At 59.6% G+C, this 55,993-nt stretch carries 60 protein-coding genes (2 of these 60 only partly in view); 49 read left to right on the forward strand and 11 right to left on the reverse strand.

Annotation, left to right across the window (positions count from 1 at the left end; translation table 11 throughout):
- The 3 genes from secD to ybaL form a co-directional block, all read right to left on the reverse strand.
- Positions 1-1,785, reverse strand: the 5' portion of a protein-coding gene (gene secD, locus K9B32_RS03340) for a protein translocase subunit SecD (protein WP_224560464.1). 771 nt of this gene lie to the left of the window's left edge; 1,785 of the gene's 2,556 nt are visible here — the first part of the coding sequence; it begins with the start codon at positions 1,783-1,785; its stop codon lies beyond the left edge, outside the window.
- 92 nt (positions 1,786-1,877) lie between these two features.
- Positions 1,878-2,261, reverse strand: a complete 384-nt coding sequence (locus K9B32_RS03345; RefSeq protein WP_224560465.1) for a hypothetical protein — start codon at positions 2,259-2,261, stop codon at positions 1,878-1,880.
- A gap of 54 nt (positions 2,262-2,315) precedes the next feature.
- Positions 2,316-4,133, reverse strand: a complete 1,818-nt coding sequence (ybaL, locus tag K9B32_RS03350) for a YbaL family putative K(+) efflux transporter (RefSeq protein WP_224560466.1) — start codon at positions 4,131-4,133, stop codon at positions 2,316-2,318.
- Between the two features lie 34 nt (positions 4,134-4,167).
- Between ybaL and K9B32_RS03355 the strand changes: the two genes are divergently transcribed.
- Positions 4,168-4,473, forward strand: coding sequence for a helix-turn-helix domain-containing protein (locus tag K9B32_RS03355; protein ID WP_224560467.1), 306 nt, complete (start codon positions 4,168-4,170; stop codon positions 4,471-4,473).
- A gap of 4 nt (positions 4,474-4,477) precedes the next feature.
- Here the strand turns inward: K9B32_RS03355 and K9B32_RS03360 are convergent, their stop codons facing one another.
- The gene (locus K9B32_RS03360; protein WP_224560468.1) at positions 4,478-5,899 is read right to left on the reverse strand and encodes an ArnT family glycosyltransferase; all 1,422 of its coding nucleotides are present in this window, start codon (positions 5,897-5,899) and stop codon (positions 4,478-4,480) included.
- A 643-nt stretch (positions 5,900-6,542) separates the two neighbouring features.
- On the opposite strand from K9B32_RS03360, the gene K9B32_RS03365 reads away from it, so the two are divergent.
- From K9B32_RS03365 to visR, 13 genes are all read left to right on the forward strand, one after another.
- The gene (locus K9B32_RS03365) at positions 6,543-8,156 is read left to right on the forward strand and encodes a globin-coupled sensor protein (RefSeq protein ID WP_224560469.1); all 1,614 of its coding nucleotides are present in this window, start codon (positions 6,543-6,545) and stop codon (positions 8,154-8,156) included.
- A gap of 63 nt (positions 8,157-8,219) precedes the next feature.
- Positions 8,220-8,516, forward strand: a complete 297-nt coding sequence (locus K9B32_RS03370; protein WP_007796526.1) for an STAS domain-containing protein — start codon at positions 8,220-8,222, stop codon at positions 8,514-8,516.
- Positions 8,513-8,878: a chemotaxis response regulator CheY1 gene (gene cheY1, locus K9B32_RS03375; RefSeq protein ID WP_007530053.1), complete on the forward strand. Its 366-nt coding sequence runs from the start codon at positions 8,513-8,515 to the stop codon at positions 8,876-8,878. The genes K9B32_RS03370 and cheY1 overlap by 4 nt, the downstream gene beginning before the upstream one ends.
- Before the next feature lie 17 nt (positions 8,879-8,895).
- On the forward strand, positions 8,896-11,184 hold the full coding sequence (locus K9B32_RS03380) for a chemotaxis protein CheA (RefSeq protein WP_224560470.1): 2,289 nt from the start codon (positions 8,896-8,898) through the stop codon (positions 11,182-11,184).
- Positions 11,185-11,188: 4 nt separating this feature from the next.
- Positions 11,189-11,656, forward strand: a complete 468-nt coding sequence (locus tag K9B32_RS03385) for a chemotaxis protein CheW (RefSeq protein WP_224560471.1) — start codon at positions 11,189-11,191, stop codon at positions 11,654-11,656.
- On the forward strand, positions 11,653-12,564 hold the full coding sequence (gene cheR / locus K9B32_RS03390; RefSeq protein WP_224560472.1) for a protein-glutamate O-methyltransferase CheR: 912 nt from the start codon (positions 11,653-11,655) through the stop codon (positions 12,562-12,564). The genes K9B32_RS03385 and cheR overlap by 4 nt, the downstream gene beginning before the upstream one ends.
- Positions 12,561-13,604: a protein-glutamate O-methylesterase CheB gene (gene cheB, locus K9B32_RS03395; RefSeq protein WP_224560473.1), complete on the forward strand. Its 1,044-nt coding sequence runs from the start codon at positions 12,561-12,563 to the stop codon at positions 13,602-13,604. The genes cheR and cheB overlap by 4 nt, the downstream gene beginning before the upstream one ends.
- Complete coding sequence (locus tag K9B32_RS03400; RefSeq protein ID WP_007530058.1) at positions 13,604-13,993, forward strand: response regulator; 390 nt, start codon at positions 13,604-13,606, stop codon at positions 13,991-13,993. The genes cheB and K9B32_RS03400 overlap by 1 nt, the downstream gene beginning before the upstream one ends.
- A complete protein-coding gene (gene cheD, locus K9B32_RS03405) occupies positions 13,990-14,544 on the forward strand; it encodes a chemoreceptor glutamine deamidase CheD (RefSeq protein WP_224560474.1) in 555 nt (184 codons plus the stop codon). The genes K9B32_RS03400 and cheD overlap by 4 nt, the downstream gene beginning before the upstream one ends.
- 16 nt (positions 14,545-14,560) lie before the next feature.
- The gene (locus K9B32_RS03410; RefSeq protein ID WP_224560475.1) at positions 14,561-14,953 is read left to right on the forward strand and encodes a hypothetical protein; all 393 of its coding nucleotides are present in this window, start codon (positions 14,561-14,563) and stop codon (positions 14,951-14,953) included.
- 109 nt (positions 14,954-15,062) lie between these two features.
- Positions 15,063-16,757 carry a flagellar basal-body MS-ring/collar protein FliF gene (gene fliF, locus K9B32_RS03415; RefSeq protein WP_224560476.1) on the forward strand — a complete coding sequence of 565 codons (1,695 nt, stop codon included), beginning with the start codon at positions 15,063-15,065 and terminating at the stop codon, positions 16,755-16,757.
- Between the two features lie 376 nt (positions 16,758-17,133).
- Positions 17,134-17,880: a transcriptional regulator VisN gene (gene visN, locus K9B32_RS03420; protein ID WP_224560477.1), complete on the forward strand. Its 747-nt coding sequence runs from the start codon at positions 17,134-17,136 to the stop codon at positions 17,878-17,880.
- 12 nt (positions 17,881-17,892) lie between these two features.
- Positions 17,893-18,639: a transcriptional regulator VisR gene (gene visR / locus K9B32_RS03425; RefSeq protein ID WP_224560479.1), complete on the forward strand. Its 747-nt coding sequence runs from the start codon at positions 17,893-17,895 to the stop codon at positions 18,637-18,639.
- Between the two features lie 21 nt (positions 18,640-18,660).
- Here visR and K9B32_RS03430 read toward each other — a convergent pair whose 3' ends face one another.
- The 6 genes from K9B32_RS03430 to motA form a co-directional block, all read right to left on the reverse strand.
- Positions 18,661-19,101, reverse strand: coding sequence for a hypothetical protein (locus tag K9B32_RS03430; RefSeq protein ID WP_224560481.1), 441 nt, complete (start codon positions 19,099-19,101; stop codon positions 18,661-18,663).
- 4 nt (positions 19,102-19,105) lie between these two features.
- Positions 19,106-20,185, reverse strand: a complete 1,080-nt coding sequence (gene flhB / locus K9B32_RS03435) for a flagellar biosynthesis protein FlhB (RefSeq protein WP_224560482.1) — start codon at positions 20,183-20,185, stop codon at positions 19,106-19,108.
- A 128-nt stretch (positions 20,186-20,313) separates the two neighbouring features.
- Positions 20,314-21,354 carry a flagellar motor switch protein FliG gene (fliG, locus tag K9B32_RS03440; protein ID WP_007796561.1) on the reverse strand — a complete coding sequence of 347 codons (1,041 nt, stop codon included), beginning with the start codon at positions 21,352-21,354 and terminating at the stop codon, positions 20,314-20,316.
- A 29-nt stretch (positions 21,355-21,383) separates the two neighbouring features.
- Entirely contained in the window at positions 21,384-21,968 is a 585-nt protein-coding gene (fliN, locus tag K9B32_RS03445; protein WP_224560484.1) for a flagellar motor switch protein FliN, read from the reverse strand.
- A 63-nt stretch (positions 21,969-22,031) separates the two neighbouring features.
- Complete coding sequence (locus tag K9B32_RS03450) at positions 22,032-22,970, reverse strand: FliM/FliN family flagellar motor switch protein (RefSeq protein WP_224560488.1); 939 nt, start codon at positions 22,968-22,970, stop codon at positions 22,032-22,034.
- A 6-nt stretch (positions 22,971-22,976) separates the two neighbouring features.
- Positions 22,977-23,849, reverse strand: a complete 873-nt coding sequence (motA, locus tag K9B32_RS03455; protein WP_007796569.1) for a flagellar motor stator protein MotA — start codon at positions 23,847-23,849, stop codon at positions 22,977-22,979.
- 251 nt (positions 23,850-24,100) lie between these two features.
- Here motA and flgF point away from each other — a divergent pair, with 251 nt between their 5' ends.
- From flgF to fliP, 13 genes are all read left to right on the forward strand, one after another.
- Positions 24,101-24,835, forward strand: a complete 735-nt coding sequence (gene flgF, locus K9B32_RS03460; RefSeq protein WP_224560489.1) for a flagellar basal-body rod protein FlgF — start codon at positions 24,101-24,103, stop codon at positions 24,833-24,835.
- 14 nt (positions 24,836-24,849) lie between these two features.
- Positions 24,850-26,241, forward strand: a complete 1,392-nt coding sequence (gene fliI, locus K9B32_RS03465; protein WP_224560490.1) for a flagellar protein export ATPase FliI — start codon at positions 24,850-24,852, stop codon at positions 26,239-26,241.
- 11 nt (positions 26,242-26,252) lie between these two features.
- On the forward strand, positions 26,253-26,804 hold the full coding sequence (locus tag K9B32_RS03470) for a hypothetical protein (RefSeq protein ID WP_007796578.1): 552 nt from the start codon (positions 26,253-26,255) through the stop codon (positions 26,802-26,804).
- A gap of 164 nt (positions 26,805-26,968) precedes the next feature.
- Entirely contained in the window at positions 26,969-27,361 is a 393-nt protein-coding gene (gene flgB / locus K9B32_RS03475; RefSeq protein WP_224560493.1) for a flagellar basal body rod protein FlgB, read from the forward strand.
- Between the two features lie 4 nt (positions 27,362-27,365).
- Positions 27,366-27,782 (forward strand): flagellar basal body rod protein FlgC, encoded by a 417-nt coding sequence (flgC, locus tag K9B32_RS03480; RefSeq protein ID WP_183718852.1) that lies wholly within the window; start codon positions 27,366-27,368, stop codon positions 27,780-27,782.
- Positions 27,782-28,108, forward strand: a complete 327-nt coding sequence (locus tag K9B32_RS03485) for a flagellar hook-basal body complex protein FliE (protein ID WP_224560494.1) — start codon at positions 27,782-27,784, stop codon at positions 28,106-28,108. Before flgC ends, K9B32_RS03485 begins: the two co-directional genes overlap by 1 nt.
- Before the next feature lie 19 nt (positions 28,109-28,127).
- On the forward strand, positions 28,128-28,916 hold the full coding sequence (flgG, locus tag K9B32_RS03490; RefSeq protein WP_224560495.1) for a flagellar basal-body rod protein FlgG: 789 nt from the start codon (positions 28,128-28,130) through the stop codon (positions 28,914-28,916).
- A gap of 17 nt (positions 28,917-28,933) precedes the next feature.
- Complete coding sequence (gene flgA, locus K9B32_RS03495) at positions 28,934-29,419, forward strand: flagellar basal body P-ring formation chaperone FlgA (protein ID WP_224560496.1); 486 nt, start codon at positions 28,934-28,936, stop codon at positions 29,417-29,419.
- A complete protein-coding gene (locus tag K9B32_RS03500; RefSeq protein ID WP_224560497.1) occupies positions 29,416-30,537 on the forward strand; it encodes a flagellar basal body P-ring protein FlgI in 1,122 nt (373 codons plus the stop codon). The genes flgA and K9B32_RS03500 overlap by 4 nt, the downstream gene beginning before the upstream one ends.
- Positions 30,534-31,067 (forward strand): MotE family protein, encoded by a 534-nt coding sequence (locus K9B32_RS03505; protein WP_224560498.1) that lies wholly within the window; start codon positions 30,534-30,536, stop codon positions 31,065-31,067. The genes K9B32_RS03500 and K9B32_RS03505 overlap by 4 nt, the downstream gene beginning before the upstream one ends.
- A complete protein-coding gene (flgH, locus tag K9B32_RS03510; RefSeq protein ID WP_224560499.1) occupies positions 31,064-31,780 on the forward strand; it encodes a flagellar basal body L-ring protein FlgH in 717 nt (238 codons plus the stop codon). The genes K9B32_RS03505 and flgH overlap by 4 nt, the downstream gene beginning before the upstream one ends.
- An 11-nt stretch (positions 31,781-31,791) precedes the next feature.
- A complete protein-coding gene (locus K9B32_RS03515) occupies positions 31,792-32,304 on the forward strand; it encodes a flagellar basal body-associated FliL family protein (RefSeq protein WP_224560500.1) in 513 nt (170 codons plus the stop codon).
- Positions 32,301-33,038: a flagellar type III secretion system pore protein FliP gene (gene fliP, locus K9B32_RS03520; protein WP_007796609.1), complete on the forward strand. Its 738-nt coding sequence runs from the start codon at positions 32,301-32,303 to the stop codon at positions 33,036-33,038. Before K9B32_RS03515 ends, fliP begins: the two co-directional genes overlap by 4 nt.
- Positions 33,039-33,124: 86 nt before the next feature.
- Here fliP and K9B32_RS03525 read toward each other — a convergent pair whose 3' ends face one another.
- A complete protein-coding gene (locus K9B32_RS03525) occupies positions 33,125-35,050 on the reverse strand; it encodes a glycosyltransferase family 41 protein (RefSeq protein WP_224560501.1) in 1,926 nt (641 codons plus the stop codon).
- A 353-nt stretch (positions 35,051-35,403) separates the two neighbouring features.
- Between K9B32_RS03525 and K9B32_RS03530 the strand changes: the two genes are divergently transcribed.
- The 22 genes from K9B32_RS03530 to K9B32_RS03635 all read left to right on the forward strand — a co-directional run.
- Positions 35,404-36,294 (forward strand): flagellin, encoded by an 891-nt coding sequence (locus K9B32_RS03530; RefSeq protein ID WP_224560502.1) that lies wholly within the window; start codon positions 35,404-35,406, stop codon positions 36,292-36,294.
- 286 nt (positions 36,295-36,580) lie between these two features.
- A complete protein-coding gene (locus K9B32_RS03535) occupies positions 36,581-37,471 on the forward strand; it encodes a flagellin (protein ID WP_224560503.1) in 891 nt (296 codons plus the stop codon).
- A gap of 242 nt (positions 37,472-37,713) precedes the next feature.
- The gene (locus tag K9B32_RS03540; protein ID WP_224560504.1) at positions 37,714-38,622 is read left to right on the forward strand and encodes a flagellin; all 909 of its coding nucleotides are present in this window, start codon (positions 37,714-37,716) and stop codon (positions 38,620-38,622) included.
- Between the two features lie 265 nt (positions 38,623-38,887).
- Positions 38,888-39,853, forward strand: coding sequence for a flagellin (locus tag K9B32_RS03545; RefSeq protein WP_224560505.1), 966 nt, complete (start codon positions 38,888-38,890; stop codon positions 39,851-39,853).
- A gap of 166 nt (positions 39,854-40,019) precedes the next feature.
- On the forward strand, positions 40,020-40,655 hold the full coding sequence (locus tag K9B32_RS03550) for a hypothetical protein (protein WP_224560506.1): 636 nt from the start codon (positions 40,020-40,022) through the stop codon (positions 40,653-40,655).
- The gene (locus K9B32_RS03555; protein ID WP_224560507.1) at positions 40,652-41,938 is read left to right on the forward strand and encodes a MotB family protein; all 1,287 of its coding nucleotides are present in this window, start codon (positions 40,652-40,654) and stop codon (positions 41,936-41,938) included. Before K9B32_RS03550 ends, K9B32_RS03555 begins: the two co-directional genes overlap by 4 nt.
- A 3-nt stretch (positions 41,939-41,941) precedes the next feature.
- Positions 41,942-43,246 carry a chemotaxis protein MotC gene (gene motC / locus K9B32_RS03560; RefSeq protein WP_224560509.1) on the forward strand — a complete coding sequence of 435 codons (1,305 nt, stop codon included), beginning with the start codon at positions 41,942-41,944 and terminating at the stop codon, positions 43,244-43,246.
- A 1-nt stretch (position 43,247) separates the two neighbouring features.
- The gene (locus K9B32_RS03565; RefSeq protein WP_224560510.1) at positions 43,248-44,669 is read left to right on the forward strand and encodes a flagellar hook-length control protein FliK; all 1,422 of its coding nucleotides are present in this window, start codon (positions 43,248-43,250) and stop codon (positions 44,667-44,669) included.
- Entirely contained in the window at positions 44,611-45,174 is a 564-nt protein-coding gene (locus tag K9B32_RS03570; protein WP_224560837.1) for a transglycosylase SLT domain-containing protein, read from the forward strand. Before K9B32_RS03565 ends, K9B32_RS03570 begins: the two co-directional genes overlap by 59 nt.
- A gap of 283 nt (positions 45,175-45,457) precedes the next feature.
- Positions 45,458-46,129, forward strand: a complete 672-nt coding sequence (gene rem, locus K9B32_RS03575) for a transcriptional activator Rem (protein WP_007796638.1) — start codon at positions 45,458-45,460, stop codon at positions 46,127-46,129.
- A gap of 130 nt (positions 46,130-46,259) precedes the next feature.
- On the forward strand, positions 46,260-47,558 hold the full coding sequence (locus K9B32_RS03580; RefSeq protein ID WP_224560511.1) for a flagellar hook protein FlgE: 1,299 nt from the start codon (positions 46,260-46,262) through the stop codon (positions 47,556-47,558).
- A gap of 18 nt (positions 47,559-47,576) precedes the next feature.
- Positions 47,577-49,043, forward strand: a complete 1,467-nt coding sequence (flgK, locus tag K9B32_RS03585; RefSeq protein WP_224560512.1) for a flagellar hook-associated protein FlgK — start codon at positions 47,577-47,579, stop codon at positions 49,041-49,043.
- A 3-nt stretch (positions 49,044-49,046) separates the two neighbouring features.
- On the forward strand, positions 49,047-50,093 hold the full coding sequence (locus tag K9B32_RS03590) for a flagellar hook-associated family protein (protein ID WP_224560513.1): 1,047 nt from the start codon (positions 49,047-49,049) through the stop codon (positions 50,091-50,093).
- 36 nt (positions 50,094-50,129) lie between these two features.
- Positions 50,130-50,477: a flagellar biosynthesis regulator FlaF gene (gene flaF, locus K9B32_RS03595; protein ID WP_007530128.1), complete on the forward strand. Its 348-nt coding sequence runs from the start codon at positions 50,130-50,132 to the stop codon at positions 50,475-50,477.
- Positions 50,474-50,923: a flagellar biosynthesis repressor FlbT gene (flbT, locus tag K9B32_RS03600; protein ID WP_007796651.1), complete on the forward strand. Its 450-nt coding sequence runs from the start codon at positions 50,474-50,476 to the stop codon at positions 50,921-50,923. Before flaF ends, flbT begins: the two co-directional genes overlap by 4 nt.
- Positions 50,914-51,357, forward strand: a complete 444-nt coding sequence (gene flgD, locus K9B32_RS03605) for a flagellar hook assembly protein FlgD (protein ID WP_224560514.1) — start codon at positions 50,914-50,916, stop codon at positions 51,355-51,357. Before flbT ends, flgD begins: the two co-directional genes overlap by 10 nt.
- A gap of 67 nt (positions 51,358-51,424) precedes the next feature.
- Complete coding sequence (fliQ, locus tag K9B32_RS03610; protein WP_007796656.1) at positions 51,425-51,691, forward strand: flagellar biosynthesis protein FliQ; 267 nt, start codon at positions 51,425-51,427, stop codon at positions 51,689-51,691.
- Positions 51,692-51,779: 88 nt separating this feature from the next.
- Entirely contained in the window at positions 51,780-53,867 is a 2,088-nt protein-coding gene (flhA, locus tag K9B32_RS03615) for a flagellar biosynthesis protein FlhA (RefSeq protein ID WP_224560515.1), read from the forward strand.
- Entirely contained in the window at positions 53,864-54,616 is a 753-nt protein-coding gene (gene fliR / locus K9B32_RS03620; RefSeq protein ID WP_132588334.1) for a flagellar biosynthetic protein FliR, read from the forward strand. Before flhA ends, fliR begins: the two co-directional genes overlap by 4 nt.
- A 4-nt stretch (positions 54,617-54,620) precedes the next feature.
- Positions 54,621-55,034 (forward strand): hypothetical protein, encoded by a 414-nt coding sequence (locus K9B32_RS03625; protein ID WP_007796668.1) that lies wholly within the window; start codon positions 54,621-54,623, stop codon positions 55,032-55,034.
- A gap of 32 nt (positions 55,035-55,066) precedes the next feature.
- Positions 55,067-55,633, forward strand: coding sequence for a rod-binding protein (locus tag K9B32_RS03630; RefSeq protein WP_132588335.1), 567 nt, complete (start codon positions 55,067-55,069; stop codon positions 55,631-55,633).
- A gap of 17 nt (positions 55,634-55,650) precedes the next feature.
- Positions 55,651-55,993 carry the 5' portion of a hypothetical protein gene (locus K9B32_RS03635; protein ID WP_007796675.1) on the forward strand. It continues 23 nt past the right edge of the window, so 343 of the gene's 366 nt are visible here — the first part of the coding sequence; the start codon lies at positions 55,651-55,653; its stop codon lies off the right edge, out of view.

The following is a 55,993-nucleotide window of genomic DNA, read 5'->3' on the forward strand; positions in this document are numbered from 1 at the left end:
GTTCAAGCCCTCGCGGAAGCGACCGAGATCACTGGCCTCCTGCGTCTTCACAGACATCTGGATGCCGCCGCGGAAGTCGACGCCGTAGTTGAGACCGGGATGGATGAAGAGAATGACCGAGGCAATCGACAGAAGCGCCGAGACCGTCACGCCGAAAAAGCGGGCCTTCATGAACTGGATGTGGCGGCCGTAAGGGTTGAACATCATCGGTATCAGCGGCCTGATGTTCAGAACCTTCAGCTTACGACGGCGCGTAATCTCGATCATCGTCACCCGAACGAACGCGACTGACGTGAACATCGAGATGATGAGGCCAAGCGCCATGGTCACGGCAAAGCCGCGGACCGGACCAGTGCCGAACCAGAACAGGATCGCCGCTGCGATCAGAGCCGTCATGTTGCCGTCGATAATGGTCGAATAGGCGCGGCGGAAGCCGGTGTCGATCGCGGCGAAGGCGCTCTTGCCCTTGCGCGTTTCTTCGCGGATGCGCTCGTTGATGAGAACGTTCGCGTCAACCGCAAGACCGATACCGAGGACGACCCCGGCGATACCGGGCAGCGTCAACGTCGCTCCGACAAGCGTGAGCGCAGAGAAGGTCAAGATGGTGTGGATAAGCAGCGCGAAGTTCGCGAGGAAGCCCCAGGTGCCATACAGGATGAAGATGAAGGCTGCGACCAGCGCAAAGCCGACGATGCCGGAGTAGATACCCATGCGGATAGCGTCCGCACCGAGGTCGGCGCCGACGGTGCGTTCCTCGATGACGGTGAGCTTGGCAGGCAGGGCACCGGCGCGCAGCATGGCGGCCAGTGTGGTTGCGCTGTCAGCCGAGAAGTTGCCGGAGATTTGACCGGAGCCGCCGGTGATCGGTTCACGGATGACAGGTGCGCTCAGAACCTTGTCGTCGAGAACGATGGCGAAGGGATTGCCGACGTTCTGGCGGGTGATGTCTGCGAAGCGGGTTGCGCCGGCGCTGTCGAAGCGGAAGCTGACGACCGGCTCATGCGTGTTTGGATCGAAGCTGACGCGGGCATCCGAGAGGCGGTCGCCGGAGATCTCGACGCGATCGAGAACTGGATAGCTGTTGCCCTCCTCGTCCTTCAGCATCGTCACGCCCGGTCCAGGCTGGTTGTTCGGGGCGAGCATGTGGAAGGACATCTTCGCCGTCGAGCCGAGAAGCTGGCGAAGACGGGACGGATCCTGTGCGCCGGGAAGCTGCACCAGCACGCGGTTTCCGCCGATACGCTGGATTGTCGGTTCTGCAACGCCCACTTGGTCGACGCGCTGGCGAATGACTTCAAGGCTCTGCTGGACCGCTGAATCGACGTTGCTGGCGATGCCGGCCGGCGAGAAGGCGACGATGATGTTACCGCCATTTGTTGTCACCGAGAGATCGGACTGGCCGGCGCTGAGGCCGGTGGCGATCGCGTTGCCGAGGGTCTTCAGCTGCGTGACGGCTTCGTCGCTCTGGGCAGGATCGGTCAACGTGACGACGATCTGGTTCTGGTTGCGAACGATCGACTTCGTCTGGATATTCTTCTCACGAAGCACGCGACGGGCGTCCTGCAGGAGCGATTGCAGACGCTCACGGGTCAGGTCCGCTTCGTCGACTTCGAGAACGAGGTGCGAGCCACCGCGAAGGTCGAGACCGAGCGAAACTCGGTTGTGTGGCAACCACGAGGGCAAGCGGTCGAGCGTCGACTGCGGCAGTGCGTTCGGCAAAGCGATGAGAATGCCGAGGAAAATGATCACCGAATAGGTGAACACCAGCCATGGTGAATTACGCATGTTGTTGTTTATCCTTGATAACGCTTGACCCTGCGCTCCTCGCGCAGGCGGCGTGTCTTAAAAGCAATGGAAAGCGCCGGATTGGCGCGCATTCATGCCGCGGCCGCTGGCGGGCCGTGCGAATCGTAAGCCTTGCCGTCGGCAGCGCGAAGCTGCGGGTGGAAGGCGACGGGATATGTGGGCTCCCCGGTTGAGAGGAGCGCGATTCCAGGCGCTGCGCTTACTGCCGCGTTGCCGGAGTCAAAGGGAATGTATTTGGGGGCCGCCTTGCGCTCGGCGGTTAAGATGCCGCGAACAACGTCTCGCGCACTTACCTGTAGCGGCTGGCTGTCCTTGCTGGACGAAGAAACTGAATTCGGGCCGCGCGTCGGACCGATGACGAGGTTGCCGCCGAGCAGCAGACCGAGATAGGCGAAAATGGCAACGACGAGAGAAATTGCAACGCGGCTGCTTATGCGGCGCGCGTCGAGCCTCATCTCGTGTTCGTTGGGATTTTCAACCTCGTACCGGCTCAACGGCGCAAAAGTCTCTCATTCTTTGTCGGGAGAAGGCGTTTCCTCGGCTGCGATTGTAGCAGTCTCGGCTTCGCCTTCATAGGGCACACTGTCATGATGCACTTGAGCGAGCCGGTCAACCATGCCCATGGCGATTTCCCGTTCGCCCATGATGACGGTGTCTGCACCATATTCCTCCAGCTCGGCGACCTCGGCGTCCGAATGCGCGCGTGCGACGATCAGGATGGAAGGGTTGATGGCGCGGCCCTGCTCGGCGATGCCGCAGGCTTCGAAGGCATTGGGGATGGCGATGACGAGACTGCGGGCGCCGGCGATGTTGGCAAGGTCGAGCACATCACGCGACACCGCATTGCCGCTGATTGCTTCCATTCCCTGATCCCGCAGTTCACCGATGCGCTTGTCGGAGTCCTCGATCACGAGGAAAGGCGTCCCGGACGATTTCAGGTTTTGGCCAATGATACTGCCCACACGGCCATAGCCGACAAGGATCGCGTGCCCCCGAAGCGCCGTCGGATGCATCTCGTCCTCCTCTGCAGCGGTCTCGTCAGCCGGTTCTGGTAGCTTCTCTGCCGTCGGTTCGGCGACAGGTTCTTCGCGCCTTGTCCGCTCCAGCATGGGACGCAGACGATCGCAGCCGTAAAAGAGCAGCGGATTGAGGATGATCGAGATGATCGCGCCAGCGAGGATGAGGTCGCGTCCCTCCTCGGGCAGCAGGCCAAGGGAAACGCCCAGCGTTGCCAAGATGAAGGAGAATTCGCCGATCTGCCCGAGACTCGCCGAAATCGTCAGCGCGGTGCCGACGGGCTTGCGGAACAGCAGCACGATCAGGAAGGCGGCGATCGATTTGCCGATGACGATGATGAAGACGGTGGCAAGCAGCGGCAGCGGCTTCTCGATTAGGATGTTTGGATCGAACAACATACCGACCGAGACGAAGAAGAGAACCGCGAAGGCATCGCGAAGCGGCAGGCTTTCCTGGGCGGCGCGATGGCTAAGCTCGCTTTCGGCCAGAACCATGCCTGCAAAAAAGGCGCCGAGAGCCAGCGATACGCCGAACATCTTGGAGGCGCCGAAGGCAACGCCAAGAGCGATCGCAAGGACGCCAAGGCGGAAGAGCTCACGGGATCCGGTGTGCGCGATGCGGTGCATCGTCCAGGGAATGATACGCCGTCCGAAAACCAGCATCAGCCCGACAAACAACGCGACTTTGACCAGGGTCATGACGATGATGCCGCCGATGCCGAAATCGAGGCCGAAGAGCCGGCTGAGCGCGGCGGAAAGAGGCTCGACCGTCGCGTGCTCCCCGCCGCCGATACTGGCAGCCGCCGGAATAAGGACGAGCGCCAGAACCATTGCGAGGTCCTCGACGATCAGCCAACCGACCGCGATCTTGCCGCGATCGGTTTCGACCAGCCGTCGCTCCTGCAGCGCCTTCAAGAGGACGACTGTCGAAGCGACGGAAAGGGCCAGCCCGAAGACGAGACTCCCTCCCGTCGGCCATCCCATAAGTGCGCCCAGTCCCCAGCCGAGCAGCGTGGCAAATCCAATCTGCACGATGGCGCCCGGAACCGCGATGCCGCGAACGGAGAGGAGATCCTTGAGGGAGAAGTGCAGCCCGACGCCGAACATGAGCAGGATGACGCCAATCTCGGCGAGCTCAGGCGCAAGGCTCTGATCGGCAACGTAACCGGGCGTATGCGGACCGACGAGCACGCCGGCGACGAGGTATCCGACCAAGGGGGGCATGCGGAGCCTGTTGGCAAGCGCGCCGAGGATGAACGCAAGCACGAGGCCTCCGACGATCGTCGAAATCAAAGGCGTATCGTGCGGCATCGCTTTCTCCCGAACTGGAAATCCCGTCTAAAACATGACATATATGATCTATATCAACCAATATGGGTGGTTTGGCAGTATGGGTCAAGGCGCAAAGGAAACAATTCTGACCCCGGCATTGTGTCGGGCCGCTCGCGGATTGCTTGACTGGACGCAGCTCGACCTCGCGGAGCATGCGGCCGTGTCGCGTAGTACCATCCGTGACTATGAAGGAAAACACCACGAAATTCATCGTGCAACCGAGGCGCAGCTGCGTCTCGCGTTCGAAAAAGGCGGCGTCGTGTTTGTGGAGGTTGAGGGGATGGGAACCTGTCTTGGCCTCCTGTCCGCCCCGAGATGACGGTCTACTTGCCGGCAAGGCAGGTCGGCGAAATCCTGTAAGCGAAGATCGTTTTCCCGCGATAGTAGCCTTCCACCGGCAGCCAGCTCTGGACTAGTTCGGGCGTTTGCGCGCAGTCTACCGGATGCGTGGTGACGAAGAGGACGCTGTCTGCAACATCGCCCGGCAGGGCAAAGGTCTGCTCGTAATAGTTGTCGGGTGCGCCGGCAGGCGGCTTGGCGTAGATGCGGACGGGATCGTTTCGCAGCGTATGGAACATGTCTGCAAGGAGATCGCGGTTATCGCTGACGATGATCGGGATGGCTGACTGCCGCGCCAGCTCACCAGCCTCGCGGCTGATCGCGCTGCGACCGAGATAGCGCTTCATGATCTCGTTTCCGTTCGGCAGAACGAGCTGGTGTGCAAAGACCGCAGCCAGAGGAAACAGGAAGCTGGCCGCACCATTTATAGCAAGCGAAAGGCGTAAGCCTTTCGGCCAGAGGCGGTCAAGCAGCCACACGGCAAGGATCGTTCCCGCGATGTAGGCTGTGACGCCCCAATTGGCATAGGCCTTGGCCACCAGCGCCTGAAGCGTGATCAGCAGAACGACGGGGACTGACAGCCAGATCAGCAGCGCTTCTCGCTCATTGTTCTTGCCCTTGATGGCGCGCGCGACGGCCCAGAGCATCGCGAAGAAAACGATTGGCCCGACGACGCCGAATTGCGCCGCGAAGAATTCGAGGCCGCCGGCGACGTCGATACCAAGCTTGCTCCAATGTGCGATGTTCGTGGTGTGACGGACGGTCGTGCCGTCGTGGGCAAGATTCCACCAGAGGTTCGGCGTCGCGACCGCAAGCGCAACGATGATGGACAGGAAAAAATCGCGCCAGGCTATGCGCGCGCTTGGAAGCAGAATGAGCGCGATTAGCCCGCCGGGAACGACAAAGAGGATCGCATATTTCGAGAGGAAGGCGCAGCCGAATGCATATCCCATGAGAAGGGCGAGGCCTACGGAGCGCTTCTCGGCCAGGCCGAAATAGGCCCATAGCGCGACGGTCAGGAAGAAGAGAAGCACGACATCGGTGGAAAAAAACACCGACGACAGCGCAACGCCCGGCAGAGTGATGAAGGTGGCGCCGGTCCAGCCTTCGATTTTGGGGCCGACGAAGCGCTTGGCTGTCTTCATCAGCATAATCGCGGTCGCCATATGAATCAGCGGTCCGCTCACCCTGATCCAATAGATCGAGGTCGATCCCGCGAGCTCCGTCATCGCTCGAATGACCCAGGCGATCATCGGCGGCTTAGAATAGTAGCCGAAATCGAGATGCTGCGACCAGAACCAGTATTGCGCCTCATCGACGAACAGATCGGTCGTGTCGAAATGAAGGGTGATCACTCGCCAGAGCGTCACGCCAAGAATGATAAAGAGGCCAAGTCTGGCAGACATGAACGGACGTTCCGCTGAACGCAAACACAATGGTAGAGGCGAAGTTTAGCGCGCCGGCATGCCGGGCGCGTGACTGGCCTTTACTGGCTGGTTACGGAAATTCAAAGGACGCGCAGGGCAACCTGGCCGCGGCTCGCTTCGATCTGGTCAAGCAGCGCAACGGCTACGAGAACCGCAATTGCGAGGAAGCACGACCCCAATCCGAGAACAATCATTGCCCAATCCTTCTGACGTCATGTCACGGTTATTTCTGGGCGTATAACACAAAGCTTGCGTCGAACTTGTAGCAGCGATGCAACGCAAGCCCAGTAATTCGTAGATGGTTATTAGGGCCTGCTGGAAAGTCGACATTCATAAAATACGCATTAACCTTCAGGCAAGGAATTAACCATAAAACATTGCATGACACGTCGGAATGGGAACACTCACTAGTTCCCACCAGGCATGACGCCGCACCGCCGTACCGGTCGATCCGGAATCCATCTCATCAAGGCTCCGAAGCAGAATCTACTGATCGGGAGGCTTCAGGCCGCCGGCAGCCGCCGGAGTCAAGCCACCAATCAGCAGTGCTGCCGCCCGGGGCGACAGATTAATGACGGGCTCGCGCCCGCCATGTGGTTGGGGACAGGCGTTGGGGCAGGAAATGCCATCAGATCAGGCTAGGGGGGCGCAGGCAGGCAGCTTGCGTGACCGACTGCGCTTTGCCGGTCTCGATGCCGAGCACTGCGATTTGGTTCGGCGCCATCGCGTCGATCTTCAGCTATACCTGACCGCCGGCCTGCGTGATCTTTTCCAACGGTTTCAGTCCTTTCCCGACGCCGCACGCAATTTTGAAAGTGAGCGCCAGGTCGAGCGGCTCCACGACCTGCAGTCCTCGCATTGGGATGTTTTGACGGATGCACGCTTCGACAGTCTCTATGCCGAGCGCGTGAAGGTTCTGTCCGATTCCGAAAGCAAGATGGGCCTCGACCCGCGCTGGCATGTCGCAGGCCACGGCGTCGTTCTCGAGCACCTCATCGGTGGCCTTGCGACCGAGCTGGCCGGCCGTTCCTTCCTGCCGAGCAGCCGTCGCCGGGCCAAGGAAATTTCCGACCTTATGGCGGCAATCATTCGCCTCGTGATGGTGGACGTCGAGATTGCCGTATCCCTGCGCTTCAATGCCCTGCGGGCGACCCAGCAGCGCGCGCTCGCCGATCAGCGCAACAGTGATAAAGCCGAAATCGCTCGCGTTTTCGCCGATGTGATCAATGGCCTTGCCGCCCGTGACCTCACGGTTCGAGCAACTGTCGAGGAAGACGGCACCCACCAGGACATCGCGCTGGCGCTCAACGGTGCGCTCGATGCCGTCCAGTCCGAGTTTCAGGCCATCGCCGAAAAGACCGCGGTTGCTGGAACGTCCGTGCAGACGCTCGGCGATGCGTCGAAGCAATTCGCCGGCAATGCGTCGGCTCATGCCCATCAATTGCACTTCTCTGCCGCCGCGCTTGCCGATCTCTCGCAAAGCGTCCGCCACGGTGCCGCAGGCAGTCGCGCTGCCGAGCAGGCTTCGGCTTCGACACGCGCGGCAGCCGAGGAAAGCGGCCAAGTCGTCGGACGCGCAATCGCTGCCATGGCGGATATCGAACAGTCCGCCGAGAGAATCGGCCAGATTATCGGTGCAATCGACGAGATCGCCTTCCAGACCAATCTCCTGGCGCTCAATGCCGGCATTGAAGCTGCCCGTGCAGGCGACTCTGGGCGTGGCTTTGCTGTCGTGGCCCAAGAAGTGCGCGCCTTGGCGCAGCGTTCGGCGGACGCCGCGCGCGAGATCAAGACGCTTGTGAGCACAACCAAATCGCAGGTGGATGCCGGCGTCCAGATGGTCGGACGGACCCAAGATTCGATCGGTAGCATCGTTCGTCAGGTCAGTGAGATCAACACGGCGATTGCGGCGGTTGCAAATCAGGCAAGCGAGCACGCCGCGAGCCTCGATGTCGTGACGGATAACGTGAAGGGCCTTGGCGTGCAGATGAGCGACAACGCGGCTTCCGCAACGCGTTGCGCTGAAGGTGCGGACTACCTGCATACCGTCATCGTCGAACTTGGCCAGACGATCCGCGAATTTCGCATTGCCCGGCAGAATGCCGAGCCCGCGCGCCCGGCACCGCTGTTATCCCCGGCCGTCGATGTCAGGCGCTCTGCCGATGTCGTGGCTGACGACGAGGACTTCGGATTTGTGCAGCCCGTCGCCTCGGTCGGAGGGCGGATTGTTTACTAACAGACCGGTATATGAGCCCTGCTCGCATTCGTTGAGCGGGAACCAGGAGACAAGGAAGAGCTGATGGCGGCAAGGAAAACTGGGAAGACGCTGAACCTGTCAGCGGTGCTTGATCTAAACGAAGCGACCTCGCTTCGTGACAAGCTTGCTTCGTTGCGCGGCAACGAGCTGGCCATCGATGCCTCTGCAGTCGAACGCGTCGGTGCATTGAGCGCGCAGGTCCTGATGGCCGCGGCAAAGACCTGGGACCAGGACAAGCTCGCCTTCACGTTCAGCAAGGTTTCGGACGCATTTCAGAAAACCATGCAGCTGATTGGTGTCGATATTCACCATCTGCTCGCCAAGGAGATCCGGCAATGAAGAAAAAAGTGCTTACCGTGGATGATTCACGGACCATTCGGAACATGCTTCTCGTGACCCTCAACAATGCGGGCTTCGAGACGATCCAGGCCGAAGACGGCGTCGAAGGCCTCGAGGTCCTGGAAGAATCCAATCCTGATGTCATCGTCACCGACATCAACATGCCGCGCCTTGACGGTTTTGGCTTCATCGAGGGCGTACGCCGCAACGACAAGTATCGTGCGATCCCAATTCTGGTCCTGACGACCGAAAGCGATGCGGAAAAGAAGAACCGCGCGCGCCAGGCCGGTGCCACCGGCTGGATCGTCAAGCCTTTCGACCCTGCCAAGCTGATCGACGCCATTGAGCGCGTAACCGCTTAAACCCAGGATTTTCGCCTATGGATATGAACGAAATCAAAGAGATCTTTTTCCAGGAGTGCGAAGAGCAGCTCGCCGAACTGGAATCCGGTCTTCTGAAAATGAATGATGGCGATCGCGATCCGGAAACCGTCAACGCGGTGTTCCGTGCTGTCCATTCGATCAAGGGCGGCGCTGGCGCCTTCGGTCTGGATGATCTCGTCGCCTTCGCGCATGTCTTCGAGACCACACTTGATTGCGTTCGTTCCAACAAGCTTGAGCCGACACAGGATGTCCTGAAGGTCATGCTGAAGTCGGCAGACGTCTTGGCCGATCTGACCAACGCTGCCCGCGACGGCGGCAGCGTCGATGAGAGCCGCAGCCGCGGCCTGGTGAAGGAACTGGAAGCGCTCGCCAACGGCGAGCTGCCGACGTCGTCTGCTGCCGTGGAAGCCCCGGCTGCGACGCCGGCGCCCATCGCTGCGCCTGTTGCTGCCGCCCCGGCGCCGAAGCCGACCGATGATAGCGGCTTCCAGCCGATTCCCTTCTCTTTCGATGATTTTGGCGGCGAGGAAGAACCCGGCTCCGATCTGCCTGCCTACGAGATCACCTTCAAGCCGCGTTCGGACCTCTATTCCAAAGGCAATGACGCGACCCTGCTGCTGCGCGACCTCTCCCGTCTCGGCGAGATGAGCTGCTACTGCAACATGGATGCGCTGCCCGGTCTCGATGATCTCGATCCGGAAGCGGCCTATTTCTACTGGAACGTGACGCTCAAGACGGACAAGGGCGAAGACGCGATCCGTACCATCTTCGAATTCGCCGAGTGGGATTGCGATCTGCAGATCACACCTATCGAGGCAAAGGCAGCCGCCGCCGAGGTCGAAGAATTGCCGATGATCCCGGTTCCCTTCGACCTCTCCATCCTCGATGACGGTGCTGCTGAAGTGCCGGCCGCACAGCCGAAATCCGATGCCGCGGCTGCCGTTGCCGCCGCCGGGACGGCAACCAACGTCACGCAGATGGCTGCCGCCGCTGCCCGTGTCGAGAAGAAGGAATCTGCTGCCGCCGCTGCTGCAAGCGCGGCTGCCGCCGCCCAGAACAATGCCGCTGCAGCAAGCGCGGGCCAGACGATCCGCGTCGATCTCGACCGTGTCGACCGCCTCATCAACCTCGTCGGCGAGCTCGTCATCAATCAGGCGATGCTCTCACAGAGCGTCATCGAAAACGATACGACCGGGACGTCCTCGATCAACATGGGCCTCGAAGAGCTGCAGCAGCTCACCCGCGAGATCCAGGACTCGGTCATGGCGATCCGCGCGCAACCGGTAAAGCCGGTCTTCCAGCGCATGTCGCGTATCGTCCGCGAAATCGCCGACATGACCGGCAAGACGATCCGCCTGATCACCGAAGGCGAGAACACCGAAGTCGACAAGACGGTCATCGACAAGCTGGCCGAGCCGCTGACGCACATGATCCGCAATGCCGTCGACCACGGCATTGAGACGCCGGAGAAGCGGGCCGCAAACGGCAAGAATGTCGAGGGTACGGTTCGCCTGACGGCAAAGCACCGCTCGGGTCGCATCCTTATCGAGCTTGCCGACGATGGCGCAGGCATCAATCGCGAGAAGGTGAAGCAGAAGGCGATCGCCAACGAGCTGATCCCGGCCGATGCCAACCTGACGGACGAGGAAATCGACAACCTGATCTTCCTGCCGGGCTTCTCCACGGCAGACAAGATCTCCGACATTTCTGGCCGCGGCGTCGGCATGGACGTCGTCAAGCGCTCGATCCAGGCGCTCGGCGGCCGCATCAACATCACCTCTAGGCCGGGGCAGGGCTCCGTCTTCACCATGAGCTTGCCGTTGACGCTCGCGGTTCTCGACGGCATGGTCGTCACCGTTGCTGGCCAGACGCTGGTCGTGCCACTGACGGCGATCGTCGAAACGCTGCAGCCGGAAGCCTCCGCGATCCACTCCTTCGGCGCCAGCCACCGCCTCATCTCGATCCGCAACAGCTTCTGCCCGCTGGTCGATGTCGGTCGCATCCTGAACTTCCGTGCTACCCAGGCCAATCCGGTGGAAGGCGTTGCGCTTCTCGTCGAATCCGAAGGCGGCGGTCAGCGCGCCCTCATGGTCGATGCCATCCAGGGCCAGCGCCAGGTCGTCATCAAGAGCCTCGAAGCGAACTACACGCACGTTCCCGGCATCGCTGCCGCAACCATCCTCGGTGATGGCCGTGTCGCGCTCATCCTGGACGTCGATGCCGTCGTGGGTGCATCCCGCGGCCAGGCGTTGAAGCAAGAAGTATCGCTGGCAGCGGTGGGATAAGGTTATGTCGTACGCCGTGAAAAATCTGCACGAGGGGGACCGCGAATTGATCGCGTTCCGCGTCGGGGATCAGGAGTTTTGCGTGAATATCATGTCGGTTCGCGAGATTCGCGGTTGGACGCCGGCAACGGCGATGCCGCACTCGCCATCCTACATGAGGGGCGTGATCAACCTGCGCGGCGCGGTGTTGCCGATCATCGACCTATCCGCCCGTCTCGGCATGAAGCCGGCGGTGCCCACGCAACGCCACGTCATCATCGTTGCGCAGGTTCATCGGAAGGTCGTCGGCCTGTTGGTCGATGCTGTGTCCGACATTCTGACCGTTACCGAAGACAATGTTCAGCCGACACCGGAGATCGCATCGGAACTGCAGCGCCAGTTCGCCCGCGGCATCCTGGCGATCGACAAGCGCATGATCTGCCTGCTCGAACTAGAAGCCATTTTCCCCGAGACGGAAAGCGAAGCTGCATGAATGCCCTGAGTGCAAAAGACACGCGGCAGGGAAGCCCCGACGAGGTGCTGGCGAGCGGCGAATACCCGCTGACCCGCCGCGACCTCATGGAAATTGCCGCGATGATCTACTCGGATGCAGGGATCTACCTGAACGAGACGAAAGCCTCGCTCGTCTACTCGCGTCTGTCGAAGCACATTCGCAATCTCGGCCTGTCGGGCTTTCGCGAATATTGCGCACTCGTTTCGTCGCCGGCAGGTTCTGCCCCTCGCCGTGAAATGCTGTCGCATCTGACGACGAACTTCACACGCTTCTTCCGCGAGAACCATCACTTCGAGCACCTGCGCGATCATGTTCTGCCGGACCTGCTGCATCGTGCAAAGATGGGCGGTAGGGTCCGCATCTGGTCGGCAGCCTCCTCGGATGGTCAGGAGCCATATTCGATCGCACTCACCGTGCTGTCGATGATGCCGAACGTTGCCGACTACGACTTCAAGATCCTGGCGACCGATATCGATCCGAAGATTCTGGCGATTGCCCGCGCCGGCGCCTATGACGAAAGCGCGCTCGAAACCGTGTCGCCTGCCATGCGCAAGCAGTGGTTTAGCGAGGTCGAGGTCCAGGGGCGGCGCAAGTTCCAGGTCGATGATCGCGTCAAGCGCCTGATCACTTATAACGAACTGAACCTGATGGCGCAGTGGCCGTTCAAGGGCAAGTTCGACGTCATCTTCTGCCGGAATGTGGTGATCTACTTCGATGAGCCGACGCAGACGAAAATCTGGTCGCGCTTTGCCGAACTGCTGCCGGAAGGCGGTCATCTCTATATTGGCCATTCCGAGCGCGTTTCTGGCGACGCGAAGCACGTCTTCGACAACATCGGCATTACCACCTACCGCTACACGTCCAAGGGCGTGGGGAGGAAGGCATGAGCGCACCAGCTAAAGTTCTCGTCGTCGACGACTCCGCCACGATGCGCGGCCTGATCACTGCCGTGCTGAGCGCCGATCCGGAGGTTAGCGTCATCGGTCAGGCCGGCGACGCGCTCGAGGCGCGCGAGGCGATCAAGAAGCTCAATCCAGACGTGGTGACGCTCGATATCGAGATGCCTAATATGAACGGTCTCGACTTTCTCGAGAAGATCATGCGGTTGCGTCCGATGCCGGTCATCATGGTCTCGACGCTGACCCATCGCGGCGCCGATGCCTCGCTGGCGGCACTTGAGATCGGCGCGTTCGACTGTGTCGGCAAGCCGCTTCCGGGCGATGCACGCCCTTTCGGCGACCTTGCCGAAAAGGTGAAGGCGGCCGCTCGTTCGCAGCGGCGCCAATACACCCAGCCGGCACCGGCTGCACCGCCGCCTGCTGTTGCCGACTTCCGCGTTGGCCGCAAGATCGTTGCGATCGGTTCGTCGACCGGTGGCGTCGAGGCGTTGATTGCGGTGCTTCAGAAATTCCCGGCAAACTGCCCGCCGACGGTGATCACGCAGCATATGCCGCCAACCTTCACCAAGAGCTTTGCCGAACGCCTCAACCGGCTCTGTGCGCCGGTCGTGCAGGAAGCGACCGACGGCGCACGTCTGGAGATAGGCAAGATCTACCTCGCACCCGGCGGCGAACGCCACCTACAGGTTGCCAACGCCCATGCACCTTGTTGCCGCCTCATCGAACGTGATCCCGTGAACGGCCACAGGCCGTCCGTCGATGTGCTGTTCGATTCGGTTGCCGAACTGGCTGGTCGTAACGCCGTCGGCGTGATTCTGACCGGCATGGGACGTGACGGTGCCGCCGGCCTATTGAAGATGCGCCATGCCGGCGCGCGCACGCTCGGTCAGAACGAAAAGACAAGCGTGGTCTACGGCATGCCGAGGGTTGCTTACGAGCTCGGTGCCGTCGAACAACAGTTGCCGCTGAATGGCATCGGCGAAGAAATCTTGAAAATGACAGCCGCCCGAAAGGAAGGAACCGACTAATGTCCATCGCAGAGAAAATCAAAGTTCTGATCGTCGACGATCAGGTCACCAGTCGACTGCTGCTCAGCGACGCGCTGACCCAGCTCGGCTTCAAGCAGATCACCGCTGCCGGCGATGGCGAGCAGGGCTTGAAGATCATGACCCAGCAGCCGCATCATCTCGTCATCTCCGACTTCAATATGCCGAAGATGGATGGCCTCGGCTTCCTTCAAGCTGTTCGGGCCAACCCGGCGACGAAGAAGGCGGCCTTCATCATCCTGACGGCGCAGGGCGATCGTGCGCTGGTCACTAAGGCGGCGCAGCTCGGCGCCAACAACGTTCTCGCCAAGCCCTTCACGATCGAGAAGATGAAGGCGGCGATCGAAGCCGTATTTGGAGCATTGAAATGAATCTCGACGTAGCAGCCCGCCGCGTTAATATCATCCAGGGCGAATGGAAGGTCCTGAATGATCCGAATGCGGTACTGACGACCATCCTTGGATCGTGTGTGGCTGCATGCCTGCGAGATCCCGTGGCAGGCGTTGGCGGAATGAATCATTTCCTCCTGCCGGGGACAGGAAACACGCCGATGACGGGCGGAGACGCCACGCGTTACGGTGTCCATCTGATGGAATTGCTGATCAACGGTCTCCTGAAGCAGGGCGCGCGCCGCGACCGGCTGGAAGCCAAGATCTTCGGTGGAGCGAAGACGATCTCGACATTCTCGAATGTCGGCGAACAGAACGCCGCCTTTGCTGTGCAGTTCCTGAAGGATGAAGGCATTCCGGTCATCAGCTCCAGCACTGGTGGTGAGCACGGGCGCAAGCTCGAATACTGGCCGGTCTCCGGGCGGGCTCGACAGTATCCGCTCACCGGCGCGGAAACGCAGAGAACTGTTGCGCTTGAGCAGCGTCCGGCCGCTCCGCAGAAACCTGTCGAAACCAGCATCGAATTCTTCTGAGGGCGAGGACCTATTAATGACCGTGAATGCAATGACAGAGCAGCCGTCGCCCGCTGAAGCCCTGCCTGATGTCCTGATGCGTATCGTCTCGGAATTGCATGACGTCGCCTATCTGATCGAACGGATCGAGCCGCAGCTCCTCGAAGTCGGGGGCGGTGCCGAACTGCTGAACTCGCCGGAGAGTGTGAAGGTCATGCAAGGAATCGATCTTGCCGTGCAGAAGACGCGCGGTCTTGCAGAGTTCATCGACACCATCACCGGCGAAATCCCGCAGGACTGGGCGGTCGATGTCGCGACGGCATTGAGCCTTGTCAAGCTCAGCGAAATGCAGCGGGCGCTCGGCGGCTCCATGTATCATGGCAACGTTCAGCCTCTGGCGAAGGCAGCCGGAGACTTCGACTTCTTCTAATCCGGGTTCTACTCGCACTTCCCCACGAAACGCTCGCACAAGTTTCGGCATCTATCGTCGAGATGAGGCAATAAGCCCGCTTTGTCTGTGACGGTCGTGCGAGAACAGAATGAATCTGTTAAATCAATTAGTTCAAATCTTTAAGAACTTCAGTTCGCTAGGGCGGAATCGCCTGTTGGCGCTGGCCGGCGTGGGCGTCGTTTCAGTCGCGCTGATCCTGGCGGCAGCCTTCTTGGTCAACAAACCCGCCCAGGAAACCCTTTATGTCGGGCTTGATACGCCTGATCTGAACCAGATCAGCATAGCACTTGCCGAAGCGAATATTGGGTTCCAGGTCGGAACCGACGGCTCCAGCATTACGGTTCCCGCCGGCACGACCGGCAAGGCGCGTCTCCTGCTCGCCGAGCGGGGTCTCCCAAACAGCGCTAATGCAGGCTACGAACTCTTCGACAATGTCGGCTCGCTCGGCCTAACCTCATTCATGCAGGAAGTCACGCGGGTTCGCGCGCTCGAAGGTGAAATTGGTCGCACGATCCAGTCGATCTCCGGCATCACCGCCGCTCGTGTTCACATCGTCATGCCCGAGGTCGGCAACTTCCGCAAAGCCGAACAGAAGCCGACAGCGTCCGTCATGATTCGCGCAAGCGCCGCCGCCGGCCGGAATGCAGCGACGTCGATCCGCCACCTTGTTGCGTCAGCCGTTCCCGGCCTCGATGTCGGTGATGTCACGATCCTCGATTCGGCTGGGCAACTGCTCGCTTCCGGTGACGAAGCCAGCAACAGTTCGCTGAACCGTTCGCTGAACATCGTTCAGAACGTCCAGGGCGAAGTTGAAACCAATATCGACAAGGCGCTCGCACCGTTCCTGGGTATGGATAACTTCCGCTCCAGCGTTACGGCCGAACTGAACACCGACAGCCAGCAGATCCAGGAAACGACCTACGATCCGGAATCGAAGGTCGAGCGCTCGATTCGGACGACGAAGGAAGCCTCTCAGTCGCAGCAGAAGCAGTCCGACAACGCGACCACCGTCGAGCAGAACATTCCGCAGGCAGCGCCAGACTCCGGCGGCGCCACCGGTCCGGAATCGCAAGACAAGTCCGACAAGAAAGAAGAACAGACCAACTACGAAATCAACAGCAAGACGACTGCTACGACGCGCAACAGCTACAAGATCGAAAAACTCTCTATCGCCGTCGTCGTCAACAAGGGCCGTATTGCCCAGATGGTCGGTGAGCCCGCGGATCAGGCGAAGGTCGACGCCTATCTCGCAGAGATGCAGAAGATCGTGGCATCGGCCGCCGGCATCAGGGCCAACCGTGGCGACGTCGTGACCGTCACGGCTATGGACTTCCTGGAGAACCAGCTTCTCGAGGAGACCGGCAGCGGCGTCCGGGTCATGGATATGCTGAGCCGCAACCTTGCGGGCATCATCAACTCTTTCGCCTTCGTCGCAGTCGCTTTCCTGGTGATCTGGATGGGCATCCGCCCGATGATCCGCAGCGTAACGGGCAATGGTACGGCGGTCATCGGCGACACCTCGCCGGAAAGCGCGGGTCTCGAACTTCCGGATTTCGCTCCGGCAGGAGGCGTGGGCGCCGGTGGTGCGCTCATGGATGGCTTCGGTTCGGACTTCGGTTTCGACAGCACCGAGGACCTGCTCAGCCTCGGCGACGACGACGGCAACTTCAATCGTCGCGTCAAGGAAGGCCCGGAACGCAAATTGGCGCGTATGGTCGAGATCAACGAGGAACGCGCCGCGAAAATCCTTAGAAAATGGGCGGTCGACAACGCCGCCGCATAAAGAAAGGCCGGGCAACCGGCCTTTTTCTTTTGCCCACGCGCTCCACAGCTATCCAGTCATCTTTTGCCATCGCTCGAATGCGGGCATGAAGATTTCTGAGGATAGAACTTGACGGAGGGCTGATATGAACACGCGTTTTACGCGAATCGTATTGTCAGAATTCCCCGAATCACTTTAAATTAAGAATTCCTTAACAAGCGGAATTGTGCGCGAATCAGGGCACAAAATGCAGAAAATGTAAATCCCAAGAACTCGGAGATGGTGAATTGTGCCACCTATCGTAATCTTGGATGATTCGCGGAGAGGTCGTAATTTGTTCAGGAGCATGCGGATCAAGCTTCTGTCGTAGGTGGTTTACAGCCGCGGGGTTTTGCCAATGGACATGCATATATTGCAGGCTCTCAAGAGCGATACGCACAAGGCAAACTTCGTTGGTATCGCCGCGACAAACCTCTCTTCACGCGACGAATTGATCGCACAACTCTGCGAGATCTCGAACACGGGACGGTTGCAACCCGGGTTGCGCGCACTGACGGACTATGTTGGCGCGTCGCACTATCTCTTGGCGCGAGCAGACTTGGTGCAGGAGGCCGGCCTCGACTTCGTGGTCTCCTCGGACTGGCCGTTCGATCTCGTCACCAACCTGGCGCATGCCTTCGTCGGCGGCTTCGCCCGCGCGACGGAACTCGAAAAATGCATGCTGCTCTTCCAGCCGCATTTCGCCCTCTTGCCGGATACGGCGGACGCGCCTGATGGCGCCAGCCGCCAATACTGTTCGTTGATGTTCAACATCGGTCGTTCGCGCCTGGTGCTGATGTTCCTGTTTGATGATGGGTTCATTCTGTCGCAGGAGCGGTTGCGGGATGTGGGGCTTTTGGCGGCCTATTTCGCGAGCTTCCTGCAATGCGGAGCCACCAAGGCTGACCGGGACTTCGAACTGACTGATCGGGAACTGGAGTGCCTTTTCTGGATCGCCGAAGGCAAGACGAGCGACGAGATTGCGATGATCCTCGGCATCTCCCGCAACACCATCAACAACTACATCACCAGTGTCATGCGAAAGACGGCCACGAAGACTCGTTCCGAGGCCATCGCATTCGCGGTCAGGAACAATCTCGTCTAAGGGGACGGCGTTATGGGGCAGCCATCCGGTCGGTCGATGGGAAATTCGGAAATGATGCGCGGCGTGCGGGTCAACAAGGTGGCGAGTCGGTCTGATCTGTTCCCGCGCCTGATCGGCATGCAGAAGCTCGCCGATGCCCAGAACTTCGCGGTCTACCGTATCAGCGCCGTCGGCGTCCCCGCAAAGCAGCGCCTGGTTTGCGAGCTGGAGAACTGGGGCCCGACCAATAGTGGCTTCAGCCGGGCATTCATCGACGCCCATGGGGAAGCGCTGCTTGATCATATCGAGAAGTCGCTCCTTCCGGTCGTGTGGGCCGGCGGGCTCGATCGCGCCGCTCCCCGGCCCGCAAGCATTGCTCCCTTCATGACGCGACTGAAGGACGGCCTTCTTCCGTTTTCCGGCATGGCCTTTCCAGTGCGCCTTGGCGCCGTCGGCAATGGCTTCGTTGTCTTCACGGGCGATGATCTCGAGCCGGCGAGCGACATGATTGTCGAATTGCATGCGAGGTCCTGCCAAGTCATGATCGATCTGCTCTCGCTCGACGAGCGCCGTGTGGCGGCGGCCGAAGCTCTCAGCGAACGCGAGATTGCCTGCCTGCAGCTTGCCGGCGACGGGCGCATCAGCGAAGAGATTGCGGAGAAGCTCGGCCTCTCCGTGCATACCGTCAACGCCTATCTTGGCTCGGCAACGATCAAGCTGGATTCGGTCAACCGAATCCAGGCGATCGCAAAAGCAATTCGCCTTGGATACATAAGCTGACAGGAACGTGCCTGACGTGCTTTAACCCGCCAACGCCTGCAATGGCTCGACGTTATAGCGTGCGTCGCGTAGGCTCTGCTCGAGGAAAGCGGTGTTTTCGTCCGGATCCGTCGAGGGGTTCTGGAAGGCGATGTGGTTGATCTCAATGCCGGCATGCGCCTCGGCAAGCGTCAGCTGCGCATAGATCGTGACGTCGCGCGGCTTGATTTCGAGGTCGATCACCACTTCGGGCTTGCCGCCCCATTCCAACGTATAGCTGCCGCCATGGCCGAAATTGACCGTGCCGGGATGGAAGAAAAGCTCGGCGGCTGACGATACCAGATCGGAAAGATTGCCGTAGTACTCGAAGCGCAGAAGAGAGATGAGGTCCGAAGCGTCCAGAAGCCGCAATTCCGTGGCGACCGGGCTGATTGCTTCCGCCAGGATTTTTTCACGCTGGGTAGAGTAGGGGCATTTTTTCATTCGGCTATCTTACCCGTTTGTTCTTGGCTTGCGTCGCGTAAACCCGATGGATGAGTTCCGCGACTGCCTTATAGAATACAGACGGTATGACACTATCGACCGAGACTTGCGCAAACATGGAGCGCGCGAGAGGCGGGTCTTCGAAAACGGGAATGCCGTTCCTTTCCGCGATCTCTCTGATTTTCAACGCAATTAGATCCTGACCCTTGGCGACGACGATAGGCGCATCGTTCTCCTCTCGTACGTAGCGCAGGGCGACGGCAAAGTGCGTCGGGTTGGCGATCACGAGCGTCGCGCGATCGACGTTGGCGATCATGCGGCGGCGGGCGCGGTCGCGCATCACCGAGCGCTGGCGGCTTTTGACGAATGGATCGCCCTGCGACTGCTTGTTTTCTTCCTTGACCTCGTGCCGCGTCATCTTCAGTTCGGTAAACCAGTGATAGCGCGTCCAAAAGAAGTCGGCGATCGCCACGACAGCGGTAGCGATCAGGACAACGATCGTAATCTTCTGCATCGACGTCATCATGCGCGTGAAGATCGTTTGCGGATCGGAGAACATCGCGTCGATTGCGTTGAAGTATTCGCTCTTCAGCACGAAGAACATGACGACGCCGACGATGACGATCTTCGTCAGCGATTTGCCGAACTCGACGAGGCCAGGCAGGCTGAACAGCCGCGACCATCCCTTGGCGAGCGAAATACGCGAGTATTGCGGCCGGATACGCTCGAGCACCGGCGTCGGAAGGTTTTGCGAGATGGACGCGGCGACACCGAATACCATGAACAGGATGAAGGCCGGCGCAAGCAATGCTGCCGAGACCCAGCCCAGGTGAACGAACAGGGAAAGCGCGTCCGGTCCGGTTTCGAGCTTCCATTGGTCAGGCTGTTCGAAAATGTCCTTCAGCGCCTCGCCGACCTTGCTGAGCCCCTCCGGCAGGAAGAAGATGATGTAGACGAAGGTGGCAAGCACGGTGGCAAAAAGCGGCACCTCGCGCGAAAACGGCACGTTGCCTTTCTCGGCAGCGTCGCTTTTCTTTTTCGCTGTCGGGTCTTCTGTTTTGCTGTCCTTGTCGTCGTCGGCCAAGGCCGAGGCCCTCCATCAATAGAAACGGCCGCGCCAGGGCGCGGCCTTTCTGGAAGGGTATCTCCCTTTTGCCGCCGCGATCAACCGCGGCTGTAGGGAGAGGGCGCTTCGTGCACAACAACAGCGGCTCAGGCCGCAGCCGAACCTTCGCCCTCGGTTTCCTTGAGCTGGATCTGACCGGAATTTGCCAGGCGAATCGCTTCCTGGGCGATGGCGCGCCGCGCGATCGCGATTTCGCGCGGATTGATGCCGACTGTTCCGCTTTGCAGATCCGATTCGATCATGCGGCGCTGGCGCGGGCTGATCGAGGCGAGCACCGCCTCGCGCATTTCGGCCGCCGAGCCGCGCAATGCCATCGTGAGGATGTCGGACGAGATATCGTTCAGCAGCATCACGCGGCTGCGCTGCGGCATGAGCATGAGGTCGTCGAAGAGGAAGATCTTCGGCCGGACCTTGTTGACCGATTCGCGACTGATCGATTCGAGCGAGGTGAGCAGGGTATCGACCTGCGGCTTGTCCATCTCGTTCATCAACTCGGCAACCTTCGTCGAGCCGATCGAATTCTTCTCGGCGTCGATCTCGGCCAACAGGGTCATAACCTGCTTCTCGATGATCTGTGCGGCCTTGGGGCTGACGGACTTGAGGTTGACGGTACGGTTCATGATGTCCGCGCGGCGCCCGTCGGGAATCTGCATCAGGACCTTGGCGCCGAACGAGGAGGGCATCATGGAGAGAATATAGGCAACTGTCTGCGGATGCTCGCGCAGGAGGAACTTGCCGATGAAGGCCGGGTCGCCTTCGCCGAGGCGGTCCCAGATCGACGTCTCGTAGGCCTGGAAGGTCGTGCGGCGGCCGAGGAGGCTGTCGACTTCGTCAGGCGTCAGGCCCTCTTCAAGGATACTCTCGATCGCCTTGGCGTTGTCCATAAGACCGGCGCCCTCGGTGAACAGATCCTCGAATTCGGCGACAAGTCCGAGCAGTTCATCCGGCGGAATGGCGCGCAGCGTTTGCGCCGAGCCGATGATCGTCTGCAGCTCGGCCTGCGTGAAATACTTCAGCAGCCTGCCGGCGACCCCTTTCCCCATAGCGAGGAGAACGGCCGCCGCCTTTTCAGCCTGGGTCAACGGTTTCTCGGCAAGAGCGCCGCCGAAATCGTCAAAGTCCATCATGGTCTAACCTCTCCGTCCCTGCACCGGGATCAGGCTTTCTTCGTACTCAAAACTTCTATCAGCTTCACGCCGAAACGCGTGTCGTCGTTTTCCAGAACGGTGATCTCACCGCGCGCGATCTTGCGGCCGTTCACCATGATTTCGACCGGCTCGCCGATCTTCTTGTCGAGCGCGATAGTCGCGCCTTCGTTCAGGTTCATCAGGCCGGCGACCTGCATGCGGCTGCTGCCGAGCATGATCTGAACGTCGATCGGGATGTCCATGATCAGGTCAAGGTTCGACTGCATGGCGCTGCCAAGCGGCGCCGGTTCGGAAGCGACCGCACCGAAGGAGGTGTCGCCGAAATCGGCGGAGCCGCCAAAGTCGGACGTTGCACCGAAATCGCTGCCACCGAACGCAGGCTCCTCGGCCGCGTCTTCGAAATCGCCGCCAAAGGTGGACAGATCAGTGCTGCCGCTGAAGCCGTCGCTCTCGTCGGTGAAGTCGGGCAGGCCGCCTTCCGCGTCGGTCTTCAGGACGCCGCGCAGGTCATCGATGGCCTGATCGAGCTCGGCCTCGTTGCCCGGGAGCTCCATTGAAAGGTCGCTGGTCTTGGGTGTCTTCTTCGTCGCCATGAAATCACTATTCCAGTTGAAACTTGCCTCAAGCTGCCGTGCGGCAGCCGGTTGGAAAATGGGCTAATTCATCAAGTGGCGGATGAGCTCGTCATCCGAGTTAATCGTATCCTTTACCCGGACGGTGTAATTCTCGCCCGAACGTCCAAACTCGCAGACGTACAATTCCTTGCTGTTGGCGCTGACTTCGACGCGGACGTCGCCGCGATCGTAGAAGGGGATGACATCACCAGCCGCAAGCTTCGAAATGGTCTTGAGCGTCAGGTCTTGCAGACGGATCTTGGCGTTGAGCGTTACCTGCGAGCGGCGCACCTGCTCGCTGAGCTGATCGGTCCATTCGGACGACTTGGCAGGCTGCCCCTTGGCCTTTGGAGCCGTCACGCTCGTCTTCAGCAGAGCAGCCTGGGGAACGATCAGCGAGAAATCCGAGGTAATGCCGGAAAGCGTGATCGACATGTTGATCGCGGCCGCAAACTCGTCGGGCTTGTCTTCGGCCGGCTTGGCGCGGGTTTCGAACGCATAGGGAAGCTCTAGGGCCGGCTCGAAGCCGCCAGGCGCGTTCACTGCCGAGCGAAGAACATTGGCGATCTTGTCGAAAACCATGACCGCAAGCTCGAGTTCGATCACGGACAGCAGGCGGTCGGCCGGCTGCTCGACGGTCTCGGCCGCCGCACCCAACAGGTGCTCCATCAGCGTGATGACGAAGCTGTTGCCGCAGGCCAGCGTAATGTTCTGCGACCAGTTGCGGAGTGTTGCGTCAACGAGCGTCACGTTGCCGCCGAGATCGGCGACGAGGTCGTTCTTATGTCCGCTGTCGCAGCCGAGATAGGCGACCTCGACATCGAGATTGGTCTCGCTTTTGATGATGTCGGGCAGGAAGACCGTGTAGACATCGCCGAAGGCGCCGCAGATCTTCTCGATGGTCGCCTTGTCGCCGAGCCTGCCGGTCAGCTTGGCAAGCAGGGCTTCGTCCATAAGGGGGGTCTTGAGGGTAGCGTTCATGATCGTTTACGCCGCCTTGTTCTCGCCGCCGGGGTTCATCATTTCCTGCTCGACCGCGTCGATCGAAGGACGCTCATAGGCCGAGATCGTCTTGCGACCGTACTCGAGAGCAACCTGCGGCACGGAGCCGTTCATGTAGGCAAGCAGCGTCTGCTTGACGATGACGTAAAGGCGATGCTGCTTGTTGCGGACGATCTTGATCTGGGAAACGATCGGCGAACATACGCAATAGGACAAGAGAATGCCGAGGAAGGTGCCGACGAGCGCCGAGCCGATCAGGTGGCCGAGAACCTCAGGCGAATCGTTGATGTGTGCCATCGCCTTGATGACGCCGAGAACGGCGGCGACGATACCGATGGCCGGGAAGGCGTCGCCCATCGTCTGGATGGCGTGATAGGGCTTCATCTTGTCGTGAAGGATCGTGTTGATCTCTTCGTCCATCAAGGCCTCGATTTCATGCGAGCGGGCATTGCCGATGATGATCAGGCGAACGTAGTCACAGATGAATGCCGTCAGTTCCTTGTTCTTGAGGATCGTCGGAGCGGACTGGAAGATCGAGGATTCGGCCGGATTGTCGATATGTGCTTCGATCTCGTTGCGGGACTTCGTACGAAGGTCGCGCATCAGGGAATAGAGAACACCAAGCGTGTCGAGATAATTCCGTTCCTTCGGGACGGTGTGCTTGAACGCTTCACCAAGCGCCTTGCCGGAATCCTTCACGACCTTCATCGGGTTGCCCATGACGAAGCTGCCCAGGCCTGCGCCGCCGATGATGACGAGCTCGAAAGGCTGCCAAAGCGCCTCCACATGGCCGCCCATCGCCATGAAGCTGCCGATGATGCAGCCGCAGGTAATCACAAATCCGATAATGATATTCATCGTCAGTCCAAACCTGATCGTTATTTTCAACCCAAGGGATAGGGCTGCTGGCTTGCGTGAGGCTGATGATTGGCCCTGCAAACCCGAGCTTTTCCATGCCAGCTTCGCGCAAGCATTTGCTGTCAGCTTATTGGTGACGAATGGGCATCCGTGCCTGTTTCTGAGATGCCGCCTCAGCGAGATCCGTGGTCCAACCGACTGCAAACACCCGGATTTCGTACCGTTCATCGCCAATGCAGGAGCCTATCGGGATGCAATCCGGTCTATATGTTTCGTTGTCGTCGCAGATCGCACTCGAACGTCGCCTCACCACCATCGCCGACAACATGGCGAACGTGAACACGACAGGCTTCCGCGCGACGGAGGTGAAGTTCGACGAGATGCTCGGTGAGACCGGCAACAAGATCAACGCCAAGATCGCCTATGTGTCACAGGGCAACGACTATCTCTCGGGTGACAGCGGTGAGCTCCAGCACACCGGAAACATGCTCGACTTCGCGATCAAGGGCGATGCCTGGTTCTCTCTGGAAACGCCGGCCGGCAAGGTTCTGACCAAGGATGGCCGCTTCACGATGAAGGAAAACGGCGAGCTGGTTTCGGTCCGCGGTTATCCGGTTCTCGATGCCGGTGGTGCGCCGATCACGCTCAACACGGCCGCTGGCGAACCGAAAGTCGGCGCTGACGGATTGATCTATCAGGACGGCAGACAGGTCGGCTCGCTGGGTCTCTTCGAAGCCGATATCAGCAAGGGCTATCTGCGCTATGAGAACAGCGGCATCATGACGACCGAGCAGCCGCGTGCCGTCACCGATCGCTTCAATGTCGGTGTTCAGCAGGGCTACCTGGAAAATTCCAACGTCAACGCCATGCGCGAAATCACGCAACTGATCGAAGTCAATCGCGCCTTCGAGAGCATGACGTCGCTCTCGAAGGACAGCGAGGCCTCGTTCAGCGAAGCGATCAAGACGCTCGGCGGCAGCCGCTAGCCGAGGTCTGACCCATGAGCCAAACGCCGCTCACTGAAGCCGATCTCTCGCCGAAGCTCGCGCACCTCGCCGGGCTCGTCTCGCGCTATTGGAATCCAGAATTCTTGGTCGCGCCCGGCGGCCATGTCCAGACAATAGCCGCCGGCCACTACACGGTCACGGGGCTGTCGCGTCAGGTGCGCCTGGGCGAATTCGTGGCGCACAAATCGTCGACCGGCATCCACCTCGGTGAGGTCGTCCGCGTCGAGCCTGAACTGACCTACGTCTGCCCAATCGAGCCGGGCGAGCCGATCGGCATCCACGACACGGTGATCCGCAAGGGTGCGTTCCGCATCTCGCCATCCGAAAGGTGGTGCGGACGCACGATCAACGCGCTGTGCGAGCCGATCGATGGCCTGGGTCCGATCGTCGAAGGGCTCGGCCGCCGCTCCATTTCGAACACCGCTCCACCATCCATGACGCGAAAGCGCGTGGAGAAAGGCTTCAAAACAGGCGTTCGCGCCATCGACATTTTCTCGCCGCTCTGCCTTGGGCAGCGCCTCGGCATTTTCGCCGGCTCGGGCGTCGGCAAGTCGACACTGCTCTCCATGCTGGCGCGCGCCGATGCCTTCGACAAGGTCGTGATCGCGCTGGTCGGCGAACGTGGCCGCGAAGTGCGCGAGTTCATCGAGGATACGCTTGGCGCCAACATGAGGAAGGCGATCGCCGTCGTCGCGACGAGCGACGAGAGCCCGATGCTGCGCAAGATGGCACCGCTGACGGCCGTCACCGTCGCCGAGCATTTCCGCGACCAGGGCGACAACGTGCTGCTGATCGTTGACAGCGTCACACGATTTGCCCATGCCATACGAGAAGTCGCGACCGCATCCGGCGAGCCGCCGATCGCGCGCGGCTATCCAGCTTCGGTTTTTACCGAGCTGCCGCGCCTGCTGGAGCGCGCAGGTCCCGGCCCCGAAGGCACGGGGACCATCACCGCGATCATTTCGATCCTGGTTGATGGCGACAATCACAACGACCCGATCGCGGATTCGACGCGCGGCATCTTGGACGGCCACGTAGTCTTGCAGCGCAGCCTCGCGGAGGAGGGACGCTATCCACCGATCGATCCGCTTGCCTCGATCTCGCGTTTGGCGCGCAAGGCCTGGACCCCGGATCAGGAGAAGCTCGTGTCTCGCCTGAAAACGCTCATCCACCGCTTCGAGGAGACACGCGACCTTCGCCTGATCGGCGGCTATCGTCCAGGCGCCGACCCTGATCTCGACATGGCGGTCAAGCAGGTACCGATTATTTACGATGTTTTGAAACAGTCGCCGGGCGACGTCGATTCGCAGGATGCGTTTGCCGATTTGGCTGGCGCCCTGAAGGCGGCGGCCGGCATCGGCGGCCAGCCGAATATCCGCAGATAGAAAGGCGCGACGTGAACGATTTCGATGACGATGAGAAGATCGCCCCGCTGAAGCCTCTCCGGCGCAAAACCATCTTTCTCGACCGTGCCCTGACAATTGCCGGCCTCGTCCTGGCAGGAGCGTCCGCGTTCTTTCCGTGGTACGTCTTCTTCAACGAGGACAAGTTCGGCATCAATGTCGCGCAGGGCGACCGGACGCGCGACCTTCCGGACTGGCCGGCGCGGAACGTCTTCAGCGTCTCGCCGCTGGCGATGGCCAACAAGAACCAACACGAAAAGAAGCCCGAGATTCCAGTCGATCCGCTGACGACGGCGACGGTCTCCACCATCGGCAAGGAAGACGACAACGGACCGCCGGCCGAAGAGCAGCCGTTTCCTGGCAAATCGGGTTTTCGCCTCCTCCATGTGGCAAACGGTCGTGCCTTGATCGAAGACACATCAGGGATGTATGTCGTGCGTGTCGGATCCATTCTACCGGACGAAAGTCGGCTGGCGACACTGGAGGAACGCGATGGCAAATGGGTCATCATCACCTCCAAGGGCGATGTCTATCAGCACAATTGAGTGCCTGCCGCCACGCAGCGAATCAGCCGAAGGCTCCACTGGATACGGTCGGAGCCTTCTTCGCATTAGTGACCAACAAGGTCCCGATTTTCGCAACGCATTCTCCGTAAGTCTGACGCAAGATTACCGCCGTAGGTTCGCCTCAGTAAAAACGGAGAGTTCCCATGCAACCGATTCAACTTTTCGACTTGGCCTCGCGGCAGGCCGAATGGCTGACGATCCGTCAGGAGGTTGTTGCCGGCAACATCGCGAACGCGAACACGCCGAAATATCACGCCAAGGATATCACGCCCTTCCAGGCTGCCCTCGATAGGTCGGATATCACGATGGCGCGCACCAATGCTGCGCACCTGACCGGCAACGATCTGGGTACGAAGAGTGACATCGACGTCAAGGATGCGGCTCTCGATCAGGAGATCGGCGTCCAGGAATCCGGCAACACGGTCGGCCTCGCCGAGGAACTTTCCAAGTCCGGTGAAATCAAGCGTCAATACGATTTGAACACCTCGCTGGTGAGCTCGTTCAATCGGATGATGCTGATGACGGTGAAGAGCTAAGGTCATGGATCCTTTATCAGCAGCACTCAAAATCGCAGGATCGGGACTGGAGGCGCAATCGACGCGCCTGCGCATCGTGTCCGAAAACATTGCCAACGCCCGCTCGACCGGCGACACGCCCGGCGCCGATCCCTATCGCCGCAAGACGATTACCTTCGGGGAAGCCGTGGATCGCGCCAATGGCGTCACCACGGTCAACGTCAAGAAGCTCGGGGAAGATGAATCGAAGTTCATTACCGAATACGACCCCAGCAATCCGGCTGCGGACGAAAAGGGCGTCGTCAAGCTTCCGAACGTCAACGTGCTGGTCGAGATGGCCGACATGCGGGAAGCGAACCGCTCCTACGACGCCAACTTGCAGACCATCAAGCAATCCCGCGACCTGATCTCGGCAACGATCGATCTACTGAAGAGCCAATAATGATCAACAACGTCAATAGTGTAAGCTCCCTGTCGATGACCCGCGGCCTTGCCGCCATCGACCAGGACAACTCCACGGCCTCCTCCGCTGCAGAAAGCGCGGCAAACGACGGCGGGTTCGGCGCGGTTCTCAGCAATGTCGCGACCGGAGCCGTGAACACCCTGAAGAACGCGGAAAGTATGTCTTTCGCCGGCATCAAGGGCACCGCCACGACACGTGAAGTCGTCGATGCCGTCATGCAGGCGCAGCAGACCCTTCAGACCGCGATCGCCATTCGCGACAAGGTTGTTTCGGCCTTTCTCGACGTTACCCGGATGCAGATGTAATTGATTTAAGGACGAAGCCATGAGAGCGCTTGCCATTGCTGCAACGGGTATGGATGCCCAGCAGACCAATCTTGAAGTCATCGCTAACAACATCGCGAACATCAACACGACCGGTTTCAAGCGCGCTCGCGCTGAATTCACCGACTTGCTGTATCAGACCGAGCGCGCTAAAGGCGTTTCCAACCGCGCGAACCAGTCGATCGTACCGGAAGGTGCAAACATCGGTCTCGGCGTCCAGACGTCTGCCGTCCGCAACCTGCACATCCAGGGCGAGCTTTCGCAGACCGGCAACGACCTCGATGTGGCCCTGATCGGCCGCGGCTTCTTCCAGGTCCAGGCGCCGGATGGCACCACGCTCTACACCCGCGCCGGCGCATTTAACAAGAACGAGACCGGCCAGATCGTCACCGTGGACGGCTATCTCGTGGCGCCGAACATCACGATCCCGCAGGGCTCGACGCAGGTAACGATCAGCCGCTCGGGCGAAGTTTCTGCGAAGCTGCCGGGCAACACCGATCCGACCGTGCTCGGCCAGCTGCAGATCGCCGACTTCGTCAACGAGGCCGGTCTTCAGCCGCTCGGCGACAACCTGTTTCAGCAGACGCCCGCCTCCGGCGATCCTGTTGTCGGTACGCCCGACGAAGAGGGATTCGGCTACATGAAGCAGGGCTACCTCGAATCGTCGAACGTCGATCCGGTGAAGGAAATCACCGAGCTGATATCGGCGCAGCGCGCCTATGAAATGAACTCCAAGGTCATCACCACCGCCGACGAAATGGCCTCCATCGTCAGCAAGAACCTGAAGTAATCGGGAAGGGCCGAAACATGATGTTTTGCCGGGTCAACGGTATCCTCGGATGGGTGGCAGCTGCCGCCATTACGATCACCGCATGTGCTGCGCCGCAGGCAGCAGCCGCTGCCGGCATGGGCTATGCGGTTGTTCCGACAACTACCATTTACCCCGGCGAAACCGTTTCGGGCACCCAGCTCCAGGAAGTGGAAGTGACCAATCCCAACCTGAAGGGCGATTATGCAAAGTCGATCCGCCAGGTCGAAGGGATGATCTCGAAGCGCACGCTCCTGCCGGGACGCACGATCTCGGTCTCGGCCCTGCGGGAGCCCTATACCGTGACGCGCGGCTCGTCGATCCGGCTGATCTTCACGCTCGGCTCGATGACGATATCGGCAGCCGGGTCGCCGCTTGAAGACGGTATGACGGGCCAGCTCATCCGCGTTCGCAACATGGATTCCGGTGTGATTGTCAGCGGCACCGTGCTCGCCGACGGCACCATACACGTGGCCGCAAAATGAAGATGTTTTTCCGCCTATTCGTAGCCCTCGCTTTTCTGTCCCCGAATGTCTTGGCCGTCGCGCCTGCTGCGGCCATGAACTCGCGCATCAAGGACATTGCCTCCCTGCAGGCGGGTCGTGACAACCAGCTGATCGGATACGGTCTTATCGTAGGCCTTCAGGGAACCGGCGACGGCTTCCGCGCCTCGCCATTCACCGAGCAGTCAATGCGCGCGATGCTGCAGAACCTAGGCATCTCCACGCAGAGCAGCCAGTCCAACGCAAAGAATACGGCGGCCGTCATGGTCACGGCCAATCTGCCGCCCTTTGCCAGCCCCGGAAGCCGTATCGACGTGAACGTCAGCTCGCTCGGCGACGCGACGTCGCTGCGGGGCGGCACACTGATCATGACATCGTTGTCGGGTGCCGACGGCCAGATCTACGCGGTCGCGCAGGGCTCCGTCGTCGTCTCGGGTTTCACCGCGCAAGGCCAGACCGCAACGGTCACCGAGGGTGTGACGACCGCCGGGCGAGTGCCGGGCGGCGCCATCATCGAGCGCGAGTTGCCATCACGCTTCAAGGATTCCGTTAATCTCGTTCTGCAGCTACGAAACCCCGATTTCTCGACGGCCATCCGCATCGCCGATGTCGTTAACGGTTATGCTTCGGCTCGCTTCGGCGGCCCGGTGGCAGAGGCGAAGGACGCGCAGGAAGTCATCGTCCAGAAGCCGAGAACGGCAGACCTCACGCGCCTGATGGCCGATCTGGAGAACCTTGTCGTCGAGACGGATACGCCGGCGAAGGTGGTGGTGAACGAGCGAACCGGCACGATCGTTATCGGCGCCGATGTGCGCGTGTCGCCTGTTGCCGTCAGCTATGGTACTTTGACTGTCCAGGTGACCGAGACACCGCAGATCATTCAGCCCGAGCCATTCTCGCGCGGCGTGACCGCGGTTCAGCCGCAGACCGACATCGCTGCGCAGAAGACGGGCGGCAAGGTGGCGCTGCTGGATGGACCTGACCTCAGGACACTCGTGGCCGGTCTCAACAATATCGGCGTCAAGCCGGATGGCATCATCGCCATCCTTCAAGGCATCAAATCAGCCGGCGCGCTGCAAGCGGAGCTCGTCCTGCAATGATGAAGACCATGGCTTTGTCAGACTTGCTCCAGCGGCTTGCACTGCCTGCAATTGCCGTCGTGGCGCTGTCCGTTCCCGGGGCCTTCGCGCAGGAGCAGCCGGCGCCGAAGAGTGAAATGACCTCTCAGGAGGAGATCAAGCAGTTCTGCACGAACATTGCCGATCCTGCTCGCGACCAGCGTTACCTGCTGCAGAAGCAGGAGCTCGAGAAGCTCCGCGCCGACGTCGATTCGCGCATCGCTGAGATGAACAAGCGCAAGGAGGAATATCAGGACTGGCTGAAGCGCCGCGACGATTTCCTCAAGCAGGCCGAAGCGGGCCTTACCGATATCTATAAGAAAATGAAGCCGGACGCGGCCGCATCGCAGCTGCAAGAGGTCAAGATCGAAGTGGCGGCGGCCGTCATCATGCGGCTGAACCCCACACAATCGAGCCTGATCCTCAACGAGATGGATCCGCAGAAGGCCGCGGTCATCGCCAACATCATCGCCAGCGCGTCCGATCCCAATACGTCGAAGGACCCCTCATGAACAAGCGTTTCCCGGTCGCGATCGCCGCCGTCGCCCTCCTTGCAGGCTGCGCATCTCCGCAGGCTGTCAATGAGGTCGGTCGTGCGCCGGCCATGAGCCCTATCGGCAGCGGTCTCGCTTACGGCCAGACGCCGCAGATGGCGCTTTATCCGAAGCAGCCGCGCCAGGTCGCGCAGGGCTATTCTCTCTGGAGCGATTCTCAGGCCGCCCTCTTCAAGGATGCCCGCGCTCTCAACGTCGGCGATATCCTGACCGTCGATATCCAGATCAACGACAAGGCGAAGTTCGAGAACGACACCAGCCGCAGCCGCACGAATTCGAGCGGCCTGAATTGGGACGTCGACGCGAACGTCATGGGCTGGAATCCGACGTCCAAGACCGATGTGACCTATGGTTCCGACACGAGCACCGACGGCAAGGGCAAGATCGACCGGTCCGAAACGCTGAAGCTTATGGTCGCCGCCGTGGTCACCGGCATCCTCGAGAACGGCAACCTCGTGATCAGCGGCTCCCAGGAAGTCCGCGTCAACCAGGAGATCCGCATTCTCAACGTCGCCGGCATCGTTCGGCCTCAGGATGTCAACGCAGACAATCAGATTTCCTACGAGAAGATTGCTGAAGCGCGCATCTCCTATGGCGGTCGTGGCCGCCTGATGGAAGTGCAGCAGCCGCCGCGCGGCCAGCAGCTCGTCGATCTCTTCTCGCCGCTCTGAGGCAGGACACCATGGCAGACACAGAAGCCGCAGAAGGCCAGCCGAACAAGAAGTCGGCCGCAATAATGACTATAGCCGGGCTCGCGGTCCTGACGCTGCTCGGCGCCGGCGGCGGCTGGGTGGTCGGCGGCATGGTCGCACCTAACATCAAGGGCGCCGAAGAGGCGGAGCAGGCCAAGGCGGACGAGGCGGCACAGAAGAAGGAGGGTGAGGCAGGCCTGCCTCACATTTCGACCGAGGCCAACAATGTCGTTCAGCTCGAGCCAATCACGTCCAACCTCGCCTATCCGTCGGAAAACTGGGTTCGTCTGGAAGTAGCCCTGCTGTTTAACGGCCCGCCCGACGTGAAAATCGCAGAGGATATCCATCAGGATATTCTCGCCTATGTCCGCACTGTTTCGCTGCAGCAGATCGAAGGGCCACGGGGCTTCGAATATCTTAAGGATGACATCCAGGAGCGTGTTGACCTTCGCGCGCAAGGCCGCGTATCGAAGATCATGTTCAGGACCTTCGTCGTCGAATGATTCGATTCCTATTGCTGTTCGCTGCCATGATGGCGGCACCGGAGCTGGCGCATGCGCAGCAGCTCCCGACAAATCTGTTGAACTTGCCGGTCGACGGTTCTGTCGCGGCATGGATCATCAGAACATTCGGCCTGTTGACCGTTCTTTCGGTCGCGCCAGGCATCCTGATCATGGTGACGAGCTTCCCGCGCTTCATCATCGCATTCTCGATCCTGCGGTCGGGAATGGGCCTGTCTTCCACGCCCTCGAATATGATCCTCCTGTCGCTCGCGCTGTTTATGACCTTCTACGTCATGCAGCCGACCTTCGATCAGGCATGGCAGACCGGCGTTCAGCCGCTCCTGTCGAACCAGATCGACGAGCAGCAGGCGGTGGCGCGCATCGCCGAGCCCTTCCGGACGTTCATGGCGGCCAATACGCGTGACAAGGACCTGGCGCTTTTCGTGGACCTAGCGAGGGAGCGCGGCCAGAGCGTCGAGACCGAAGAAAAGATCGATTACCGTGTCCTCATTCCCGCTTTCATGATCTCGGAGATCCGGCGCGGCTTCGAGATCGGTTTTCTGGTTGTTCTTCCGTTTTTGGTCATCGACCTGATCGTTGCCACCATCACTATGGCGATGGGCATGATGATGCTGCCGCCGACATCGATTTCCTTGCCGTTCAAGATTCTCTTCTTCGTGCTGATCGACGGCTGGAACCTGCTGGTCGGAAGTCTTGTCCGCTCCTTCCATTGAGCGGTACCTCCATTTAGCGCAACGCACCATGGCGTAAAAAGACCGCCGGTGAAAGCCGGCGGGTTCTAAATGTCTTGGAGTGCTCCCTAGTCAAAACTGAAGAACGGTTCGGTACGGGGCGGCAGCGCCGGAACGTCGATATGGTCCGGTTCCTGCCCGAGTTTCGCGTGCTCTACCATCATTTCGTAAGCCCTTTCGAGATGCAGGGTGAAACGTTCAGCGTCGAACAGTGGCATGATGCCGGCATTGTCCCTGATGCGCCGCTTGTATTCAGCGATGCGGTCGGGGGCGTTCGCGAGCTCGACAGCCATGTCTTCATAGGCCTTGATGTCGCTGGCTACCAGTTCCGGCAGGCCTATCGCGTTGAGCAAGCTTTCGCTGACGCGAGAGGCAAAATTGGTACCCTTGACGGTCAAAACCGGCAGGCCACCCCAGAGCTGCTCGGAGGTGGTCGTGTGGCCGTTGACCGGGAAGGTGTCGACGCCAAGATCGGCCACTTGTTGGCGATCGATGTGCTCTTCGTAGGACACGCGCGGGCAGAAGATCACTCGATCCGATTCCAGCCCTTTCTTGTTCATGTAATTGAGCAGGTTGGTCTGGGTGCGTGGCGACGAGAGCATTAGCCAAAGCACGCTGTTGGGCGCGCGCTTCAGGATGTTGCACCAGACGTCGAGTATCGCCGTGTTGATCTTGCGGTTTGCGTTGAACGAGGCAAAGACAAATGCTCCCTGCGGCAAACCCACTTGGGCACGTGTCGTTGGCCTTGGTTTCGGACGATTGGCGGGGTCGTTGGGCTGATAGCAATCCGGCATGCGCACCAGCTTCTCGTAATAGTTCGCTTCGCTGGTTTTCGGCAGCACGAACCGATCGCCGATGGCATAATCAAGGTCGACGTCAGTCACGCTGCCCGGGAATCCAAGCCATGTTGCCTGCAGCGGAGCGCCGCCATAGTTCAGTATTCGGGATCGACCGCCAAATGTGTGTCCCTTGAGGTCGACCAGAATGTCGATTTGCCGCTCCCGGATAGCCTTGGCGGCTTCCTCGTCCGTCATGTCTCGCACGATGCACACGTCACCCCATTGTGAGCGATCGACCGTGCCAGCCTCATGTTCCAGGTACTTCTCCTCGGTATGGCAGAAGAGCGTTATTTCAAATTTGTCCCGGTCGTGCAGCTCCAGAATACGGCGCAGTAGCTTCATGGTTGCGTGTCCGGCCCAGAAGTCAGACGAAAGATATCCGATGCGGATCTTCTCGCTCCAGGCGTGGGGGACGGCTCTTCGTCGCGCTGCCGCTTCTCTCAATGGAAGGGACGGATTGTGAGAAGCGAGGGCATTGAGCGCTTCGTCACTGCACCAGTGAAGATTGTAGAAGGGATTGTCTCGTTCCAAGGCGCTGTGGTCGCCCCCATCGAGCATTTTCTGCACCGGCAGGAATTCCTTGGCGACGAGCTCGAAGTCGCAGACCTCGCGGGCGAAGACGAGCTTAAGCAGCCGCAGCGGCATGATGTCGGGAAACTTCTTGAACAGATTATAGACGAGGGTCTCGTTCGTCGCGTCCAGAATGTCGTCGCTGAGGAGTCGCACTGCAAGGCGGGCATGGTCGGGATTGCTGCTCTCGGAGATCACCTTGCGGTAGGGGCTCACGAGGTCCTTTCGGCCTTGCTTGAGGTGGATTGAGGCAAGAACGCAGGCGAGATCGGCGTCCGAGCGGGCAAGCGTCATGACGCGCAAGGCCTGGAGCAAGGCTTGCTCTTCGTTGCCGCACGCAAAATACAGAAGCGCGGCTTCGCGCGTATAGGGCGATTCCTTGTTGCTATCGAGTTCGCCGGCAAGCGCATATGCGCTTGCTGCTTCCGATTTGAAGCCCAACTTGAGAAGGTTTTTGGCTAGGAGAACGTAGGTTTTGACGTCCTGCTGCGTGTTGATCAGTTTGTTCAGGACTTCAAGCGACTTGAGATATTGTCCCTTCTGATAGTCCTTCGACGCCGCCGCAAACGAAATATTCGTATTCAAGAGCCCACTCCATCCGGAACTTCTTCAACGAGCGTCGTGGCCAATCGTGCGCTGGCCAACATCACGCCCCAGTTTGCACCATCTAGGCACGCCAAGCTTGCTTGAAGCCGGTGTGCAGTCCTGCTGCAAGGTGTTCGAAGATGTTTGGAGACTGTTAACCACCGGCTCCATGCGACGCCGTTTCGCCAGCCGTTTTAATGAGTTGGCAATGAATGGGTGCGAGATTGCCTCTCGACATGACGGGTTTGGTTGCTCAAGAGAAACGGCACCGAGTGGCATGAAGCTGGACCGTCATCGCCGGTATTGAAGTCCGGTATGTCCTCCTTTGGTATTTTGTTTTTGGGGACAGACTTATGACAAGCATTAACACCAATAATTCCGCAATGGCGGCACTCCAGACGCTGCGTAACGTCAACAAGGGCTTGAGTGACACGCAGAACGCCGTTTCGTCTGGCCTGCGCGTCGGCAAGGCTTCCGACAACGCCGCCTACTGGTCGATCGCCACCACGATGAAGTCCGACAACAAGGCGCTTTCGGCCGTGTCCGACGCGCTCGGCATGGGTGCCGCCAAGCTTGATACGGCCTACACCGCTGTCGACAGCGCCATCGACGTCGTCGGCGAAATCAAGGCAAAGCTCGTTGCAGCCAGCGAAGCTGGCGTCGACAAGACCAAGCTTCAGGACGAAATCACGCAGCTGCAGGCCCAGCTTTACAGCGTCGCTCAGTCTGCTTCGTTCAACGGCGAAAACTGGGTCAACAACGCCGGCGGCACAGTCAGCGTCGTTTCGTCCTTCGTTCGCGGCACGGGCGGCGCGGTCTCCATCAAGACCACCGACTACACGCTCGGCGCCACCAACACGCTGTTCGACGGCACGACGACGGGTGGTATCCTCGGCGCGAACGGCGCCAGCTCGGGCAGCTCCATCTACGGCTTCACGATCGGCGCCAGCACGACCCAGGGCGACATCGACAACCTGCTGACGGACGTCGAAACCGCTCTGAAGGGCATGACGACCCTTGGTTCGCAGCTCGGTTCGCTCCAGCAGCGCGTCGACATCCAGACGGACTTCGTGTCCTCGCTCAGCGACTCGATCGACTCCGGTATCGGCCGCCTGGTCGACGCCGACATGGAAGAAGAGTCCTCCAAGCTCAGCGCCTTGCAGACCCAGCAGCAGCTGGCGATCCAGTCGCTGTCGATTGCGAACTCCTCTTCGCAGAACATCCTTTCGCTGTTCCGCGGCTAACAATAGCCTCGCGCAGCAGCAAAGAAAGAGATTTGCGGCCGGGGCTTGCCCCGGCCGCAAATGTTTTAATTTCCGGTTAATGAAGTCAAGCTAACCAACGGATATTTTTAGTGATTTTTAATTTCTTGGTTCAGCATTTCTTAACCATGATAAGGTTTTATGTGCCTATCGAAACGGCGAGTTGACTGAGCACGAAGAGAGCGGTCAACAGGCATGATGCTGATCGCCGTTCCCGGTAGTCCGGAGTGTCCCTTCCTATCAATTATGCCAAAGGGGCAAATTAAAAATGACCAGCATTCTGACCAACAACTCCGCAATGGCCGCACTCCAGACGCTGCGTGGTGTCAACAAGGGCTTGAGTGACACGCAGAACGCCGTTTCGTCTGGCCTGCGCGTTGGCAAGGCTTCCGACAACGCCGCCTACTGGTCGATCGCCACCACGATGAAGTCCGACAACAAGGCGCTTTCGGCTGTGTCCGACGCGCTCGGCATGGGTGCCGCCAAGCTTGACACGGCCTACACCGCTGTCGACAGCGCCATCGACCTCGTCGGCGAAATCAAGGCAAAGCTCGTTGCAGCCAGCGAAGCCGGCGTCGACAAGCTGAAGCTTCAGGACGAAATCACGCAGCTGCAGGCCCAGCTTTACAGCGTCGCTCAGTCTGCTTCGTTCAACGGCGAAAACTGGGTCAACAACGCCGGCGGCACAGTCAGCGTCGTTTCGTCCTTCGTTCGCGGCACGGGCGGCGCGGTCTCCATCAAGACCACCGACTACACGCTTGGCGCCACCAACACGCTGTTCGACGCCACCACGTCGGGTGGTATCCTCGGCACCGCCGGCGCCAGCTCGGGCAGCTCCATCTACGGCTTCACGATCGGCGCCAGCACGACCCAGGCCGACATCGACAACCTGCTGACGGACGTCGAAACCGCTCTGAAGAACATGACGACCCTCGGTTCGCAGCTCGGTTCGCTCCAGCAGCGCGTCGACATCCAGACCGACTTCGTATCTTCGCTCAGCGACTCGATCGACTCCGGTATCGGCCGCCTGGTTGACGCCGACATGGAAGAAGAGTCCTCCAAGCTCAGCGCCTTGCAGACCCAGCAGCAGCTGGCTGTACAGTCGCTGTCGATCGCGAACTCCTCTTCGCAGAACATCCTCTCGCTGTTCCGCAGCTAATAGCAGGAGCGCCTCCGGGCGCTCGGATAAAAGATCGCCAATCGAAAAGCCGTGCTCCCCCGAGCGCGGCTTTTTTAATGTTTGTTAACTCCGCGTTAACCAAACTGATGTTTTCTGCCGTCAACGAAACGGTATGTTAACCAAGCTTAAGAAGCGGTTAGCGGGCATGAAGCTGATTGCCGTTCCCGGTGGCGGACCGGAATGTCCCTTTTCAATTTTTGCCAGCAAGGGGCGATAATTTCATGACCAGCATTTTGACGAACGTCGCGGCAATGTCCGCTCTCCAGACACTCCGCAGCATCAACGGCAATCTGGAGGACACGCAGAACCGTGTTTCGTCAGGTTACCGCGTCGCAGAGGCCAAGGACAACGCCGCTTACTGGTCGATTGCAACGACCATGCGTTCGGACAACAAGGCTCTCTCCGCTGTGTCCGATGCGCTCGGACTCGGCGCCGCGAAGGTCGATACCGCCTATTCGGCCATGGACAGCGCTATCGACATCGTCAGTGAGATCAAGGCGAAGATCGTGGCTGCTACAGAAAAGGGCGTCGACAAGACCAAGGTTCAAGACGAGATCGGACAACTTCAGCAGCAGTTGTTGAGTGTCGCTCAGTCCGCTTCCTTCTCCGGCGAGAACTGGGTGGCAGGCAATACCACGAAAAGCGTTGTCTCCTCGTTCGTCCGCAATGCCAATGGTCAGGTTTCCGTGCAGACGACTCAGTACGTTCTTGATGACACCTCCACCGGCAACGTGCTTTTCGGCATGACGACGTCAGGATCGATCGACACGACGACTGGTATCATCGGCACATCGAGCGGCAGCGTCGGCTCAATCTACGGCATGGACATCACGAGCTTCAGCCAGAGCGATATCGACTTGGCTCTGACGACCGTCGAATCGGGCCTCAGCGCGCTGACAAAGGCTGCCTCGCAGCTCGGCTCCATCTCGACCCGCATCGATCTGCAGGAGAGCTTCGTTTCCAACCTCAGCGACTCGATCGACTCCGGTGTCGGACGCCTTGTTGACGCTGACATGGAAGAGGAATCGAGCAAACTGACCGCGCTGCAAACGCAGCAACAGCTGGCGATCCAGTCCCTGTCGATCGCCAATTCCAGCGCGCAGAACGTTCTCACGCTGTTCAAGAGCTAAGCCGCCCAGCAACATCCGAAGAAGATGGAAAGTCGCGTCTCTGATGCGGCTTTCTCTTTGTTTTTGAAGCGATAATCAAGATTGCGCGAGGCTTGCGACACCGAAGTTTTGGCACTTGCGCGCGTCGAAGGCCTTGGTTAACTTCGCTTAACAGTTGATTTGTTTTTAGCGACAAACCGGGCCTGGGGGACCAGCCGGGGGCATGACGCCAGGTCAGTCGCTGCCGGTCGCCGGCCTGTCCCGTTTCCCTATTCAGAGCCAGAAAATGACATACAAAATTACCAGCTCGGCACAGGTAAACGCCCTCGCGGCGTTGCGCATCATCAACAAGGACGTCGCAACGGTTCAGCAGCAGGTTTCGTCGGGCTATCGCGTCGAAACGGCTGCGGACGATGCAACCTACTGGTCCTATGCAAGCGTCATGCGCTCGGACAGCAGCTCGCTGCAGAACATTCATGACGCACTCGGTGTCGGCGCATCGAAGGTCGATACCGCCTATACGTCCATGGACAGCCTGATCGACCAGCTGGGTGAAATTCGCAAGACCTTGGTGACGGCGCAGGAAGCTGGCGTCGACAAGACGAAGCTCAATACAACGCTGACCGAGCTGAAAGGGCAGCTGCAGACGACCGTTCAGACGACCAACTTTGCGGGCGAAAACTGGCTGCTCAACCGCGATACCACGCTTCCGATGTCGCGCTCGGTGATCGGCGGCTTCGTGCGCGACACGAACGGTGAGTACCAGGCACAGACGATCAGCTACCCGGCCGACCAGACCGTCATGATCGACACGACGGACGCCAATCGCGGTCTGCTGACGAAGACGGTTGATGCAAACACGCTCAATCCCGACGGCACCGCGACGGCACGCAACTACTATCTGCTGGACGCCGGTTCGACGACGCCGGCGAGCGGAACGGAAATAAAGCTCGATAGCAACACGACGTCCGCGCAGTTGAAGGACATGCTGGCAGTGGTCGATTCCATCCTGTCGAAACTGACAACGACAGCGGCCGGCCTTGGCACGATGAGCGCGCGTATCAGCGATCGCGTCGCCTATACCGCGGACATGTCTGATTTGATCGACAAGGGCGTCGGTGCGCTCGTCGATACCGACATGGACGAAGCATCGACCATTCAGAAGGCGTTGCTGACGCAACAGCAGATGGGTGTCCAGGCGATCTCGATCCTGAATACGGCTGCCAGCAAAGTGCTGATCCTGCTGCAATAGTGGCGGAGGTGGAGTTGAGCTTGTTCGGCTTCCCCCTTCATCCTCGCGCAAGTTTGACTCCCTAGTTTCGATACAAAGGCGCAGTGCGGAAACCGTGCCTGATGAGTTGTCAGTTCATGATGGGGCGCGGCATGTCGCAGTTCTCTGCAGCGAGAGGGTGGATTCGGTGAGTGCGCTGCTTTCTCGGTACCTGAAGGATTTTGGCGAGCCGGCCGTGGTCGCTCCCGTCGCGGAAGCCGACGATCTCGCGAATGATTTCGGCGGCTTTGCGGATATCTTATCCGAACCGGTGGTGGATCTCGAAGCCGAGCGCCGCAGCGCACATGCGGAAGGTTATGCCGAAGCAACCGCGGCGCTGACGGAGAAGTATGAACTCGAGGCGCAAACGGTCGCGCTCGTTCATCAGCGCGAGGTCGAAGAGCTCCGTGACCGATACGAGGTTGAGACGGCGGCACTGATCGCCTCCCGACTTGACGCCATGGCGCATGAGGTTGCCGAGCTTGTCAGCGCGACGGTCGCACGGGCGCTTGCACCTGTTATGACCGATGTTCTGTCGCAGAAGGCTGCCGTCGATGTTGCCGGCATCCTTCGCGATGCGGTGCTGGAAGGCGATGTCGGTACCGTGACGGTCAAGGGGCCGACGCGGCTTTTCGATGTGCTGAAGAGCACACTTGGCGAAAAGGCTGGTCTTCTGCGCCATCATGAAACCGGCGATGTCGACCTGACCGTCGAATTTGGCGACGCTGTCCTCGTCACGCGGATGTCGGCCTGGGCGACGAGCTTGAAGAAAGTTCTGGAATGAGTGAGAGCGAAAACCACCACCACGGCAAGAACGAGATCATCATCGTCAAGCGGCATGGCGGCGGGGATCACGACGGTGCGCATGGCGGCGCCTGGAAGATTGCCTATGCCGATTTCATGACGGCGATGATGGCGTTCTTTCTCGTCATGTGGCTGGTCAACGCTGCGAACGAGGAAACCAAGGCCTCGGTTGCGACTTATTTCAATCCGATCAAGCTCGCCGACGAGAAGCCCACGCAAAAAGGCTTGAAGAAGCCCGTCGACCAGGCGGACGGCGATCAGAAGCAGGACAAGTCGAAGGAAAAAGAGGACGAGCCCACCAAGGGTGCATCGGCAGCAAACGGCGACGACCAGACCTCGACGTCAGGCGACCAGACCAACTATTCCGAAGCCGACTTTTTTGAGAATCCCTATTCGGTCCTGGCGGAGATTGCGCAGGAAGTCGGCCAGCAGGCAAATGTCAGCGCCAAGGGCGAGGGCGGTGCCAGCGATTCCGGTCCGGCAACCGGCGCGGACGGCGGTCAGGCCTACCGCGACCCCTTCGATCCGGATTTCTGGACGAAGCAGGTCGAAGTGACGCACGCCGACAAGACGCAGCCGGCATCGAGCGACGCGCCCGCCGATGGTGCGGCAGATGCTACCGAAGTTGCCAAGGCGGAATCCGAGAATCCGCCGGATCTGACAACGGCCGCGGCTCACGACGAGCAGGCACAGGAAACGGCAGCGAGCAAGCCGCAACTCGGTGCAGCATCGGCGGAAACGGCTGCCAAAAATGCCGAGGGCAAGGAAAAGCCGCAGACTGAGGCACAAAGGGCCACCGAGCAGAAACAGGCCGAAGACCTGCAAAAGGAAATCGCCCAGCAGATCACCGGCGTGGCTGGCAAGCTCGCTGAAGGTCTTACGGTAACACCGTCGGAGGGCGGCCTTCTGGTCAGCATTTCCGACCAGAGCGATGATTCCATGTTCAACATCGGGTCGGCCGTTCCGCGCAAGGAAATGGTGCTCGCGATGGAAAAGATCGGTGAGATCCTGAAGGGCAAGCCAGGCGCTGTTATCATTCGTGGCCACACGGACGGCCGTCAGTATAAGGGCGAGAACGAGAACTGGCGCTTGTCCATGGATCGCGCACAGGCTGCCTACTACATGATCGTTCGCGGCGGACTCGACGAAAAGCGGGTCTCGCAAGTCTCGGGCTTTGCTGACCGCAAGTTGAAGGATCAGGCGGATCCCTTCAACGCGACCAACAGGCGCATCGAAATCTTGTTGCAGGCGGATCAGGGATAATCCATGGTTCGTCTCCACCAACGTCTTCTGCTTCTGCTTCTCGGCCTTGCGGGGAGTCCTGCTGCTGTCGCGTATGCGGAAGATCAGGAGGACATTGCACCCTACAAAATGCTACGGTCGCTGCAGTTCGTGCAGGATTCCGTCGTGCTTGGCGATCACTCTGCCGCCGAGATGCAGCGCTTCATGCTCGGCACGATCGATCAGCGCCTGCGCACCATCGATCCGTCGGTTTTCGACGATGACCGTAACGTCGACGCGGCGCTGATCTATGCAATGAGTGGCGGCAATCCCGAGACGCTCGAATACCTTGTTGCCCGCGATGTAAATGGTCACTTCGACAATCGCATCAGCGACGTGTTGCGCAAATATCTAAGCGGCAAGGGATTGCTCGTCGCCAAGAGCCTTGTCGAGACTGCGAACGAATACAGGGACAAGAAAATCGGCCCCTATCTTGCGCTGGTTGGCGGCAATGTCACCATCGCCAAAAGCCCAATGGAGGCGCTGAAGCTGTATGACCAGGCGCGCCTCAATGCGCCGGGCACGATCGTCGAGGAGGCGGCGCTGCGCCGCTCCGTGTCGATCTGCGTCGAAGCCGGGATGGTGGACAAGGGGCTCAATTATTCGCAGCGCTATGTGCGCCGTTTCCTGCATTCGCCCTATGCGAGCCAGTTCGCGGACCTTTTCGTCAAGCTGCTGGTCAATCATAATCACGAGGTGAAGCCGGACGATGTTGTTGGCATTCTCTCCTTCATGGATGAGGCCAGGCAGCGTGAAGTCTATCTCCGCATCGCTCGCGCGGCTGCGATCGCCGGCAAGAGTGATCTTGCCCGGATGGCCGCAGCGCGTGCGCAGACGCTTGCCGGCGATTCCGACAACGCCTTTGGAGCGCTGGCGGATTTCTACGGCGGCATGGCGGCGATCCCGACGGACAAGATTAATACGGCCGCGAAGAACATTGCATCCATCCCGGATCAGGAGCTGTCTTCGCGCGATCAGGCGCTTAGGGCCGCAGCAAAAGCCATTGCAGAACAAGTGCTTCGTCCGCCGGACCCGGCAAGCCTGACGCAAGCGACGCCCCCTAAATCTTATAGCCAAGAAATTACTTCTAAACAGGCGGCGGCCTCACCGGAGGCGGAGCAGGGGGAGATACCCAACCCGGCCCCAGGTCCTGTGGGAGAAGCGGCAGGGACGCCGCCATCCAATGTTGGGGGACAGCAGGACGCCGACCCATCATTCAGCGCATTCGTGACGTCAAGCCGATCGCAACTGGATGAGATCGATGGCCTCTTGAACAAAGAAAGCAATTGAGATGATGGACATCAGCGTTTCGGGGGGAGCGTCTGGAGCAGGGGCTGCCTCTGCCGCGGGCATTGGCCGTCAGACCGGCAACGGTGGTGATGATCCAGGCGGGTTCTCTGACGTCCTGAACAAGGCAAGCGGCGGAACGCATGACTCAACCGAGCAGCCCGCGGTGGACCAGCACGCCGGCGACGGCACCGATGGCAGCGTATCCGCTGCATCGCGCTACACGAGTCCGAAGGCATTGATTGATCTCGGCAGCGCCTCCCTGGCGGCGCTGGTGGAGACGAAAGAACAGACGGCGGGCTTGACGGATAAAGAGACGAAGAAAACGGAGCGTGACCCGAAGGCCAAGGGCAAGCACGCCGATGACGCCGACTCGCGGGATCTGTCCGACAAGCTGGACGATGACGTGGCGAGCCATCCAGCCAAGGGTGCCAAGCAGACGAAGACTGACGGCACCGAGGTAAAGAAGGGTGCTGAGGACGATAGCGTGCTCTCCGATGTCCTGAGCTTGCTGAAGCAGGTGCCGACTGACGGAACTGCAGCAGCAGCGTTCGCCGCAATGGCTGCAGTGAACCAAAAGGCGGATGTCAAGGTATCGACCGATCCGAAAGAAATGCCTGTTGCCGGTGTCAAGTCCAAGGATGAGACATCTACCGAAGCTGACTTGGCCAGCGTCGATATGACCGTAGACGCTCAGCTGCGCGGCACAGAGGTTGCCGGCGATACCGACGCGACGACATTCCGGCTGAGCCGTGCCGATGGCCGCGCTCAGTCGATGGATATGCATATTGGCATCGACAAGGAAGCCACCGCCGAGGCCGGCGGCAAAGCTAACATCGAAAGCGTCGCCGTTCTGGACTCGCGCCGCTACATTGGTCTGGCGCAGAACACCAATTCTGCCGCAGTGACAGCGGCGATATCCGGTGATCCGGAATGGGCGCATGCCATGCAGGCGAGCTCCGCCCTGTCGAATGCCGCCGAGTGGACGAGCACCGGCAAGGTGGTGAATACCCTCAAGATTCAGATGAACCCAATCGACCTCGGTCTCGTCACAGCGACGATGCGGCTGCAGGGCGACGCGCTGAACGTCGACCTCAAGGTCGAGAGCGGCGCGGCCTATCGGCAGCTCAAGGAAGACCACGGCAAGATCATCGAGGCATTGCGCAGCCAGGGCTACGCGATCGACAACATCACGATCAGCATGGCGCCGGTCGACCGTTCGGACGCTGGCAATCAGGCGAACGCACAGGGCCAGCAGCAGGGTCAGGCCTCTGCCCAGCAAGGTCAGGGCGGCGAGGCGCGTGAACGTCAAAATCAATCAGGACAGCGAACTGGCGGAGGCTTCAATGGCTCGGGCGAAAGCGGTGTTGAAAGCACTTCTCCTGGCGCCGCTGGCAGCGGTCGCGCTGGCGACGTCTATCTCTAGCGCACGGGCGTCGAACAGCGCCTGTGAGCAGGAGATTCAGGCGGCGGCGCTAAAGTACGGCATCCCTGAAGGCATTCTCTACTCCGTTGGTCTGACCGAGACCGGACGCAAGGGATCACTCTACCCCTACGCGCTGAACATCGAAGGCAAGGCCTTCTTTCCACCCTCCGAGCAGGACGCTCTGAGGCAGGTTGATGTTGCGCGCAGGTCAGGCGCGAAGCTCATCGACATCGGCTGCATGCAGATCAACCAGTACTACCATGGTGAGAATTTCCGGTCTGCGGAGGAGATGTTCGACCCGCGTCGCAATGTAGAATACGCGGCAAGGTTCCTACGCAATCTCCACGACCGGCACGAAACATGGACGATGGCGGTGGCCCGCTATCACGCCGGCCCCAACAATGACCCTGCCCAGAAGCAGTATGTCTGCCGGGTCATCGCCAATCTGGTCGCCACCGGTTATGGCAAATGGACTCCCAATGCGAGCAACTTCTGCCAGAATTGATTCAATCAAAACGGGTAGAAAACGGAACAAAGCAGAAATGTGTCATATTGTGGCGAGAATCTGTCTCAATATGGCAAGGCAAGTCACAATTTAGACCTCGTTAACTTTTCCACGAAATTTTTGTGTGCATGATTTCGACTTCCTACTACATCTAGATCAAATCGCGCCTCAATTCTTAATCAACTATTAATTCCCGTCGATTAGTTCCTACAGCTTGTCCCAGAATCGCGCGATTCGTACCCATAGAGCATCGAGGTACCACAAGTGATTCGGAGGCGGACGAATGATCGTAGTGGTTGATGAGCGTGAGCTCGTGAAAGATGGTTACACTTCACTTTTCGGGCGGGAAGGCATTCCCTCCACGGGGTTTGATCCAAATGAATTCGGTGAATGGGTTCAGACGGCGGCGGATTCTGATATCGCGGCTGTCGAGGCCTTCCTGATCGGGCAGGGGCAGCAGAATTTCGAGCTGCCGCGCGCCATCCGTGACCGGACCATGGCGCCGGTGATCGCGGTCAGCGACCAGCCCTCGCTGGAAAACACCCTTGCACTTTTTGATTGTGGCGTCGACGATGTCGTGCGCAAGCCGGTGCATCCCCGCGAAATCCTGGCGCGAGCTGCCGCCATCCGGCGCCGACTGAAAGCGATTTCCAGTCACACCGACATCGGGGCCATCCGCGTATTCTCCGATGGTCGCGATCCGGAAATTCATGGCGAAGTCTTTGCGCTTCCCCGTCGCGAGCGCCGCATCCTGGAATATTTGATCGCAAACCGCGGTCGCCGTGTCACCAAGACGCAGATCTTCAACGCGATCTACGGGATCTTCGACGATGAGGTCGAAGAAAACGTCGTTGAAAGCCACATTTCCAAGCTACGCAAGAAGCTACGCAAGAAGCTCGGCTTCGATCCGGTCGATTCGAAGCGCTTCCTTGGCTACTGCATTGACTGGAACTGATTTTTCCAGAACGGGCCGTGTTGCCTGGCCATAGTCGCTGCATTCTCATCGATGATGGTTCAACCTCAGACAGCTTCACGCAAGGCCCACCAAATACTCTCAAGCCTACTAAGGGAATCGAGGTTTTCAGATGAGCATTTTTGGCAGCATGAAGACGGCCGTGTCCGGCATGAACGCCCAGGCAAACCGCCTCAGCACCGTCGCCGATAACATCGCGAATGCAAACACAACGGGCTACAAGGCTGTTTCGAGCGCCTTCTCGTCGCTGGTCCTGCCGTCGACCTCGGGTAACTACAATTCAGGCGGCGTCCAGACGTCCGTTCGTCAGTCCGTTTCCGAGCAGGGCGATATCTCCTACACGACGTCGAGCTACGATCTGGCGATCTCGGGCGACGGCTTCTTCATCGTGCAGAGCCCGGACGGCGTTCCGGTTCTGACCCGCGCCGGCGACTTCACCAAGGACGACGAGGGCAACCTTGTCAACTCCGCCGGCTTCAAGCTGATGGGTTATTCCTATGACTCAGGCGCTCCAGCCGTCGTCGTCAACGGCTTCTCCGGCCTCGTTCCGATCAACGTCAACCAGTCCGGTCTGACGGCGATTGCCTCAACGACCGGTACGTTCTCGGGCAACCTGAACTCGAACGCGAATGTCGCGACTGGCAACCTTCCAGCTTCCAATACGACTCCGATCACGGCTGACACGAAACAGATGTCGATGGTTGGCTATGACAAGCTCGGCAACACCGTCCAGTACGATTTCTACTTCACCAAGACGGCGGCGACAACACCCCCGCCCGCCGCTCCGGCCGTTGCGAACACATGGCAGGTTGCGGTCTTCCGTCACGCCGATGCGGCGACCGGTGGAACGTCATCATTTCCGTACACTCCAGCAGCGACGGCTCTCGTTGGCTCGACGAATTTGACCTTCGACGCCAACGGCAAGATGGTCAGCTCCGGCGCGCTCTCCATCATCGACCCGGTCACCACGGGTTCGATCGCCATGGATCTCAGCGGCTTCACGCAGCTCGCCGCGGATTTCGCCGGCAGCGGCACGCCGAACGGCCAGGCCGCAAGCCCGGTCAAGGATGTCACGATCGACAAGGACGGGACCGTCTACGCCAAGTACTCCGATGGCACCTCCAAGCCGATCTACCGCATTCCGCTGGCGACCGTCGCGAGCCCGGACAACATGACGCTGATGAGCGGCAACGTCTACAGCGCCAACGGTCAGTCCGGCGTTACCGTCACCGGCTTCCCGCAGACCAACGGTTTCGGCACCATCCAGGCCGGTGCGCTTGAGAGCTCGAATGTCGACCTCGCAGGCGAACTGACCGAAATGATCGAATCGCAGCGCAGCTACACCGCCAATTCCAAGGTGTTCCAGACGGGGTCCGACATCATGGACGTCCTCGTCAACCTCAAGAGATAAGTAGGGTTCGGGTAAGCCATGTCGCTCACTTCCGCACTAAACACTGCGCAGAGCATATTCAGCAATACCGGCACTCAAAGCAGTGTGGTATCGAACAATATCTCGAACTCGAGCAACAGCGACTACGTGCGCCGGCAGGCGATGATCACCACGTCCCTGAATGGCGCGCAAGTCGTGAAGATCAGCCGCGCGCAGGAAGACGCGCTGCTGCGTCAGTGGCTGAAGGCGAGCGCGCAGGACAGTGGCCAGCAAACTCTGCTCAGTGGCCTCACCGACCTGAAATCGATCATGGGCGGCAACGATTACGAAACGTCACCGGCGAACTACCTGGCGACGTTTCGTGAAAAGCTGCAGGCCTTTCGCACGTCGCCGAGCAGCACGATTGCGGCGCAGAGTGCGGTCACGGCCGCACAGGACGTCGCCAATTCACTGAACGACGCAACGAAATCCGTGCAGGCCGTCCGCCAGGGCGCCGACAAGGAAATCTCGACCCAGGTCTCGACGCTTAACACGCTGCTTGCGCAGTTCAAGACGGCGAACGATGCCGTCAAGAGCGCAACCGCAACCGGTGGCAATCCAGCCGATGCACTGGATGAGCGCGACAAACTGCTGAAGCAGATTTCCTCGATCGTTGGGGTCAACGCGGTCGATCGCGACAACGGGGACATGGCGCTCTACACCACCGACGGCACGGTCGTTTTCGACACGATACCGCGCACAATTACGTTTGTTGCCCAGAACACCTATACCGCGCAGACGAAAGGCAATGGCGTCTATATCGATGGCGTGCTGCTAGGGGCCGGCAAAGGGTCTACGAGCACGGCACAGGGAAGTCTGCAGGCGCTGTTGCAAGTGCGCGACGAAGTTGCGACGACATTCCAGTCGCAGCTCGACGAGATCGCCAAGTCGCTCGTCACCATGTTTTCCGAAACCGGCGGGACGCCCGCCACGACGCAGCCAGGCCTCTTTGTCTGGAAGACCGCGGCTGGAACGCCAGGCGGCACGCCGACGACGACGGGCGTGATCGACGGCATCGCCGGAACCATCACGGTCAATGCCGCCGTCATCACCAGCCAGGGCGGCGATCCGATGAAGTTGCGCGATGGGTCGATCTCCGGCCTCACCAACCTCAACACAACAAACAGCAGCGGCTTCTCCGACAATCTCGATGCGCTCTACACGGCGATGGGCGCCGCACAGACCTTCTCGGCCGCCGCTGGCCTCTCGTCCAACGTCAACATCATGGACTACGCTTCGAGCTCGGTTGGGTGGCTTGAGCAGTATCGAAGCGATGCGACGACAGCGTCCGAGAATACATCCGCGGCACTCTCGCGTTCGACGGAAGCTTATTCCAACGAGACCGGCGTCAATCTCGACGAAGAACTGACGCTGCTTCTCGACATCGAGCAGTCCTACAAGGCTGCCACGAAGATCCTCAACGCTGTCGACGAAATGTTGAAGTCATTGCTGGATATAGCGAGTTAAGCCATGAAAAGTTCATTTATTTCTAGCTCAGCCATTCAGAATGCAATGCGATTGACGATCCGCCAGTCGCAGAAGCAATTGGTCAGCGCTTCCCTCGAAGCAACGACGGGCGTTTACGCCGATATTGGCGCCTCCCTCGGATCCGGCGCGGCCAAGAGCGTGAACTTCACGTCCGAAGTCAGCCGCATCAAGGCTCTCAAGGGCAGCAATTCAGTCGTTTCGGCGCGCCTTGAAGCGTCCCAGCTCGGCCTCGACAGCATGAAGACTGCGGGTGACGCGCTCGTTTCGAAACTGACCGCGCTTCAAGGTAGCCAGGATACGACCAGCATTACGGTGGCCATGCAGTCTGCTGGCGACGCGCTGTCGCAGCTGATGGATACGGGTAATTCGATGCTCAACGGCGAATACCTGTTCTCGGGTATCAACACCGATGTGCAGCCGTTGAAGGACCAATCGGCCACGGTGACAGCTAATATTACCGCGGCGCTCGGCACTTATGCGACCGGACTCGGCAAGACGGTTGGCGAGCTCACTGGTTCCGAGATGGAAACCTTCATCACCGGCACGGTCGAGCCGATGTTCTCGCAGACGAGCTGGACCGATCCGACGACCGGTTGGTCGAGCGCTTCCAATCAGAACATGACGAGCCGCATCAGCAACTCGGAAGTCGTCACCTCATCGACCAATGCGAACTCGGAAGGCATGCGCTACTTCGCACTGGCTTCGATCACAGTTTCAGCATTGGCCGGCCAGGGCCTCAGTGCTGACGCACTGGGTAAAGTGACCTCCAAGGCGATCGGCTATGCCGCCCAGGCGACCACGGGCATCGTGACACAGGCAAGCCAGCTCGGCCTTTCGCAGGAGCGCGTCGAGAAGGCCAACGACGCCCTCGATGCACAATCGAGCATCATCCAGAACAAGCTCGTCGATCTCCAGGGCGTGGATACCTCGGAAGCATCGACACTCGTCAACACCCTCCAGACGCAGCTGGAGACCGCCTACACCATCGTATCGAAAATCCAGCAGTTGAGTCTCGTGAATTACCTTTGATGATCAAGGGTATGAAAGACAAAGAAGGATGCATGAATGTATCAGTTCTCTTACTCCGAGATCATGGAGGACTCGGTGGCCGATGCGAAGGAGCGGGAACGTCAAGTTCTCGACCGGTCCATCGAGCTGCTGTCGATTGCGCGGGACAAAGAGAAGTACAGCCGGGAAGCCATTGATGCATTGTTCTACACCCGGCGTGTCTGGGTGAGTTTCATCGAGGATCTCAAGCATCCGGATAACCAGCTTGAGATTCAGTTGCGGGCCAACCTCATCTCCATCGCGATCTGGATCTTGAAGGAGTGCGATCGGATCAGGCGCCGGCAATCGACGAACTACCAAGGCATTATCGACGTTACCACCATCATCAGGGATGGACTAAAATGAAAAGCACACTTCGTATCTCGCTAAAAGCCGGGGAAAAGATCTTCATTAACGGTGCGGTCTTGCGCGTCGATCGCAAGGTCGCGCTGGAATTCCTGAATGATGTAACGTTCCTTCTCGAAAACCACGTCCTCCAGCCGGAAGACGCGACGACGCCACTGCGCCAGCTCTATTTCATCGCGCAGATGATCCTCATCAATCCTGAGGGCAAGGAGCAGTCGACGGCGATGTTCCGCAAGTCGATCACCATGTTGCTGACCTGCTTCAAGAACGAGGAAGTCCTCGCCGAACTAAAGCGCATCGATGGTCTGGTCTCGACCGGACGAGCCTTCGACGCGCTCAAGGCGATCCGTGGTCTCTACCCGATTGAAGACAGCATCCTCAACAATCACGAAATGCCGCCGACGATGGTCGAGCAGATTCGTAAGGAGATCGCACCATGGCGGTAAGTGGCGTTTCAAGCACGTCGAGCACCTCGTCGTCGTCGAGCACGTCAAGCGCACAGCAGAAGGCGACGCTCAACTACGACAACTTCCTGCAGCTCCTCATTGCGCAGATGAAGAACCAGGATCCTACGGATCCGGTCGATGCCAGCGAACAGATGTCGCAGCTAGCGAGCTTTTCGCAGGTCGAGCAGACGATCCAGACGAACAGCAAGCTGGACACGCTACTTGCCAGTTCCAGTCTGACGCAGGCCGGCAGCTACATTGGCAAGTACATGACCAGCGCTGACGGTTCAGTCAAAGGCACGGTCGCTTCGGTCAAGGTCTATTCCGACGGAATTATCGCGACGACGACCGACGGCAAGAGTATCCTTGTGCAGGCGGGAATCACCCTGGCCGACAAGGCGCCGACGACGACCGACACTTCGACGTCGAGCTAAGTACAATAATTATGAGGCGGTTCGGCCATCTCGGGCGAACCGCAAGGCGATATGAGGTTGCCTGACGATGAATGAAGCTGATGCACTTGACCTCTTTCAGGCCGCGATCTGGACGGTCCTAGTTTCAGCGGGCCCGGCGGTTGCGGCGGCCATGGTGGTCGGCCTGGTCATCGCGCTGTTCCAGGCGCTGACGCAGGTTCAGGAAGCAACGCTCACCTTCGTTCCGAAGATCGTGGCCGTCCTCGTCACCATCGGTATCTCCGCGCCATTCGTCGGATCGCAGATTTCGATTTTCACCAATCTGGTGTTTTCGCGCATTCAATCAGGCTTCTGAGCCACCTTCGCGCAAGCTTCGCCATTTAATTCTCGATCCGAATTGGTGGGCATCATGCCCGCACCTCTCATGAAGAGACGGAATCGAAATGGCGCAACCTCCCGCACTCCCCCTTCCGAAAGCCGGACTTAGCGTACGTGATATCGGTTTTGCCATGGGCATCATCGTCATCATTTGCGTGCTTTTTCTGCCGATCCCGCCGTTTCTCATCGATATGGGACTGGCCTTCTCGATCGCCTTCTCGGTACTGATCCTGATGGTGGCGCTGTGGATCCAGAAGCCGCTCGATTTCTCGTCCTTCCCGACCATCCTTCTGATCGCGACCATGACGCGCTTGGCGCTCAACATCGCGACCACACGTGTCATCCTTTCGCACGGCAACGAGGGTCACGATGCCGCCGGCGGCGTCATCGCCGGCTTTGCCAGCCTCGTCATGTCGGGCGACTTCGTGATCGGTCTGATCGTCTTCCTGATCCTGATCACCATCAACTTCATCGTCATCACCAAGGGTGCGACGCGTATCGCGGAAGTCGGCGCGCGCTTCACCCTTGATGCCATCCCCGGCAAGCAGATGTCGATCGACGCCGATCTTTCTGCCGGCATCATTGACGAGAAGGAAGCCCAGCGCCGACGCAAGGAGCTGGAAGAGGAAAGCTCCTTCTTCGGTGCGATGGACGGTGCGTCCAAGTTCGTTCGTGGCGATGCGATTGCCGGTTTGCTGATCACTTGCATCAACGTCTTCGGCGGCATCATCATCGGCTATTTCCGCCACGGTATGCCGATCGGCGAAGCCGCCGACGTCTTCGTCAAGCTGTCCGTAGGCGACGGCCTCGTCTCGCAGATGCCGGCCCTTATCGTTTCGCTCGCAGCCGGCCTTCTCGTGTCGCGCGGCGGCACGGTCGGTTCCACCGAACAGGCGGTCGTCAACCAGCTGAGCGGCTATCCGCGCGCGCTTTCGGTGTCCGCGGTTCTGATGGCGATCCTCGGCCTCATGCCGGGTCTGCCGTTTGTCCCCTTCATGTTCCTTTCGGGTCTTCTTGCCTTCGGTGCCTGGTTCATTCCTCGCCAGGTCGAGGCCGAGAATAAGGCTCGGCGCGAACAGGAAGAGAAGAAGGTCGTCCAGAACAAGGAGCTCGAAAAGGACTCCGTCAAGTCGGTACTGCGTACCTCGGAAATCGAACTCGCGCTCGGCAAGATGGTGTCGACGCGCCTGCTCGGCGCTCACCAGGAGCTCGCTTTCCGCGTCGGCAAGATGCGCAAGAAGTTCGCGACGCAGTACGGTTTCGTTGTTCCGGAGATCAAGGTCACCGACGATATCGGCATCGCCGAGAAGTCCTATCAGATCCGAATCCACGGCACGACGGTTGCCTCCAACATGCTGCGCGTGGGCGAAGTTCTTGTTGTCACCGGCTCCGGCCGCAAGCCGAGCATTCCGGGCGACGAGATTCGCGAACCGGCCTTCGGCATGCCCGCGGTTTCCATTCTTGAAGCCTTTGCAGAAGACTTGAAGCGCGAGGGTTTCCAGCCGATCGACAATGTCTCGGTCGTGCTGACGCATATGAGCGAAGTCATTCGCAACAATCTGCCGGCGCTTCTGTCGTACAAGGACGTGAAGGTGCTGATCGACAGGCTCGATCCGGAATACAAGAAGCTGGCAGACGAGATCTGCTCGTCGCACATGTCCTATTCCGGCCTGCAGGCCGTGCTGAAGCTGCTCCTTGCCGAGCGCGTGTCGATCCGCAACCTGCACCTCATCTTGGAAGCCGTCGCCGAACTCGCGCCGCATGTCCGCAAGACCGAGCAGATTGTCGAGCATGTGCGCGTTCGTATGGCGCAGCAGCTATGCGGCGACCTCGCCGACAACGGCGTACTTCGCGTGTTGCGACTCGGCAGCAAGTGGGACCTTGCCTTCCATCAGGCGCTGAAGCGTGACAACAAGGGCGAAATCATCGAATTTGACATCGATCCGCGCATGCTGGAGGAGTTCAGCGAGCAGGCGACGAAGGTTATCCGTGAATTCATGGATCGCGGCCTGCCATTCGCCCTTGTCACCTCGCCGGAAACGCGCTCCTATGTGCGCATGATCATCGAACGATTGTTCGCAACGCTCCCGGTTCTGTCGCATGTCGAGCTGGCCAAGGGCATCGAGATAAAGATTCTGGGCTCGATTTCATGATAACTGACCCGCAAGGGACCGTCCTGGCGCTGTTCCTGATCTTCTGTAGGATCGGTGGCTGCGTCCTGGCGATGCCCGGCTTTTCGTCGGCCCGCGTGCCGGCGCAATTGCGGGTTTTCATTGCCGCTGCACTGTCTCTCGCGATTTTGCCCGTGCTTTGGGATACGGTCTATCCAATCGTCCACACATCGAACGCCACCTATATCGGTTATATTTTCAGCGAATCGCTAATCGGCGTCATGTACGGCATGCTTGCCCGGCTCTACACGCTCGGCCTGCAGTTTGCGGCCAGCGTCATCGCAATGATGATCGGATACACGCAACCGAGCGCGGGCGATATCTTCGAAGATACCCCCGAAACCAGCCTTTCTGGGTTCATCACCTTTGCCGGCATGATGATCCTTTTCATGATGGACTTTCATCACATCGTGTTCCGGGCGTTGGTCGATTCCTACACGTCGATGCCCTTCGGCGGCATCATGCAGATGCGCAGTACGCTCATCTCCTTCACCGACACGCTGTCATCGACGTTCATGATCATGCTGCGGCTCTCGAGCCCCTTCCTGATCTACGGCCTGATGTTCAACATCGCCATCGGCTTCATCAACAAGCTGGCGCCGCAGATTCCTGTGTACTTCATATCGACGCCCTACCTGCTTCTCGGCGGCCTCTTCCTTTTCTACTTCTCCGTCGCAGCGCTGGTCAGCCAGTTCGGCCAATCCTTCGCCAGCGTTTTCATCGGCAGGTAGCGGCATGGCGGACAAGACACGCTCCCAGAAACTGAAACGCCTCGTGGCGGTTCAACGTCATCTGGAGCAGATGGCCGAATTTGATCTTGCCGAAACGAGCCGCCAGCGCGCGGAGGTCAACGATCAGATGGACAGCGTCATTCTGGCGCTTGGCTCCATGGACCCCGTCCACCATGCTTTTTCGCAGGGCTATGCGGATCGCTTCAACCGGCTCGGGATTAAAGACAAGCAGCTGACCGGCATGCAGCAGATTCACGAAATGCGCGTTGTTCAGGAGCGCGCAAAGGGCGATCGGCTGGAAGACGGCATGCGCGAGGCGCTTGAGTCCGAGCGCCGGGAGGCCGACGACAACGCGGTCTATGATCTCATCGATCAAAAATTCGGTACGCCAGCCTCCAGCAAGCTTCAAAAATCATAATCGTCACAATCTTAAAGCAAGAGGATTGTGACTTGGCTATTTCACCTCCGAGTGATCTGGTCCTGGATGTTGTCAAAGCTGCCGACCCGCTCGAGGTCCAGGCGGCCCAGGACAAACTGAAGGCAAACCAGGCCGCTTTTGCCGCCAACAGTCTCGCCGAAGCCGGCAACGGCTTCACGTCGGCCGTCGATATTCTCGATCGCGCCGTCGGCAAGACCGGTTTGAGCGACAGCAAGAACCGCAGCACCAAGACGGAAGAGGTGCCGGAAACCTACCGCAAGTTCGAGGCGATGGTCCTGCAGAACTTCATCAAGAACATGCTGCCGAGTGACAGTGAGGAAGTGTACGGCAAGGGTGCAACCGGTGACATCTGGAAGGGCATGATGGCTGAGCAGCTCGGCAACGAGATTTCGAAGGGCGACGGCATCGGCATTGCCAAGCAGCTCTATCAGGATGCGTTGAAGAAGCAGGAAGGCAAGGTCGCCAACGCTTCCACCGATCAGGACGATCGCAATATGGCGATGAGCATGATCGACGAATTCCAGCGCAAGACCTTCGGTACAACAACTGCGGACAACAAGTCCGCCAATGACGCCTGAGAAAATCGAGGAAAAAAATGGAAATAATCTCGAACGACTACCGTATCAAATCGGTTCTTGGACGCCTTGAAATGATCATCGACAATGAGAACACGAGGATCGGCAACGACCCTCAGTTCGATCTCAAAGTGTCGAATGCCCACAAGAGCCGTTGCCTGTATGAACTCTCGATGCTCTTCCGCGACACCGATCCGAAGGAGCTGGCGGCGACGCATCTCGATCAGCTGCATGGGCTGAAGAAGAAGCTGGTGCTGAACGCTCGGCGCGTCGAAGCGCACCTGGAGGCGGTTCGCACGGTTGCCGATCTCCTGAAGAATGCGGTCCAGGATGCGGATGCCGACGGCACCTATTCCCAAGAGC

It is taken from the genome of Rhizobium sp. 3T7, from assembly GCF_020166565.1.
Classification (GTDB): Bacteria; Pseudomonadota; Alphaproteobacteria; order Rhizobiales; family Rhizobiaceae; genus Rhizobium.

What these genes read in the sequence shown, in the direction of transcription:
- K9B32_RS03345 (WP_224560465.1), bottom strand. Translation starts at nt 2,261, where the DNA reads ATGAGGCTCGACGCGCGCCGCATAAGCAGCCGCGTTGCAATTTCTCTC.
- ybaL (WP_224560466.1), bottom strand. Translation starts at nt 4,133, where the DNA reads ATGCCGCACGATACGCCTTTGATTTCGACGATCGTCGGAGGCCTCGTG.
- K9B32_RS03355 (WP_224560467.1), top strand. Translation starts at nt 4,168, where the DNA reads ATGACATATATGATCTATATCAACCAATATGGGTGGTTTGGCAGTATG.
- K9B32_RS03360 (WP_224560468.1), bottom strand. Translation starts at nt 5,899, where the DNA reads ATGTCTGCCAGACTTGGCCTCTTTATCATTCTTGGCGTGACGCTCTGG.
- K9B32_RS03365 (WP_224560469.1), top strand. Translation starts at nt 6,543, where the DNA reads ATGCCATCAGATCAGGCTAGGGGGGCGCAGGCAGGCAGCTTGCGTGAC.
- K9B32_RS03370 (WP_007796526.1), top strand. Translation starts at nt 8,220, where the DNA reads ATGGCGGCAAGGAAAACTGGGAAGACGCTGAACCTGTCAGCGGTGCTT.
- cheY1 (WP_007530053.1), top strand. Translation starts at nt 8,513, where the DNA reads ATGAAGAAAAAAGTGCTTACCGTGGATGATTCACGGACCATTCGGAAC.
- K9B32_RS03380 (WP_224560470.1), top strand. Translation starts at nt 8,896, where the DNA reads ATGGATATGAACGAAATCAAAGAGATCTTTTTCCAGGAGTGCGAAGAG.
- K9B32_RS03385 (WP_224560471.1), top strand. Translation starts at nt 11,189, where the DNA reads ATGTCGTACGCCGTGAAAAATCTGCACGAGGGGGACCGCGAATTGATC.
- cheR (WP_224560472.1), top strand. Translation starts at nt 11,653, where the DNA reads ATGAATGCCCTGAGTGCAAAAGACACGCGGCAGGGAAGCCCCGACGAG.
- cheB (WP_224560473.1), top strand. Translation starts at nt 12,561, where the DNA reads ATGAGCGCACCAGCTAAAGTTCTCGTCGTCGACGACTCCGCCACGATG.
- K9B32_RS03400 (WP_007530058.1), top strand. Translation starts at nt 13,604, where the DNA reads ATGTCCATCGCAGAGAAAATCAAAGTTCTGATCGTCGACGATCAGGTC.
- cheD (WP_224560474.1), top strand. Translation starts at nt 13,990, where the DNA reads ATGAATCTCGACGTAGCAGCCCGCCGCGTTAATATCATCCAGGGCGAA.
- K9B32_RS03410 (WP_224560475.1), top strand. Translation starts at nt 14,561, where the DNA reads ATGACCGTGAATGCAATGACAGAGCAGCCGTCGCCCGCTGAAGCCCTG.
- fliF (WP_224560476.1), top strand. Translation starts at nt 15,063, where the DNA reads ATGAATCTGTTAAATCAATTAGTTCAAATCTTTAAGAACTTCAGTTCG.
- visN (WP_224560477.1), top strand. Translation starts at nt 17,134, where the DNA reads ATGGACATGCATATATTGCAGGCTCTCAAGAGCGATACGCACAAGGCA.
- visR (WP_224560479.1), top strand. Translation starts at nt 17,893, where the DNA reads ATGGGGCAGCCATCCGGTCGGTCGATGGGAAATTCGGAAATGATGCGC.
- K9B32_RS03430 (WP_224560481.1), bottom strand. Translation starts at nt 19,101, where the DNA reads ATGAAAAAATGCCCCTACTCTACCCAGCGTGAAAAAATCCTGGCGGAA.
- fliG (WP_007796561.1), bottom strand. Translation starts at nt 21,354, where the DNA reads ATGATGGACTTTGACGATTTCGGCGGCGCTCTTGCCGAGAAACCGTTG.
- fliN (WP_224560484.1), bottom strand. Translation starts at nt 21,968, where the DNA reads ATGGCGACGAAGAAGACACCCAAGACCAGCGACCTTTCAATGGAGCTC.
- K9B32_RS03450 (WP_224560488.1), bottom strand. Translation starts at nt 22,970, where the DNA reads ATGAACGCTACCCTCAAGACCCCCCTTATGGACGAAGCCCTGCTTGCC.
- motA (WP_007796569.1), bottom strand. Translation starts at nt 23,849, where the DNA reads ATGAATATCATTATCGGATTTGTGATTACCTGCGGCTGCATCATCGGC.
- flgF (WP_224560489.1), top strand. Translation starts at nt 24,101, where the DNA reads ATGCAATCCGGTCTATATGTTTCGTTGTCGTCGCAGATCGCACTCGAA.
- fliI (WP_224560490.1), top strand. Translation starts at nt 24,850, where the DNA reads ATGAGCCAAACGCCGCTCACTGAAGCCGATCTCTCGCCGAAGCTCGCG.
- flgB (WP_224560493.1), top strand. Translation starts at nt 26,969, where the DNA reads ATGCAACCGATTCAACTTTTCGACTTGGCCTCGCGGCAGGCCGAATGG.
- flgC (WP_183718852.1), top strand. Translation starts at nt 27,366, where the DNA reads ATGGATCCTTTATCAGCAGCACTCAAAATCGCAGGATCGGGACTGGAG.
- K9B32_RS03485 (WP_224560494.1), top strand. Translation starts at nt 27,782, where the DNA reads ATGATCAACAACGTCAATAGTGTAAGCTCCCTGTCGATGACCCGCGGC.
- flgG (WP_224560495.1), top strand. Translation starts at nt 28,128, where the DNA reads ATGAGAGCGCTTGCCATTGCTGCAACGGGTATGGATGCCCAGCAGACC.
- flgA (WP_224560496.1), top strand. Translation starts at nt 28,934, where the DNA reads ATGATGTTTTGCCGGGTCAACGGTATCCTCGGATGGGTGGCAGCTGCC.
- K9B32_RS03500 (WP_224560497.1), top strand. Translation starts at nt 29,416, where the DNA reads ATGAAGATGTTTTTCCGCCTATTCGTAGCCCTCGCTTTTCTGTCCCCG.
- K9B32_RS03505 (WP_224560498.1), top strand. Translation starts at nt 30,534, where the DNA reads ATGATGAAGACCATGGCTTTGTCAGACTTGCTCCAGCGGCTTGCACTG.
- flgH (WP_224560499.1), top strand. Translation starts at nt 31,064, where the DNA reads ATGAACAAGCGTTTCCCGGTCGCGATCGCCGCCGTCGCCCTCCTTGCA.
- K9B32_RS03515 (WP_224560500.1), top strand. Translation starts at nt 31,792, where the DNA reads ATGGCAGACACAGAAGCCGCAGAAGGCCAGCCGAACAAGAAGTCGGCC.
- fliP (WP_007796609.1), top strand. Translation starts at nt 32,301, where the DNA reads ATGATTCGATTCCTATTGCTGTTCGCTGCCATGATGGCGGCACCGGAG.
- K9B32_RS03530 (WP_224560502.1), top strand. Translation starts at nt 35,404, where the DNA reads ATGACAAGCATTAACACCAATAATTCCGCAATGGCGGCACTCCAGACG.
- K9B32_RS03535 (WP_224560503.1), top strand. Translation starts at nt 36,581, where the DNA reads ATGACCAGCATTCTGACCAACAACTCCGCAATGGCCGCACTCCAGACG.
- K9B32_RS03540 (WP_224560504.1), top strand. Translation starts at nt 37,714, where the DNA reads ATGACCAGCATTTTGACGAACGTCGCGGCAATGTCCGCTCTCCAGACA.
- K9B32_RS03545 (WP_224560505.1), top strand. Translation starts at nt 38,888, where the DNA reads ATGACATACAAAATTACCAGCTCGGCACAGGTAAACGCCCTCGCGGCG.
- K9B32_RS03555 (WP_224560507.1), top strand. Translation starts at nt 40,652, where the DNA reads ATGAGTGAGAGCGAAAACCACCACCACGGCAAGAACGAGATCATCATC.
- motC (WP_224560509.1), top strand. Translation starts at nt 41,942, where the DNA reads ATGGTTCGTCTCCACCAACGTCTTCTGCTTCTGCTTCTCGGCCTTGCG.
- K9B32_RS03565 (WP_224560510.1), top strand. Translation starts at nt 43,248, where the DNA reads ATGATGGACATCAGCGTTTCGGGGGGAGCGTCTGGAGCAGGGGCTGCC.
- rem (WP_007796638.1), top strand. Translation starts at nt 45,458, where the DNA reads ATGATCGTAGTGGTTGATGAGCGTGAGCTCGTGAAAGATGGTTACACT.
- K9B32_RS03580 (WP_224560511.1), top strand. Translation starts at nt 46,260, where the DNA reads ATGAGCATTTTTGGCAGCATGAAGACGGCCGTGTCCGGCATGAACGCC.
- flgK (WP_224560512.1), top strand. Translation starts at nt 47,577, where the DNA reads ATGTCGCTCACTTCCGCACTAAACACTGCGCAGAGCATATTCAGCAAT.
- K9B32_RS03590 (WP_224560513.1), top strand. Translation starts at nt 49,047, where the DNA reads ATGAAAAGTTCATTTATTTCTAGCTCAGCCATTCAGAATGCAATGCGA.
- flaF (WP_007530128.1), top strand. Translation starts at nt 50,130, where the DNA reads ATGTATCAGTTCTCTTACTCCGAGATCATGGAGGACTCGGTGGCCGAT.
- flbT (WP_007796651.1), top strand. Translation starts at nt 50,474, where the DNA reads ATGAAAAGCACACTTCGTATCTCGCTAAAAGCCGGGGAAAAGATCTTC.
- flgD (WP_224560514.1), top strand. Translation starts at nt 50,914, where the DNA reads ATGGCGGTAAGTGGCGTTTCAAGCACGTCGAGCACCTCGTCGTCGTCG.
- fliQ (WP_007796656.1), top strand. Translation starts at nt 51,425, where the DNA reads ATGAATGAAGCTGATGCACTTGACCTCTTTCAGGCCGCGATCTGGACG.
- flhA (WP_224560515.1), top strand. Translation starts at nt 51,780, where the DNA reads ATGGCGCAACCTCCCGCACTCCCCCTTCCGAAAGCCGGACTTAGCGTA.
- fliR (WP_132588334.1), top strand. Translation starts at nt 53,864, where the DNA reads ATGATAACTGACCCGCAAGGGACCGTCCTGGCGCTGTTCCTGATCTTC.
- K9B32_RS03625 (WP_007796668.1), top strand. Translation starts at nt 54,621, where the DNA reads ATGGCGGACAAGACACGCTCCCAGAAACTGAAACGCCTCGTGGCGGTT.